The following is a 55,712-nucleotide window of genomic DNA, read 5'->3' as shown; positions in this document are numbered from 1 at the left end:
GACATCCTCGGGCACGAGCCGATGGGCATCGTCCGCGAGGTCGGCGGCCAGACGGGCGACCTGCGCGTCGGCGACCGCGTCGTCGTCCCGTTCCAGATCTCCTGCGGCCGTTGCCACATGTGCGACATGCAGCTCTATACCCAGTGCGAGACCACCCAGGTGCGCGACCAGGGGATGGGCGCGGCGCTGTTCGGCTATTCGGAGCTCTACGGCGAAATCCCCGGCGGGCAGGCCGAACTGCTCCGCGTCCCGCAGGCACAGTTCACCCACATCAAAGTGCCTGTGGGACCGCCGGATTCGCGTTTCGTGTACCTCTCTGACGTGTTGCCGACCGCCTGGCAGGCGGTGGCCTACGCCGACATCCCGGACGGGGGTTCGGTGGCCGTGCTCGGCCTGGGCCCGATCGGGGACATGGCCGCCCGCATCGCCGACCATCTCGGGTACCGGGTCATCGCCGTCGACCTGGTACCCGAACGCTTGGCCCGCGCCGCCGGGCGCGGCATCCACACCATCGACCTGAGCCGGCTCGATTCGCCGCTCGGCGACGCGATCCGCGACCTGACCGACGGTCGCGGCACCGACTCCGTCATCGACGCCGTAGGCATGGAGTCGCACGGATCACCCGCCGCGCGGCTGGCGCAGCAGGCCAGCGGGATGCTGCCGGATTTCATCGGGAAGCGGGTCATGCAGACCGCCGGGGTGGACCGGCTCCATGCCCTGTACTCCGCGATCGACATCGTGCGGCGCGGGGGAACGATTTCGCTGATCGGCGTCTACGGGGGAATGGCCGACCCGCTGCCGATGCTCACGCTGTTCGACAAGCAGGTCACCCTGCGGATGGGGCAGGCCAACGTGAAGAGGTGGGTCGACGACATCATGCCCCTGCTGACCGACGACGATCCCCTGGGCGTCGACACCTTCGCCACCCACGTGCTGCCCCTCGACGAGGCCCCGCACGCCTACGAGATCTTCCAGAAGAAGCAGGACGGCGCCGTCAAGGTCATGCTGAAGCCGTAATTACCTTGTGCGGCAGGCAGTTTCGAGCCGTGGTTTGACCTCGGCAATTGCGGGGTATCAAGTGCGCCATGACCGGCCCAGGACTCCGCGCGCCCACCCCCACCGGTGAAGTCTGGCCCGGCAGGGCCTACCCGCTGGGAGCGACGTACGACGGCGCGGGCACCAACTTCGCGGTGTTCAGCGAGGTGGCCGAACGCGTCGAGCTGTGCCTGTTCGACGCCGACGGCACCGAGAGCCGGATCGCCCTGCCCGAGGTCGACGGATTCGTCTGGCACGCCTACATACCCAACATCGAGCCCGGCCAGCACTACGGCTACCGCGTGCACGGTCCGTACGAGCCGGAGAACGGCCTGCGCTGCAACCCGAACAAGCTGCTGGTGGACCCGTATTCCAAGGCCATCGACGGCAGCTTCGAATGGAACCAGTCGCTGTTCGGCTACAACTTCGGCGACCCGGACAGTCGCAACGACGAGGACTCCGCCCCCAGCATGCCCAAGTCAGTGGTCATCAACCCCTACTTCGACTGGGGCAACGACCGGCCGCCGGACCACCAGTACGCCGACACCGTCATCTACGAGGCGCACGTCAAGGGCCTCACGCAGACCCATCCCGACATCCCCGAGCAGATCCGCGGAACGTATGCCGCGGTGGCGCACCCCGTGATCATCGAGCACCTGAAGAGCATCGGCGTGACGGCGATCGAGTTGATGCCGGTGCATCACTTCGCCAACGACTCGACCCTCGTCGACAAGGGGCTGTCAAATTACTGGGGCTACAACACGATCGGATTCTTCGCGCCCGACTTCAAGTACTCCAGCGCCAAGTCCCCCGGCGGACAGGTGCAGGAGTTCAAGGCGATGGTGCGGGCCCTGCACGAGGCCGGCATCGAGGTCATTCTCGACGTGGTCTACAACCACACGGCCGAGGGCAACCACCTGGGCCCGACGCTGTGCATGCGCGGCATCGACAACGCCGCCTACTACCGGCTGGTCGACGACGACAAGCGCTACTACATGGACTACACCGGCACCGGCAACAGCCTCAACGTCGGGCACCCGCACGCGCTGCAGCTGATCATGGACTCGCTGCGCTACTGGGTGACCGAGATGCACGTCGACGGCTTCCGCTTCGACCTGGCCGCGACCCTGGCCCGCGAGTTCTACGACGTCGACCGGCTGGCGACGTTTTTCGAACTCGTGCAACAGGATCCGACGATCAGCCAGGTCAAGCTCATCGCCGAACCGTGGGACGTCGGGCCGGGCGGCTACCAGGTGGGCAACTTCCCGCCGCAGTGGACCGAGTGGAACGGCAAGTACCGCGACACCGTCCGGGACTTCTGGCGGGGCGAGCCCGCCACCCTCGACGAGTTCGCCTACCGGCTCTCCGGATCGGCCGACCTCTACGAGCACACCGCGCGCCGGCCGGTGGCGTCGATCAACTTCGTCGTTGCGCACGACGGGTTCACGCTGCGCGACCTGGTGTCCTACAACGAGAAGCACAACGAGGCCAACGGCGAGGACAACAACGACGGGGAGAACCACAACCGGTCGTGGAACTGCGGGGTAGAGGGGCCGACCGACGACCCGGAGGTCAACGTGCTGCGGGCCCGCCAGCAGCGCAACTTCCTCACCACGCTGCTGCTCTCCCAGGGTGTGCCGATGATCTGCCACGGCGACGAGCTCGGCCGCACCCAGAACGGCAACAACAACGGCTACTGCCAGGACAACGAGCTCACCTGGATCAATTGGGCAAAAGCCGATAGCGGCCTGCTGGAGTTCACCCGCGTCGTGTCGGCACTGCGCGCCAACCACCCGGTGTTCCGCCGGCGTCGGTTCTTCTCCGGCAAGCCGCTGGGCCGCCGCGGCCAGGACGGGCTGCCCGACATCGCTTGGTTCACCCCCGAGGGCACCGAGATGACCGACGAGGACTGGGGCGCGGGATTCGCCAAGTCCGTCGCGGTGTTCCTCAACGGCCACGGCATCCCCGACAGCGACGCACGGGGGCAGCGGGTGTTCGACGACTCGTTCCTGCTGTGCTTCAACGCCCACCACGAGCCGATCGAATTCACGCTTCCGCCAAAGGAATTCGGCGCCGCGTGGCAGCTCGTCGTGTTCACCGGGCCCGAAGAGGAGACGCCCGCGGAGGAGGTCCCCGGGGGAGGCACCCTGACGGTGGACGCGCACACCGCCGTGGTGCTGCAGGCCCCCGACGGGGCATGACCCGGTTGACACAAATCCGCCCGAACGTCACCTAGCCGCTCCCCGATCGATACGCTGTGCCTGCAGCGGGCTCGTTACAGGAGAGGGCGAATATGTCAAGGACAGTGGTGGTTGGCGCCTCGAGCGGACTCGGGCGCTGCATCGGCGTCGGCCTGGCGCGGCGCGGCGATCAGGTGGCACTGCTCGCCCGGCGCCGCGAGCGCATCGAGGCCGCGGCGCAGGAGGCGGGGCCCGGCGCGATCGCGGTCGAATGCGACGTCACCGACGAGGCGTCCGCCCGCTCGGCGATCGGCGCCGCCGCGGACGCGCTCGGCGGGATCGACAACCTCGTCTACACGCCGGCCATCGGGCCGCTGGTCCGGATGGTCGACACCGACGCCGACACGTGGCGGCGCGTGTTCGACACCAACGTGATCGGCGCGGCGCTGGTCACGGCGGCCGCGGTGCCGCACCTGACCGAGTCGGCGGGCAAGGTCGTGTACCTCGCTTCCGACGCGGGCACGTTCGGGCCGCCCTGGCCAGGTCTAGGGGCGTACGGCGTCAGCAAGGCCGCCCTCGAGCGGCTCGTCGAGGCGTGGCGGGCCGAACATCCGGACATCGGCTTCACCAACCTCATCGTCGGGGAGTGCGCCGGCGGCGAGGGCGATGCGCAGACGGGCATGAACGCCGGCTGGGACATGGACCTCGCGATGAAGGCCGTCCCGCTGTGGGCCTCCCGCGGCTGCATGCCCGGCAAGCTGATGCCGGTCGAGGACCTCATCGACGTGGTCCACACGATCCTGCGCACCGACGCGTCGACGTCGATGCCGCTCGTCGTCGCCAGGGGAGCCCCCGCCAGCGCCGCGGCATTCGCGGAGCCGGCCCAGGCTTAGATTTCAGACCCCGAGCTGCTCGCGGGCCTTGTCGAGAAGGAAGCGCCCGTTCGACACCGGGCGGAACGCGCGCGCCGCGTCGGTGAGGGCGTCGCGGGAATCCGGCGGCAGCTCGATGTCGGCGGCGGCGACGTTGAACTCGAGCTGCTCGAGGCTGGAGGCGCCGGGGATGGCGACCACGCCCGGCAGGCTGATCAGCCAGGCCAGGGCCACCTGCGCCGGCTTGGCGCCGACCTGCGCCGCGACGTCGCGCAACGTCTGCAGGAGCGGCTCGATGCGGCGCAGGTTCTCGGTGCCGAAGTACCGGTTCACCGCTCGAATGCCGCCGGGACGGTTGTCCACGCCGTACTTGCCGCCCAGCAGGCCCTGCTCGAGCGGGCTCCAGGCGATCACGATGCGGCCCTCGCGCTCGGCGAAGGGCACCAGATCCTCCAGCGCGCCGGAGTGGGCGAGCGAGAAGTGCACCTGGTTGCTGATCACCGGCCGCCCGAGCGCGGCGTCGGCCTTTCGCCACCGCTCCAGCGAGTAGTTGGAGACGCCGGCCGCGCCGATCTTGCCCTCGTCGAGCAGATCGCGCATGCCGGGCATGATCACCGAGTCGGGGACCACCGGGTTGGGCTGGTGGATCTGGTAGAGCGGGATGCGGTCGAGTCCCAGCCGCCGCGCGCTCGCCTGCTCGCGCTGCTTGATGACGACGGGGAAGGGGGCGACGGGCATGACCTTGCTGGCCACCGCGACCTCGGCGCGCTCGTCGCCGAGCGCTTCGCCCAGGATCCGCTCGCTCTTGCCCAGCCCGTACACCTCGGCGGTGTCGAACAGCGTCACGCCCAGGGCGCGGGCGCGCTGCACGATGTCGCGGGCGGCGCCGGAGGCGTAGCCCTCGCCGTAGCCCCACTCCCGCGACCCGAACTGCCACGTGCCCAGGCCGATTCGGCTGACCCGTCCGACCCCGTCGACGTCGAGATATTTCATGCGGCCCACCCTAGGCGATCCCCTACCCCGGGATCTTGTTCAGCGCGGCGGTGGCGATGCTCACGGCCGATTGCCGTGGCTTGGCGCCGTCGGTGGTGCCGCTGTACGACACGTACAGGTCGACCACGACGTTGGCCTTGGCCGCGACGGCGCGGGCGGAGCGCACCTGCAGGCCCTTGGGCGTCAGATCCAATGCGGTGATGCCGTTGCCGGCGTCGGTGGGCTCGCCCAGGGCGAACGGAATGGGCCCCGCCTCGGGGATCGTCACGCTCACCGTCGTGCCCCCGCACCGGCGCCACCCGTCCAACAGCTTCGCCAGCTGCGATTGCGCCGCCGGTGTGTCGCGAAACGCCGCTACGGCCTCGATGACCTGGACCGACTTGAGCAGGCTGCGGGTGTCGGAGAATTCCGCCGCGCGGTAGCCGAAGATGGCGTCGACGTTGTAGGCGTCCGGGGTCCCGGGGGCGATGCTGCCCCAGCACTCCGCCCGGTCGATGGTTCCCTCTCGGTCGGACCTGCTGGGATGGTCCCACGTCTGGCCCGCCTCGAGGTTCTGGTCGTCGGTGATCGTCTTCAGGTCCCCGAGGCTGGGCAGGACCGTGCCGATGGCGTCCGGCGCGACGGACGGCCCCGCGGGCGCCGCGGCGGTGGTGGCCGGTGTCGCCGGGCGGTCCGGGGTGGACGGCAGCGCGGCCAGGGTGGCCCACCCCACCAGGGCGAGGATCGTGACGCCGATGATCGCGTAGGACAGCGCCAGCGCGGCCAGGGCGCGGTTTCGGCCGAGCTCGCCCGTGCGGCGGATCTGCGCCAGCGCCAGGTGTCCCAGCACGGCGCCGACGGGCGGGGACGCGAAGGCGAACACCAGCGACCGGCTGGCCATCGCGTTGACCGGCGGGCGATACGGCTCTGGTGGTGGCGGTGGCAAGACCGGCGGTGGCACCGGCGGGGCGGCGGGGGGCATGCGACCCAGCGGGTCGTAACTCAGCGGACCGTATCCGTAGGGATCCTGAGGATTCACGCCAGTGGCCTCCTTAGCCCGGCATCCTGACCCGAATGTAGCCGACCGGCCCCGCGCCGTCGAAGCCGCAATTTCTATAAGTCCACGTTTGAGAAACCCGTGCCCGGGTACGCGCGCACGGTGGGTTTTCTCGTCGAGTCGTGGCCAGAAAGCTGGCACCGCAGTCGGGTATTTCGAGTCCTCAGCCTCGGCGGGTACGTCGCCTTCAACCTGCCCCGGGTGGTAACGGGGCTGGGAGCCATCCTGCTCGTCGGCGTCGCCGCAACGCACGCCTACGCGCTGGCCACCCAGGCCACCCGAGACGCATTGCCCTGGTATTTCGTCGTGTACGCGGTGGCTGTGATCGCCGGTTGCCTGCTGGTCGGCCTCGCCTTATGGGTCGGCCGCAATCACCATGTGGCACAAGCTGGTTGGTACTTCGGCAGCCTGCTTTCGGTCGTCGTGATCGGCGTCGACGTTCTCACCCGGGTGGTCTATCTGCCCGCCCTCACGGGAATGACCGGACGGTGGGATTTCGCGCCGGCATCGTTCGCGTTCGCGTTCGCGGGCGCATTCCTCGCACTGCACACCACAGTGCTGCTGGGCATCAACGTCGCCTATCCGCAGCGCCAGCGCTGGGAGGACTGAGCAGCCGCGTGATAACCCTCGACTACCCGGCGTGGCTGCGCATCGACCACTGGCTCAACGTGCTGTTCCTAACCCTGTTGCTGCGCAGCGGCATTGAGATCCTTTCCACGCATCCCAAGCTGTATTGGCGGGAGGACAGCAAGCCCGGCACCGAGTGGGCGCGGTTCACCACAAAGACGATGCCGACCGACCGGCTCTACGACACCCTCGACGAGGAGGAGGATTACAGCCCGCTGGTCGCGCTGCCCGGCCACAAGAGGCTCGGCATGGGGCGGCACTGGCATTTCATCTCGGTGATCGGCTGGGTGCTGGTGGGGCTGTCCTACTACGTGCTGTTGTTCGCCACCGGCCAGTGGCATCGGTACTGGCCGCAGTCGTGGGCGACCTTCGTCGAGGCCGGCAACGACATCCTGACGTATGCGACGTTCAACCTGCCCCCGCTGCTGCCCAACGAACCGCTGGACGCCATCCAGAAGCTGACCTATGCGGGCGTCGTCTTCGTGCTCGCCCCGTTCCAAATCCTCACCGGCGCGGCACAATCCCCCGCGATCGAGGCGCGGTTTCCCTGGTTCGTGCGGCTCTGGGGCGGACGGCAATCCGCCCGCAGCCTGCACTTCCTCGGGCTGGTCGCGTTTTTGGTCTTCATCGCGGTCCACGTGTCGATGGTCTTCTTCTGGGGCTGGGGGCAACTCAACGCGTCGATGATCTTCGGCTCCGTCCGCAACGTCACGCTGGCAATCGTCTTGTCGTTCTTGATCATCGGCGCGATCGTCGCCGTCCACGTCGCGGCCACCGTATGGAGCCTGCGCAAGCCGGTCCAGGTTCGCCGCATCCTCGGCGCCGTCATCACCCGGGCGCGGCTGATCCTGCTGCGCCCGTTGGACTCCCGGCAGGACTATCCGGAACGGATGCTGTCCGAAGAACACCGGGTCAACGGCAAACCGCCGTGCTCGACCGAGTACAAGGTGATGGCGGTGCACAATTTCGTCGACTGGCGGTTGCGGGTCGGTGGGCTCGTCGAGCAGCCGATGACGTTCGACCTGGCCGCGCTGCGGGCGCTGGCCGAGCCGCAGCGGCAACGGGTTTTGCACAACTGCGTGCAGGGCTGGACGAGCATCGGCGAGTGGACGGGCCTGTCGCTGGCCGCCCTGGCCGACCGGGTGCGCCCGCTCCCGCAGGCGCGCTACTTGTGCCTGCTGACGATGCAGGACACCGGCCGCGACGAACCGAGCGCGGAGGGGGAGGGGCAGTTCTACGAGGTGATTGATCTCGAACTGGCCTACAAGCCGCAGACGATCCTGGCGTACGAGATGAACGGAACGCCGTTGCCCATCAAGCATGGTGCGCCGCTGCGGCTACGGGTGGAGACCCAGGTCGGCTTCAAGATGGCCAAGTGGATCAACGCGATCGAGTTTGTCGACGACCACCGCGGCATCGGCTACGGCCTAGGTGGCTGGCGAGAGGACAACGTGCATTACGACAAGGATGTGGAGATCTAGACATGACCGCCGACGCGATGCTGCGCCCGGAGCTGATCGCCCTGGACGCGACCGCCCGCGAACGGGTCACCGAACAGATCACGGCCAAGGGCGGCTACTGCGAATGCTGCGGCGCAACGGGTTTCGACGTCGGCGACGCCCTGTTCCTCGGCTTCCTCTTCCTCGACGAGGAGCGCGACGCATACATGATCGCGCTGACCTGTCGCAACCCGGACTGCGCCAAGCCGCGGACCGGAATCGTCCTGAGCGCCAAGGACTTTCTCAGCGACGGCTCCGCGGACGAAAACGCTTCGCACTCGGGGCCGAGCCCTCGGTGAAGTTCGGCTCGGCCAGCCGGAACCGCTCGATCAGATGCGACAGCGAGCGCAGCTCGTGGCGCAACGCGGCAAAGGTGCGCTCGTCGGCGTCCGTGAGCCGGCCCAGCGAGCTGTAGTGCACCAGGCGTCGCAGCCGCCCGGCCAGCACCGTGCCCCACCGGATGCTGAAGTCGTAGCGTTGCCCTTCGCTGATCGGCGCCTCGTCGTCCTGCTTGGCAAGCTCCTTGAGCGCCCTGATCTGCCCGGTGATCAGCTCGACGTCACCGTCGATGTCCACCGCTGCCGCCGCCCGTGCGGGATTTTGTGTCGCGCTCATCGTCTTCTCCCTTGCGTTACAGTTGCGGCTTGGCGACGCTGACCACATAGGGCGTGTCGGCCAAAGTCAGGTAGATGCGGTGGGGCCCGATGGCCATGCCCGAGGGGCGCGCGGATTGCGCGGCGCCGCCGGGCAGGGCCGACCGGTAGTTGGTCACGCGGATCACCGGAATGTTCTGGTCCGGAAAGCCGGTGAAGCTGTTGGCCTCCAGCGTGACGATTTCGTGGTCGGTGGCCGCGTAAATGCGGGTGTCGTCGGTGCCGAGTTCGCGGATCGGCGACGGCAGCCGGGCGCTGGCCAGTACCAGCATTCCCCTGCCGCCGCGGCGCGAGTCGACGGCGTAGAGCGTGCTGCTGTCGTGGCCGGCCACATAGTTGCGGGTGTCCGCCGCGCCGTCGCCGGCCGAGACCGCGACGTCCATGCCCAGCAGCGAGCCGCGTTGTTGCGGTGGCGACGAGAAGCCTTCGTAATAGCGGATTCCCGACGGCGCGTAGACGTGATAGTCGATCTTTCGCCCACGATTGGCGCCGTCGATGCTGTCCGCGGGCGCCTCGCCGATCGGTGCGGTGGGCAGCTTCCGCAAGCCGTACTGGTCCACCGGCGTCACCGCCGTCCCGTCCGCCGAGAGGGCGAGCAAGATCCGCACCCCGGCGTCTTCGGCCAGGTATGCCGGGGCGGGGCCGGCGTCGAAATCCGCGGTCTGGCGCAGGCTTTCCAGGTCGACGGCGGCCACCTTGCCGCGCTGCGGTTGCGGGACGAACACGGTTCGGTCGTCCTTCTGGCTGATCTGCAGGTTGCGGCCCACCGGCATCGGCGCGGATAGCCGCGTGTTCGCGTCGCCGGGATGGGCGCCGCCCGTCACCGCGGCGAGCCGGTTGTCGTCGGTGATCGCGACCAGGGCGTGCGTGCGATAGGACCAGACCGGTTGCCGCAGCGCGGCGCCCACGCGCCACAGCGCCACCTCGGGGGCGCTCTCCAACGATGTCCCGGGCGCCGCGCAACCCGGCGCCACCGCGACCGCGCCCAGGGCGCAGGCCGCGCCCAGGCGTCGCATCCGTCGAGACCAGCTCATTTCGGAGAATTACCCCAAACCGTGCACCTCACACGCCCTTTTGTGGCGGCGACGCACGCCGTTTGGTACCCACGCGGCTCGGGTAGCCGCTAGGGAGTGCGCAACAGCCCGCGCGCTGAAAAGTAAGCAGATTGGGAGGGACGTTATGGCAGAGCACGCCATCAAGTCGCGCTCCGACGTGGTCGACTTTCTGGTCGGTCAGCACGAGCAAATCAAGTCGATGTTCGCCGAAACGTTGTCGGCCTCGGGGAAAGACCGGGAGAAGGCCTTCGTCGGGCTCCGGCGACTGCTCGCGGTGCACGAGACTGCGGAGGAGGAGATCGTTCACCCGCGCGCCAAGCGGAAGATCGCCGACGGCGCCGCGGTAGTGGGCAAGCGGCTGGAGGAGGAGCACGAGGCCAAGACGGTCCTGCAGAAGCTCGAGAAGCTCGACGTCGACAGCGCGGAATTCACCCGCCACCTGACGGAACTCCGTGACGCCGTGATCGATCACGCCGAGCACGAGGAAAAAGACGAGTTCGCCAAGCTGAGCGAGGAATTGAGTGAGGACGAGTTGGCCCGGATGGGCCGTGCCGCCAAGCTCGCCGAGGCGATCGCGCCCACCCGGCCGCACGCCGGCGTCGAGTCCCAGGCGGCCAACCTGACCGCGGGCCCCTTCGCGGCGATGATGGACCGGGCCCGTGACGCCATCATGGGCAAGGGCTGATCATGGCCTGAATCATGGCCGCCGCCAAGACCAGCGCCGCACGCTATCTGCCGCAGGACCGCGGCCTGGATTCGCTGAAAACCGCGGCCGAGCGCTGCCACGGCTGCCCGTTGTTCGCCGACGCCACCCAGACGGTGTTCGGCCACGGGCACCGTGGCGCGCCCCTGATGCTGGTCGGAGAGCAGCCGGGGGACCAGGAAGACCGCGCCGGCCTGCCGTTCGTCGGGCCCGCGGGGCGGTTGCTCGCCCGCGCGCTTGACGACGCCGAGATCGATCCGACGCTGACGTACCAGACCAACGCCGTCAAGCACTTCAAGTTCACCCGCAAGGGCGGCAAGCGCCGCATCCACCAGAAACCGAGCCGCACCGAGGTGGTCGCGTGCCGCCCGTGGCTCATCGCCGAGATCGAGGCGGTGGCCCCGCGGGTGATCGTCTGCCTCGGTGCGACGGCCGCGCAATCCCTTCTCGGAGCGAGCTTTCGGGTGTCGGCCCAGCGCGGCGAGGTTATCCACCTGCCCGCCGCGGTCGATCTCGACGTGACGCCCGAGCCGATCGTGGTCGCGACCGTGCACCCGTCGTCGGTGCTGCGCGATCGCAGCGACTCCCACGACGAGGCCTACCAGCTATTCGTCGACGACCTGCGCAGCGCGCGCTCGGGGCTGGGCTAGGGCGTTCGCCAGGACCTGCGCGACGTGCATCGGGTGCCGGTCCGTGGCGAGGGCGCGGATCTGGGTGCGGCAACTGAACCCGTCGGCCAGGACCAGCGTGTTGGCGTCGGCGTCGCGCAGCGCCGGCATCAGCTTGTCCTCGGCGCACGCCACCGACACGTCGTAGTGGCCCTTCTCGAAGCCGAAATTGCCTGCTAGGCCGCAACATCCGGCGTCGAGGACGTCGACGTCCACACCGGCGTCGGCGAGCATCTTTTTGTCCTTGGTGTAGCCCAGGATCGCGTGCTGATGGCAATGCTGCTGAACCACCGCGTGGGCGTCGATCTGGGGCGGGTCCCAGTCCGGCGCGCGCTCCGCCAGCAGCTCGCCGAGGGTGCGGGTTTGCTTGGCCAGCCGGTGCGCGTCCTCGTCGCCGAACAGCAACTCGGGCAGATCGGACCGGAAGACCGCGGCGCAGCTGGGTTCCAGGACCACCACCGGCGTGCTGGTCCGCAGCGCCGGACGCAGCGCCGTAAGCGTGCGCCGCAGAACGCGTTTGGCGACCTTGAGCTGCCCGGTGGAGATCCAGGTCAGCCCGCAGCACACGGTGCGTTGCGGCACCTCGACCTCGAACCCGGCCGCCTCCAGCACGGCCACGGCGGCCTTGCCGACGTCGGGTTCGAAGTTGTTGACGAAGCTGTCCGGCCACAGCACCACCCGCCCCCTTGTCGGCGCCGCGGCGGCCGGGGCGCGGTCGCCGAACCACGCGGTGAACCGCTCGTCGGCGAAGCGGGGCAACTCGCGCTGGGGGTCGATGCCGCCGACCTTCTTGAGCAGTGCCGACGATCCGGGCGCGTGCGCCACGGTGTTGAGCGCCCGCGGCGCCACCGCGGCGAGGCGCGCCCACAACGGGATCCAGCCCATCGAGTAGTGCGCCATCGGCCGGAAGCGGCCCCGATAGTGGTGGAACAGGAACTCGGCCTTGTAGGTCGCCATGTCGACGTCGACGGGGCAGTCGCTGCGGCAGCCCTTGCACGCCAGGCACAGATCCAGCGCGTCGTGCACCTCGGTGGAGCGCCAACCGTCGGTGATGACGTCACCCTGCAGCATCTCGAACAGCAGGCGCGCCCGCCCACGGGTGGAGTGCTCCTCCTCACCGGTGGCCCGGTAGCTGGGGCACATCACGCCCGATTCGTGGCCGCGGCACTTGCCGACCCCGACGCAGCGCGCGGCCGCCCGCGAGAAGCGGTGATCGTCGTCGGGATAGGCGAACATGACCTTGGGTTCGGCCGGGCGGTAATCCACGCCGAAGCGCAGGTTCTCGTCGAGCCGGTACGGGTGCACGACCTTGCCGGGATTCATCCGGTTGTCCGGATCGAACAGCGCCTTGGTCTGCTCGAAGGCCTTGACCACGCTCTCGCCGAACATGATCGGCAGCAACTCGCCACGGGATTGACCGTCGCCGTGCTCGCCGGACAGCGAGCCGCCGTAATCCACCACCAGCCGTGCCGAATCCTCCACGAAGGAACGGTATTTGGCGATGCCCTCGGCGGTCCGCAGCACGAACGGGATGCGGGTGTGCACGCAACCCTGGCCGAAATGGCCGTACAGCGACGCGCTCGCGTAGTCGTAGCGCTCCAGCAGCTTGCGGAAATCCCTGAGGTAATCGCCCAGCCGGTCCGGCGGCACGGCCGCGTCCTCCCACCCCTCGTGGGTTTCGGGCTCGTTCGGCGGGTACGCGGTGGCGCCGAGGCCGGCCTCGCGAGCGGCCCAGACCTCCTGCTTGCGTTGGGGGTCGTCCAGCACGGTGGCTTCGGTGTGCACGCGCTTTTGCAGGGCATGGATCATCGACTTGGCCTTGCGGTCGGCGTCGTCCTGGTCGTCGCCGTCGATCTGGACCATCAGCCAGGCGTTGCCGTCGGGCAGCTGGCGCAGCGCCTTCTCGGCCAGCCGCCGCGAATGCTCGAGTTCGACCAGGCGGTCATCCAGTCCCTCCAGGGCCGCGGGGTCATGCTCGAGCACGGCCGGCACGGCATCGGCCGCGGCCCCGATGTCGTCGAAGCCCAGCACCACCAGCGCGGTCGCGGCCGGCGGCCGGACCAGCTGCAGCTCCGCGCGCAGCACGGTGACCAGCGTGCTCTCCGAGCCCACCAGCGCCTTCGCGACGTGAAAGCCGTTCTCCGGCAACAACGAATCCAGGTTGTACCCCGAGACCCGCCGCGGGATGTCCGGGTAGCGCGACCGGATCTCGTCGGCGTGCCGCTCGGCGATCGCCTTGAGGCCGCGATAGATCTCGGCCCTGCGGCCCCCTTCGTCGAGGATGCGGCGGAACTCGTCGTCACCGGTCGGCCCGACCCACATCCGCAGGCCGTCGTAGGTCACCACCTCGAGCCGGCGCACCGAGTCGACCATCTTGCCGTACGCCTGGGCGCTGGATCCGCAGGAGTTGTTGCCGATCATCCCGCCGATCGCGCAGCTGACGTGGGTGGACGGTTTCGGGCCCACCATCCAGTTCGCCGACTTCAGGCGGTCGTTGAGAACGTCCAGCTTGATGCCCGGCTCCACCACGGCGATTCCCGCCTCGGTGTCGACCGACCCGATCCGCGTGCAGTACTTGCTCCAGTCGATGACCACCGCGGCGTTGCAGGACTGCCCGGCCAGGCTGGTGCCCCCGCCGCGCGACAACACCGGCACCTCGTGGCGGCGGCACACGCCGATGGCGTCGGCGCCGGCCGACGGGGTGCGCGGCAGCACCACCCCGATGGGCACCTGCCGGTAGTTGGAGGCGTCCGTGGAGTAGGTCGCGCGCGACCCCGGGTCGAACCGGATTTCGCCGTCGACCTCGGCGCGCAGATCGGCGGCCAGCGAATCGAACAACTTGGGCGTTCGAGACCCAGTCATCGCTCGGCCCGCTCCTCAATTCTTCTTGTGCGGCAGGAACTCCTGCGCCTTCGTTTTAAGGCCCACCTTGACGAAGCCGACGCGGTCCTCGTCGCCGGACAGCACCGCGGCGGTGGCCGCCTTGAACTGGTCCCAGGTGGCGTGCGGCGGAATCGGCGGCATGTCGGGGTCGGTGTAGACGTCCAACACGGTGGGACGGTCCGCGGACAACGCGTTGCGCCAGGCGTCCGCCAGCTCATCGCCGTCCTTGATGGCCATCGCGTTCAGACCCAGGCTGGCGGCGAACCCGGCAAAGTCGATGTCGGGAAGGTTCTGCGATTCCGCGAATTTCGGCGCACCGGCCATCGCCCGCATCTCCCAGGTGACCTGGTTCAGGTCGTTGTTGTGCAGGATCGCGACGACGAGGCGCGGGTCGTCCCACTCCTGCCAGTACCGCTTGATCGTGATGAGTTCGGCCATGCCGTTCATCTGCATGGCGCCGTCACCGCTGAACACGATGACCGGCCGTTGCGGGTGCGCGAATTTCGCGCCGATCCCATACGGCACGCCGGGACCCATGGTCGCCAGCGTGCCCGACAGCGAGCCGCGAATGTTGCCGCGGAACTTCAGCTGGCGCGCGTACCAGTTGGCGGCCGAACCGGAGTCGGCCGTGACAATGGCGTCGTCGGGAAGTTGCGGGGACAGCTCGGAGAACAACCGCATCGGGTTGATCGGGTCGGCGCTGACCTTCGCCTCCATGTCCATGGTCTCCCACCAGCGCGACACGTTGGCCTCGACGGTTTCGCGCCAGCTGCGGTCCTCCTTGCGGCGCAGGTGCGGAATCAGGGCCCGCAGCGCGGCCTTCGCGTCCGAGACCAGGTTGACCTCGTAGGGGTAGCGCATGCCGATGAAGCGGCCGTCGATGTCGATCTGCACGGCGCGGCACTGCCCGAACTCGGGCAGGAACTGCGTGTACGGGAAGCTGGACCCCACGGTCAGCAGCGTGTCGCAGTCGCGCATCAGCTCGTAGCTCGGCCGGGTGCCCAACAGGCCGATCGAGCCGGTGACCCATGGCAATTCGTCGCTCAGGACGTCCTTGCCCAGCAGCGCCTTGGCCGCCCCGGCGCCCAGCAGGTCGGCAACCTCGGCCAGCTCCTCGCGCGCCCCACGGGCGCCGTTGCCGACGAGCATGGCGACCCGTTGCCCGGCATTGAGCACGTCGGCCGCGCGGCGGATCGCCGCGTCGTCGGGGGAAACGGCCGGCCACTCGATGCCCAGGCTCGACGGCACCATCTTGAACGCGTGCGTGGGCGGCGAATACGGCAGCTCCTGCACGTCGGAGGGGATGATCAGCGCCGTCGGCGCCCGCTGCGCCATGGCCACCCGGATCGCGCGGTCCAGCACGTTGGGCAATTGCTCTGGGACGGTGACCATTTGGACATAGTCGCTGGCCACGTCCTTGAACAGGCTCAGCAGGTCGACCTCCTGCTGATAGGACCCGCCCATGGCGCTGCGGTTGGTCTGACCGACGATGGCGACCACCGGAACGTGGTCGAGCTTGGCGTCGTAGAGCCCGTTGAGCAGATGAATCGCGCCGGGGCCCGAGGTGGCCATGCATATCCCGACGCGGTCGGTGAACTTGGCGTACCCCACCGCCTCGAAGGCGCTCATCTCCTCGTGCCGCGACTGGATGAACATGGGCCGGTTGTCGGCGCGCCCGAACGCGGCCAGGATCCCGTTGATGCCGTCGCCGGGATAGCCGAACACGTGCTCGACACCCCACGTCCGCAGCCGCTCCAGTAAATAGTCCGAGACCTCTTGCTTAGACATTCAATGCCCTCCTCGACAGACGTTGGGTGTCGTTGGGCGCGCGAACCTGTGCCCGTGTCGGCTTGTTCGCCGCGCCGAACGAGACCGGATCGCCATGGTTCGACTTTCCGGGCGGCTTCCGGGCAGCGCCTTCAGGCGTGCTCCGGCGCACAAATCAGCGCATACCCGAATTCGCGGCCCTTATTCCTGGGTGCTCGCTGGGAGTTTTCGCCGGATTTGGCGGCCCGGCGCGGCCGCGTCAAAACCCTGACGGGGCACCGTTTCCCAGGTACGGCAGCCCCGCGGCCCGCACCGCGGCCGGGTCGAGCGCGTTGCGGGTGTCCAGGACGAGCGCCTGGGGCGCGTCCCGCGCGATGGCGCACCAATCGAGGTCGCGAAACTGCGGCCACTCGGTCAGCACGACGATCGCCTCTGCCGCCTTGGCGGCGCGATACGGGTCGTCGACGGCGGTCACCCCGGCTCCTTGCAGGGCCGCGGGATCGATGGCGGACAGTTGCGGGTCGTACCCCATCACCTGTGCGCCGTCCTCGGCGAGTTTGAGGCATGCGGCCAGCGCGGGGGAGTCGCGGGTGTCGCTGGTGGCGGCCTTGAACGTCAACCCCAACGCGGTGATCCGGCAACCCCCCAGCGGCCGGCCCATCCCGCGCCGCAGAGCGGTGGCGATCCGCCCTGCCTGCGCGGTGTTGGTGCGCCGCGCCGCCTCGACCTCGGCGAAGGAAACCCCGTGCCGGCGCGCTGTGTGCAGTAGCGCTGCGGTGTCCTTGGGCAGGCAGGAACCGCCCCAGCCCGGTCCGGGCCGCAGGAACTCCGGCCCGATCCGCCGGTCGGCACCCATGCAACCGGTGACGTCGTCGATGTCGGCGCCCACCCGCGCGCACAGGGCGGCCAGCGAGTTCGCGTACGAGAGCTTGACGGCCAGGAACGCGTTGCTGGCGTACTTGGCAAGTTCGGCGCTCTCCGGGCTCATGCGCAGTACCGGCTCCGATACGAGCCCATACGAGCGTTGCACCACCCGGGCCGCCGATTCGTCCTCGGTGCCGATGACCAGCCGGTCCGGGTGACAGAAGTCGTGCACGGCCCGGCCTTCTCGCAGGAACTCGGGCGCGGATACGACGCGAATCCCGTTGTTGTGCAGTCGATTTGACATGGCCGAAGTGGTCCCAACCGGAACTGTCGACTTCAGCGCGACGATGGCGCCCGGCCGCAGGACGGCGCCGAGGCGGTCGACCACCGACCGCACCGCCGTCAGGTCCGCCCGCCCGTCGTCGGCGCTCGGCGTGGGGACGCAGACGAACACGACGTCGCGGTCGGCCAGCGTGCCGAATTCGGCGCTGAAGGTCAGCAGCCCGCGCGCGATCCCGTCCCGCAGCAGGTCTGGCACCTCCGGCTCGTCGATCACCGGGATGCCGGCCGCCAGTCGTCGCACCCGGTCGGGGTCGATGTCCACCGCGACCGTGTTCAGGCCGTGTCGGGCGACGCAGACGGCGGTGGTCAAACCGACATAGCCGACGCCCACCACGCCGACCCGTGGCCCGCCGGTCATGCCCTCTCCCTTAAGATTTGGTGGGCCGCCGCCAGCACCCTGTCCACCGTGATCATGAGCAGCCCTTCATGCGGTGCGTCGGCGTGCGGATCGCCGACGCCGCCCGCCCACAGCGCGAGATGGGGGGCCGGGCCGCGCGGCCCCCACCGGCCGGGGGCGGTGGGACCGAACAGCACCACCGACGCCGTTTCGGTCGCGGCGGCCAGATGCGCGACGCCGGTGTCGCCGCAGATCACCATGCGGCTGTCGCATATCAACGCGGTCAACGCGGTCAGGTCCAGCAGCCCGGCCACCACCGAGGTGCGCGGCAGCCGAGCCGCCCGGGCGACCTCGTGGGCGAGGCCGAATTCGCTCGCCGATCCGGTGACCACGATTTCGCATCCCTCGTCGCGCAGCGCGGCCGCGACCGCGGCGAACCTCTCCGGTGGCCACTGCCGCGCCGGCGCGGAGGCCCCCGGATGGATCACCACCGCGCCGATCCGGTCGGGATCCACCGGGGGCCGGGACAGGGTCACATCGCCTGTCTCGCAATGGATTCCGGCCCACTCCAGCAGCGCGCACCAGCGATGCACCTCGTGGACTTCGGCGCGCCACGGTGGGCCGCCCAGGGCGGGGTGACGCAGATGGCCGTGCGTGAGCACGTTCCGCGGCCGCCAGGTGAGCAGGTGATCGATGCTTTGCGGGCCGCAGCCGTGCAGATTGATCGCCAGCTCGGGCGGCCGCGCCAGCGGGTGCAGGTCGCCCAGACAGGCGGTGGGCAACAGGTCGTCGACCGCGCCGGTGAGCAGCGCGAGCTCGCGGTAGCGGGTGGGTGCGGCGAGCATCACCCGGGCGTCGGGGTAGTGCCGGCGCAGCCCCCGCAGCGCGGGCACGGCCGTCAGTAGATCGCCGAGGCCGAGGGCGCGCAGCACCACGATGGTGTCGCAATCGACGGCGGTCTGGGTTTGCGCGCCCGAGTCGCGGCCTAGGGCCACGACGACTCCGTGGAGGCGCAGACCACCATCTCGCGCACCTCGCATCCGGCGGGCTGAGAGAGTGCGAAAAGCACCGTCTCCGCGACGTCTTCGGGCCGGTTGAGCTTGGCGTCGGCCGGCGGCTTGTACTGGTCGGGCCGCCCGTCGAAGAACGGGGTGTGCATGCCGCCGGGGACGAGCAGCGTCACACCGACCTCGCCGGCGAGTTCGGCCGCGAGAGCGCGCGTGAAGCCGACGACCCCGAACTTGGATGCGCAGTAGGCGGTGGCGTCGCCGACCGCCTTGATGCCCAGCGTGGAGGCGCAGGTGACAATGCGCCCGCCGGTGGCCTTGAGATACGGCAGCGCCGCGCGGATGACGGCGGCGGTGCCGATCAGGTTGACGGCGACGACTTGCTCCCATTCCTTGGCCGGCACCTGTTCGAGCGTGCCGCAGCAGTCGATGCCCGCCGCAGTGAAGACACCGGTGATCCGGCCGCCCACCCGTTCGGCAAGCGACTCCACGGCGGCCGCGACGGCACTGGTGTCGGCCAGATCGCAGGCCGCGTAGGGCACATCCGAGATTCCTGCGGCCGGCGGGTTCTTGTCCAGGATCAGCGGCACGCCGCCGCGCCGGGCCACCGCCGCCACGGTGGCGGCGCCGAGGCCGGAGGACCCGCCGGAGATCAGTACGCCTTCGAGCGATTGTGCCGTCATGTCAATGCCTTTCGGTGAGCGTCGCCGCGGCGATCAAGCGGGAGGAGGAGTAGCCGGCCACGGTGGGCAGGATGGTCACGGTGCCGCCGTGGCGTTGCACCGTTTCGGCTTCGGGAAGCTCGGCGGCCACATAGTCGCCGCCCTTCACCCAGATGCCGGGACGCAGGGTGTCCAGCAGTCGCTCGGGGGTCGGCCCGTCGAAGATCGCGACGGCGTCGACGCACGCCAGCGCGGCCAGGACGCGCGCCCGGTCGACGTCGCGCATCACCGGCCGCCCGGCACCCTTGAGCGCGCGCACCGACGCGTCTGAATTGACCAGCACGATCAGCGCGTCGCCGAGCTCACGGGCCTGCCGAAGCAGCCGGACGTGCCCGGTGTGCAACAGGTCGAAGCACCCGCCGGTGGCCACCACGGTCCGTCCGTCGCGGCGCAGCCGTTCGGCCAGGGCGATCGCGTCAACCGCGGCGGTGTCCTCGAGTTGCGCTGCGGCGCTGAACATGTCGGCGCCGGTGCGGGAAACCGGGGTCGAGACCGCGGCGGCGCCGCCGGCGGCGACGAAGCGGGCGGCGTCGGCGACCGCGGCTTGCACCGCGGCGACCGGGTCGGCCCCCGCACCCAGGGCAACGGCGGCCGCGACGGCGAACCGGTCCCCGGCCCCGCAGACGTCGGCCGCGCCCCTGGCCGCCTGGGAGGCGCGCTCCGGCACGCCGACGTGCTGGGCCCGCCGCCGGCGACCGTGCACACGCGCGCCCTGGGCGCCGCGGGTGATGCACACCGCGGCGGCGTCCCACTTGTCCAGCAGTACTTCTCCCGCATCGCCCCCGCTGTCGCCGCAAAACTGGCGCGCCTCTTCGTCGTTCGGGGTCACCAGCGCGCATCCCGGCACCGGCGGCGCGCCCCGCGGATGCGGATCCCAGACCACGGGCACGCGGGACGCCACACCGGACAGCGCCTCGCGCACGGCGGGCAGCGCGGTCACGCCCGCGCCGTAGTCGGCGACGCAGATCGCTCGGGCTCCCGCGAGGGCCTCCGTCACCTCGACGGGCAGCGGCCGGTTCAGGGGGGCGGCGTCGCCCCGATCCAGCCGAAGCATCGACTGACCCCGCGCCCGAATCCTCGTCTTGGTCACGGTCGTCCCGGTCATCGGCAGCGCAAGCACTTTGACGCCGGCGGCCGCGAGCAGCCCGCGCAGCTGCCGGCCGGCGTCGTCGGGGGCGATGCCGGTGATCAACGCCACGCCGGTCTCGGTCCTGGCCGCGAGCAGGGCCGCCAGCCCGGCACCCCCCGGCCGTTGTACGAGCCGTTCGGCGTCGACCACCGGCACCGGGGCCTCGGGGCTGATTCGGGTCGCCGAGCCCAGCACGTCGATGTCGAGTATCGAGTCACCAATGACGACAAGCGGTTTGGCCGTCATGACGCCGCCTCCCGCAGCAGCACGTCGTCGAGGGCCATGCACAATCCGTGAATCAGCATCAAGTGGATCTCCTGCACCGTGGCCGTGGTCGGGGCGTCGACGCAGATCGCCTCGTCGCACATCGCGGCCAGCACGTTGGGCTCCGGACCCGTCAGCGCCCACGTCACCATCCCGATGCCCTGCGCCGCCTTCGTCGCGGACAGCACGTTTCGGCTGGTCCCACTGGTGGACAGGGACACCAGCACGTCGCCGGGCCGGCCGTGCGCCCGCACGCCGCGCGCGAACATCTCTTCGGTGCCGTAGTCGTTGACAATCGCAGTCAACGCCGACGTGTCGGCGTGTAATGCGATGGCGGACAGCGGCATTCGCTCCTCACGAAAGCGGCCGACGATTTCGGCGGTGAGGTGTTGCGCCTCCGCCGCGCTGCCGCCGTTGCCGCAGGCGAGCAGTCGGCCCCCGTTCGTCAGCACCCATGCCAGCTGCCGGCCCCACCTGCGCAGCCGGTCCGCCTCGGAGCTGGTGCGGCCCACCGCCTCGCGCAGCGCATCGAAATGCACCTCGATCATCGCCTACCTCCCTCTTGCAATACCGCGTCGAGCAGTTCGGCGTCGCTGATCTGGTCCAGGCACGGGTGGCCCGGCGCCGGACAGACCCGGGCGCGGCTGGCCCGGCACGGCGCGAACTGGTCGCCCAGCACCCGCACCCGGCGCCCGAAGGGGCGCCATTGCGCGACCGGCACCACGGGCGCGAACAGCGACACCACCGGCGCCCCGACCGCCGCGGCCAGGTGCGCGGGCCCGGTGTTCGGGACGACGACGACATCCGCAGCGGCGAATACGGCCGCGAGTTCGGCGAGGGTGGTCCGGCCGCCGAGGTCGAGCGCGACATCGCCGGCGACGGCGGCGGTCAGCTCGGCCTCGTCCGAACCACCGGTGACGACGACGCGGTAACCGGCGCCGGCGAGCGCGGCCACCATGGCCGCGCTGCGCGCCTGGCTCGGGCGCCGCGCCGGCACCGCGGCGCCCGGATGGAACACCACGAAGGGTCCGGGCGGGATCCGCCGCGGCGGCGGGCCGCAGGCGCGGATCCGCAGCGCGCCGTCGTCGCCGGCGGGCAACCGGCAGCCGGCCGCCTCGGCGAGGGACAGCGCCCGTCGCGGCTCGGGGATTCCGTCGGGCACGTGGTGTCGCAGATCCAGCAGGGCGCCGGGGTAGTCGGTGCAGATCGCGCCCACCCAGGGAATGGAAGCCATCCGGCACAACAGCGCCAGCGGCAGCGGCGACTGGTGAAACGAGGTGAAGATGTAGACCCGGCCGGGGGCGATGTCGCGCAGCTGCTTGATCAGCGCGCCGACGTGGTCGGCGGTCAATTCGGGGGAATCGAAATCCACCCAGGGCGCCTGCCATTCGACGATCTCGTCGACCCCGACGAGCAGTTCGGCGGCGTCGCGGCCGCGCGGTCCGACCAGCATCACCACCCGGTCGTGGGAGTTGGCCACGGCGCGGATCGCCGGACCGGTGATCAGCACGTCGCCGGCACTGTCCAGGCGGGCCACCACTGCGGTGTTCGACGCGGTGTTCACCGGCACTCCCGCAAGACCAAAGAAGCCGCGTGGCAAAGGGTTTCGGCGACACGGGCGTGGGCTCGGGCGTGCTGGATTTCGGCGGGCAGCGTGCGCGCGGTGGGCACCAGCACGGCCGCCGCGTCGGCGGCCAGCGCGGCCCGGACGTCGCCCCCGGTGTCGCCGATCAGCACGCACCGCTCGGGCGGCACCCCCAGCGCCTCGGCCGCCGCCAGGACCATCCCCGGTTCGGGTTTGCGGCACCGGCACCCGTCGGCCTCCCCGTGTACGCACACCTGCCAGGCGTCGAACGGGCCGAGGACCTCGTCGACCCGGGCGTTGACGGCGCTGAGCTGCTCGGGGCTGATCAGGCCGCGCGCCACGCCGGACTGGTTCGTCACGACCGCCAGCAGCAGGCCCCGCCGGCGCAGGCGGGCCAGGGCCCGGTCGGCGCCGTGGGTGGGTAGCACGCCCGCGGGGTCGTTGAGGTAGGGCTCGTCGACGATCAGGGTGTCGTCGCGGTCGAGCAGCACCGCCAGTGGCGGGTCGCGCCGGGCCCGGCGAAACGTCCATTCGCCGGCCAGCCGGTGCGCGACCGCGGCCGGCGGTATCGCGACGCTGGTGGCCGAAAGCCGAAGGGCCTCAACGGCAGACCGCGGCCCGGCGCGCCACCGCCGCGCCGCGAATTCGGCCGTGAGCGCCAGCCACAACGCCGCCGCCGCGCCGGCGAGCGGGCCGCGGCGCGCGAGGGCGGCGGCGACCGCGACGCCGCCAGCCGCGGTGGTGGCCAGGTGCGCCGGCATCCGGCCCGGTCCCTCACCGATCTTGGCCCGCCAGGACCGGCCGTGCTTGCGGCGCATCAGGGCGTTGTCGCGGTTGCCGACCTGCGCGCGCACGCTCGACCGCCAGGTGCTCCCGGCGACGGGATGGGTGCAGCGACGCTCGCCGCGCACGATCCGTCCGCCGGCCTCGGTGATCCGCAGCGCCAGGTCGGAATCCTCGCGATAGGCGCGCGGGAACCGCTCGTCGAATCCGCCGACCGCGACCAGCATGTCGCGGCGGAACGCCATGTCGGCGGTGATCCACCGCGCTTGGGCCAGCCGGAGGGTTCGGCGTTCGTCGTCGGTGGGCGGGCGCGAGGCCGGTGCCGGCACCTCGATCACCGCCTGCGAGCCGGCCGCGCCGGCCGCCTCGGCGGCTCGCAGGTCGGCGGCCAGCGCCGAGGTCCACCGCGCATCCGGCAACACGTCGTCGTCCAGGAAGCACACCCAGCGCGCGCCGGTGGCGCGCCACCCGGTGTTGCGGGCGGCCGCGGGGCCCCGCCCGCCGCTGCGCAGCACCCGCACCGGCAGCCCGACGGGGACGGGAAGGTCGGTGGCCGTGCCGGGCCGGTCGTCGACCAGCACCACCTCGGCGGGTGCCGGACCGGCGCCGCGCTGCAGCGCAACCAGCAAGCGGCGCAGGGATTCCCGGCCCACCGTCGGCACCACGATGGCGTAGTCGATGGTGTAGTCGGGCTGGGCGGCCGTCATCGCTGCCGCCAAACCAGGTAGGGGCCGACTGCCAGCACGTCGATCGGGGAACTGCCGAAGACCTCGAGCGCGTCGCGCGGGGTGTCGACCATCGGGCGCCCGGCGGTGTTGAAGCTGGTGTTGACCACCACCGGGACCCCGGTGCGCTCGGCGAAGCGGCTGATCGTCGCGTGCAGGCGCGGGTCCGCGTCCGCATCGACGGTTTGGATGCGCGCGGTGCCGTCGACGTGGGTGACCGCGGGGATGCGCTCTCGCCAGTCGGCGGCGACGTCGTGCACGAACAGCATGTAGGGGCTGGGAAGCGGCCCGCGAGAAAAGATTTCGCCGGCCCGCTCGGCGAGCACCATCGGGGCGACCGGCCGGAATTGCTCGCGGCCCTTGACTGCGTTGAGGCGCTCGAGGTTGGCGGCGTGCCGCGGATCGGCCAGCAGCGAGCGGCCGCCGAGCGCCCGCGGCCCGAATTCGGCGCGCCCCTGGAACCATCCCACCAACCGGTTGTCGGCCAGCGCGTCGCCAATCGCCGCGGCCAGATCGGTGGGGCGCTGGTAGGCGACTGCCGCGTCGTCGAGCGTCGTCCGGATCTGCTCGTCGGACCACCCGCGGCCCAGCTGCGCCGTGGGCATCGGGGCGATCGGCTCGCCGAACGCGGCGGCCAGGCTGAGCGCCGCTCCCAGCGCCGTGCCGGAATCGCCGGCGGCCGGCTGGACCCAGACGCGCTCGAAGCCCGACTCCGCGTGGATGCGGGTGTTGGCAACGCAATTCAGCGCCACCCCGCCGGCCAGGCACAGCGCGTCGCCGTCGGTGCGGTCGCGCAGCCAGGCGACCAGGTCGAGCAGCACGTCCTCGACGACGCGCTGCACGCTGCAGGCCAGGTCGGCGTGCACGGGATCGAGTACGGGCTCATGGGGCCGGCGCGCGGGGGCAAGCCGCTCCCAGTCGATCGGCTCGGTGCGAAACCCGCCGTCGGCGCAGGCATACACCCGCTCGCGCAGCGCGTCGGCGAACCGCGGGCTGCCGTAGGAGGCCATCGCCATCACCTTGTATTCGTCGCTGGAACGCGCGAAACCCAGGTGCTCCGTGAGGCTTTCGTAAAGCAACCCCAGCGAGTGCGGCAACGCCTGGGAGGCCAGGACGTCGAGCTTCTGGTCGCGGTACACCCCGGCGAGCATCGAGGTGCGTTCGCCGCGACCGTCGACCACCAACACCGCCGTGTCCGGGTGCGGCGAGGCCAGAGCGGTCGAGGCCGCGTGGGCGACGTGATGGCGGATGTGGCAGACCGCGGCGGGGTTGAGCCCGGGCACCGCGGTCGCCAGGAAGCGCGGCGCGCGTTCGGCATACATGGTGCGCAGGTGCTCCCAGTCCCGGTCGAGCCCGGCGGGATCGATCGGCTGCTCGTGCATCAGGGCCGGGTCGTAGGAGTATCCGACCGCGTCGATCTCCTGCGGCGCCAGGCCGCCGGCCTCGAGGCACCAGCGGATGGCCGAGGTGGGCAGCTCCCAGGTGGCGAACGGCACGGCCTGCTTGCCGTGCTTGCGCCGCGAGAACCGCTCTTCTTCGGCGGCCGCCACCACTTCGCCGTCGACCACCAGGGCGGCGGCTGAATCGTGGAATACCGCATTGACACCGAGAATTCGCACGTTACCCCCTACTGCGCCAACCGCTCGGGCTCCGAGACCCGCCGGTGCGGGTCGTCGGCCGTGATGCGGAACCATTGGACGGTGATGCTCAGCCCGGCGCGGTAGTCGATCCGCGGCTCCCAGCCCAACTCCCGGCGCGCCAGGGTGATGTCCGGGCATCGGCGTTGCGGGTCGTCGACGGCCGCTGGGGTGAGCTGGATCGTGGAGGTGCTGCCGGCCAGCTCGCGGATCAGCTCCGCCACCGCGCGCACCGTCAGTTCGATGGGATTGCCGAGGTTGACCGGCCCGCTGAAATTGCTGCGCGCCAGGGCGATGAGCCCGGCCACGGTGTCGTCGACGTAGCACAGCGAGCGGGTCTGCAGCCCCGTGCCGGACACCGTCAGCGGTTCCCCGCGCAGCGCCTGACGACAGAACGTTGGAACCATCCGCCCGTCATCGGTTCGCATGCCCGGCCCGTAGGTGTTGAAGATGCGGGCGACGCCGACGTCGGCGCGGCCCAGCCGGTGGTAGGCGAACGTCAACGCCTCCGCGTAGCGCTTGGCCTCGTCGTACATGCTGCGTGGGCCCACCGGATTAACGTTGCCCCAATAGGTTTCGCGCTGCGGATGCGATTCGGGATCGCCGTATACCTCGCTGGTGGAGGCCAGCACGAACCGGGCCCCCGCGCGCTCGGCGATGTCCAGCGCCGTCGCCGTGCCCGCCGACCCGGCGAGCAGCGTGGCGATCGGCATCCGCTGATAGTCGATCGGCGACGCGGGCGACGCCAGGTGGAACACGGTGTCGAACGACGCACCGAGGACGTCGACGGCGCCGGGATCGCAAATGTCCTGCCGCACAAACTCATAACCGGTCCGCCCGGCCAACCGCGACGCCGCCCCCGGCGGGCTGGTGGACAGGTTGTCGACGCTGACGACTTTCACACCCATTCCGAGCAACCGCTCGCACAGGTGGACGCCCAGAAAGCCGGCGCCCCCGGTGACAAGCGCCCGCGATAGTGGCCGCAGCGCCCGCGCGCGTGCGGAGGCGATCTTCGATCCGGTGAAAATGCCCTGAGCCATCGCGCTATCCGGAACGGCTGTTGAGCGTGCTGACCTCGCGCCGCACCGGCGCCAGCTTTTCGTAGACGCGCTCCGTGTCGGTCGCGATGCGGTCCCAGGTGTAGCGCGCCCGGGCGCGGTCCCGTCCCGCGCGGCCCATGGCGGCGCGCCGCCGCCCGTCGTCCAGGAGCGGGTTGACCGCCCGGGCCAGTGCGGCGGAATCCTTCGGCGGCACAAGGCGACCCGTCACGTCGTCGACGACGGTATCGCGAATCCCGCCGACCGCCGAGGCCACCACGGGCACCCCGCAAGCCATCGCCTCGAGCGGCACGATCCCGAAGGGCTCGTACCACGGGGTGCAGGCCACCACGTCGGCCGAACGCAGCACGGCGGGCATCTCGCCGCGGGTGATCCCGCCGAGCAGCCGCACCCGGTCGGCCACACCGAGCTGATCGGCCAGCCGTTGCAACCGCCGTGCCTCGTGGTCGCCGGGCAGGGCCAGGCGGGCCGGGCCGCCCACGATCACGAGTTCGGCGCCGGGGATGCGCGGCATGGCCCGGATCAGCGTCTCAAAACCCTTGCGCGGCACCAGGCGTCCGACCGAAACGATCCGCTTCCGGACTCCGCGCGGCGCGGCGGGCCCGTCCGGATGGAACGCGGCGATGTCCACACCGCAGGGCACCACCGACGTGTGCGAGCGGGCACGGCCCATGCGGACGAGCTCGAAGACTTCGTCGGTGCTGGTGGCCGCCACCCAGTCGGCGCCGCGCGCGACGACGGTCTCCAGCCCGATGCGGCAATCCGGGCTGGTGTCGTCGGTGCCCTGGTGTTGCCGCTTGACCAGGCCCAGCGCGTGGAACGTCTGCACGGTGGGGATCCGGTGCGGTCGCGCCGCGCGCTGGGTGGCCAGCCCCGACATCCAGAAGTGGGCGTGAGCCACGTCGGGCGGTCGGGCCCGCCAATGCCCCGCCAGGTAATGGGCGAAGCCGTACATGTATTGCAGCAGTTGATCTTTCGGCAGCACGCGGGCCGGGCCCGCGGGCACATGCACCACCGAGTAGCCGTCCTCCGTCTCGACGCAGTCGGGCAGGTCGGGGTCGTCGCGGCGGGTGAACACCACCACGTCGTGGCCCCGCCGCGCCAGCGCGGCCGACAGCTCGGCGACATGCACGTTCTGCCCGCCGGCGTCGACGCCCCCCAGGTGGGCAAGCGGGCTGGCGTGTTCGGAGATCATCGCAATCCTCATGCGGGCTCCCTTCTGAATTCACTGCACTGTTCGGAGATCACTTCGTCCCATTCGGCGAGAAACCGGTCCAGCCCGAAGCGGGCGGTGGCGAATTCGCGCGCCGCCTTCCCGGCAGCCACCGCGGCCGCGTGGTCGTTCATGAAATCCCGCAGTCCGCCGCCGAGGGTGGTGACGTCGGCGGCGACGACGCCCGCCTCGCCGGGCACCACCAGGGGCGCCATCGTCGTGCCCACGGCCACCACCGGCATCCCGAGGAACATCGCCTCGATGAGCGAGAGTCCCAACGACGTCCAGCGGGCGGTGTGCAGGTACACGCGGCGCCGGGCGATCTGGTCCCACAGCTGCGGGGCCGAAACGTCGCCGCGCCCGGTGACGCCGCCACGGTTCTCGTACAGCGACTCCGTGCCGATGCCCCACACGTCGATCTGCGCGTATGCCGACAACGGTTCCAGCAGGTCGGCCCCCACGGTGCGCCCGCGCCGCTGTGGCTCGTTGATCATCGTGGCCGCCCTCAGCACGTCGCCGGTGTAGCGCGGGCCCGGATCGGCCATGCCGTGATCGATCACCCGCGTCGGCGCCCGGCCGTTGTCCCACATCAGCCGGTTGAATTCGGTCACGTGAACGAGCGGGATGTCGCCGCGGTCCGCGACATGATGCCGGCTGCGCTCGGCGAACGGGCGCGGGGCATTGTGCTCGACGTACACCGCGGGCACGTCGGCGCCGGCGCGCCGTCCCGCCCACCGGGCCACCAGCGCGGCCTCGTGCGGACGCTGCAACACCACCAGATCGATGTGCTGGCCTGCCAGTTCGCCGATCGCGATCTCGTGCGCGTTGGGCCACTTTCGCCCGGCCAGCCCGATGCCGTCGGCGCCGCGGTCGTCGGCCACCGGAATCAAATACCGGTGTCGGCCCGCGACGAACGCCTGTGTCCAGGACCCATGGACGTGCCACAGCAGCACGTTCTTCGCGGAGCCTGAATCGAGCATGGCGAGCGAAATACCCTATAGGTCATTACATAAACGGCATTCCTGGCGCCGTCTCCTCCCGCGTGGAGCGCGTCCCTCAACGCATTCGTGCACCAGTTACGTTGCCGTGCAACCACTTTCAAGCGAACGGACGACGGCCTGAGCGCCGCGGCGCACCCCGCCGCCGTCCATTGTGCGAAATGTCAGAGGCATCGGTCGCATGCGCGCGGCCAGCGCCCCCCGGTTGTCCTGGCACGTTTGGCGGCCGCCCAGCTCGTCGGGCGAGAAACACTTCGCAATCTGGATATGACCGCGTCGGCCACCGCGACGCGTCGGATCACGCGGTTTTGGGCAGCTGCGATGCTCCGGATGCGCTGTGGCCCTTGGCAACTCGACGAATGAGCATGCGGGTCGCCTTCTCCAGGATTTCCTGTTTGGCCTCGGGTCGACGGGCGCGTTCGGCTCGGCGCACCGCCGTTTGGATCGTCAGGCCCTGCTCGTAGCCGCTGACGACGCGCGGGTCGACATAGGATCCGCGGGCCACCGCGGGGGTGTTGCCGAGCTCCTCGGCGACCTCCTTCATGACCGCGGACTCGACGCGCTTGATCACCCGCTGCGACACGGGCGGGTCCGCGTCGGCGAAGGCGGCCGCCGCCAGCACCGTGCCGTGCCAGGTGCGCAGGTCCTTGACGGTGTACTGGTCGCCCACCATCTCCTTGAACCGGGCGTTGAGGTCGTCGGAGCGGATGTCGACCCATCCGGATCCGGTACGGCACACCAGCAGTCGGTCGGTGCGCTGCGGGCGGCGGACCAGGGCGCGCACCGCGCGAACGATTTCGGCGTCCTCGATTTCCACCGTGCGCCGCACCCCGCTCTTGGCGGGGAAGTCGAATGCGACCGCGTGGCGGCGCACTGTCACGTGGCTGCACAGCAGGGTGGCCAATCCGTAGGACTCGTGCTCCTCGGCGTATTGCTCACCGCCGGCGCGGAAGTAGCCGCGGTCGAGCAGGCGCAGCGCGACCGCCAGCACCCGCTCGCGCGTCAAGCCGCGGCGCGTCAGGTCTTTGGCGATGCGCGCTCGCCACAGCGGCAACTGCACCGACAGTTCCAGCACGCGGTCGAATTTCTCCTCGGCCCGCTCCTGCTGCCAGGCCGTGTGATAGAGGTACTGCCGCCGCCCGGCAGCGTCCGTGCCGACGGCCTGAATGTGGCCCTTGGGATCCGGCGAAATCCACACCTTCTTCCATGCGGGCGGGATGACAAGGTGCTTGATGCGCGCCAGGGTATCCGGGTCGGACAGCAGGTTGCCCTCGGGGTCGTAGTAGGCGAAGCCCTTGCCCCGGCGTTTGCGTGCGATCCCCGGCTTGGCCAGATCGCTGCGACGCAGTCGCATGGTTGCCTCCAGTCCCGTTGGCTGACTGCACAAGTACCCGCTCAATACCCGCCGGCGGTACACGCGAAACGACCCGCCACGGCGTTGTGGCGGGTCGTCTCTCGGCGGGGGTCAGCCGGCCATGAACTCCTGGTAGGCCGATTCCAGGAATGGCGGCAGCGCCTTGACGTTGCACTGCCGCTCCGTGTCGCCGATCGGCGCCAGGATGCCGCGCAGGTCGTAGTACTGCTGCGGATGCGAGGTGAAGTAGCCGCGCAGGCTCGACTCGGCCTCCGGCCGTGGCTGGCCGTAGGCGGCGGTTACCACCTGGTTGGCGTCCGGGTGGGCGGCCAGGTACTGCTGTGCCGCGCCCTGGACCGACGACACGGTGGCGTTCACACCGCCGGGGCTGCAGTCGGGCGCTGCGGCCGCGGACGGGGCACCGATGATGCCCACGGTCAACCCCCCGAGCAGGAAGCCCGCGCTGATGCCGGCAACTCGCCGGCGCGCGACGATACTGCTGTTTTTCATGATCAGTCTTGTCCTTCGAAATTGATCAATTGATTTCTTCTCAGAGAGGCTCCCGATCCTCGAAAACCAAGGTAGCGGAAGCCAAAAGGGACCGTGTTCGCCGAATTAGAACACCGCTAACCACGCGCGGCCCGATCGCCCCATGAGCCACATTTTCGCTAAGTGAGCAAATAAATACGACCGCCAATGTTGAGAATTCTTAGAGAACGGGCCCGGTTCTTAACCAATCGTGACACCGATCGTGACGCAACCGTGACCTTGCTCGCGGGGCCTAACGGCTGGTGGGGGAGAGATCCCGCGTTCGCAGCACCGTCGGTGGATCACCGCCGTCCGCGGCCGACTCGCCGTCCGCGCCAGGGGATGAAAGGGAGCGAAGCCACGTGTCGAGGTCGGGGCCGATGACGATGGCGCCGTCGGACGCCAACAGCGCGCCGGTGGCGAGCGCACCGAGCGCGGGCGGGACGGTGCGCACGCGGCGCTTGTCGCCGCGCTGGTCGAGCAGTTTCGACGTCAGTTCGGGCAGGCGGACGGCCTGCGGGCCGGCGATCGTGCGTGGCCGATGCGTCTGCGCCAGGGCCGCCTCGACCAGCACGTCGGCGACGGTGTCGGCGGCGATGGGTTGGATCAGCCAGTCCTGGACGACCACCTCGCCGTCGCGGGAACTCACCGCGGCGGGGTTGGTGGCGAACTCGTACCACTGGGTGGACTTGACCAGGGTCACCGGCACCGGGCCGTCGAGCGCGATCTCCTTGGCGGCGCGTTTGGCCTCGTAATACGGAAAGCCGTCGAACGAGGGATCTTCGATTCCGGCGACCGTCAACACCACCAGCCGCTGCACATCGCGGGCGGCGCAGGCTCCAACGACGTTGCGGGTTGCGGTGGCCACCGTCTGGGTCATGTCCGACCCCCCGTCGGCCGGCATCGGGTTGGAGGCGTCGATGACGACGTCGACCCCCGCCAGCGCCTGGAATAACCCCCGCCCCGAGATGACGTCGACCCCGTGAGCGCGGGAGATCTCGACCACCTCGACGTCGCGGGCCTTCAGCCGGGCGACGACGCGGGACCCGGCCGTGCCGGTCGCCCCTATGACAGCGATGGTGCTCAGTGAATCCACCCCCTTGAGCAGTCGGGGGCAGTAACTACCCGGAATTTCCGCTTTCAAACGAACGAGTCCGCACAGCGAAACCCTCGGCCCGCAACCGGGCGAGGGTGTTTGGCCCTGCGCCGGGCGGGAAGCCGGTAGATGCGAATCAAGACGTAACCACCGAGAGGGAGGTCGACCAATGGGCGATCAGAAGAGCGGACCGCAAGAGGCCGTCAAGGGCACCGTCGAAGGCGTCAAGGGCAAGGTCAAGGAGGTTGGCGGAACCGTCACCGGTCGCGACGACCTCGTCGAAGAGGGACAGGCTCAGCAGGACAAGGCCGACGCCCAGCGCGACGCGGGCAAGAAGGAAGCCGAAGCCGAGTCGGCGCGCGCGGGCGCCAAGGCCGCCGAAGAGCGCCAGAAGGAAAACCAGTAAGCCATCTCCACTGGGGCCCGGTCCGGCAGTCGGACCGGGCCCCTTGGTTTCAAACGGAAACGCCGGGTTATTCCTGGTAAGACCGCCCGGCGTGGCGGCTGGAGGTTAGGGATGGTTTTACGCGACAAGGTGTCGAGCATCATCGCGTTTCTGCGCGCCGGTTACCCAAGCGGTGCGCCGGCCCTCGGCTACGCGCCGGTGCTGGCGTTGTTGCCGCGGCGAGTGTGCGACGACGAGGTCACCACCATCGCGACCGCCCTCACAAGGCGCCGTCCGATCGACGACGCCGACGTCGGGGCGGAGATCCTCCGGGTCACCGACGAGCTGCCCGCGCCGGACGACGTGGACCGGGTCCAGCGGCGACTCGACGCCATGGGATGGGCCTGAGCGCTCAGGCGTGCTCCAGGTCGACCACCAGCGGCCGGTGATCGGAAATCGGCATCACTTCGGACTGCACGGCGCCCCCGCGCAGGCCCGGGTCGTCGGTCAGGATGTGGTCGAGCTGCCGGTTGGGGGTGTCCGCGGGAAAGGTCGCGGCCGTGGCCAGGGGCCGCATGCCCGACCACCGGCGCACGGCGTCGGGCGTCATGTTGAGGTCACCGGTGAGCAGCCGCGGACCCGGGAAGCCGTGCAGGTCGTGAATCAGCCGGCGCAGCTGGCGCCGGTTCCACCCTGGCACGAAGGACAGATGCGTGTTGGCCACCGTGAGGCCGCCCCACGGGGTGTGCAGCTGCGCGATGACGGCGGCGCGCGGTTCCTCGTCGACGACCATCACCCGGTTCGGTCCGGGCAGATACATGGGAAACCGCATGGGAATACGGGGCAATCGCACCACCTGCCAGCTGGCCACGGGATACCGGGACAGCAGCGCGATCCCATAGGCCGCCGTGCCGGGTTGCTCCTCGCCCGTAGCGGCCATCCAGGTCGCGCCCGGCGTGCCGGAGATCGCGGCGACGAACCGATGCTCCACGGCGCCCATGGCATCCGCCGCGACCGCGGTGAGGTCGGCGCGATCGGACCGGGGTTGTTCGCAGTCGACCTCCTGCAACCCGAGGATGTCGGGATTCAGGCGGCGCACGCAGTCACGCAGCCGCCCCGGATCCACCCCGTTTCCGACGGTGCGGCCGTGCAGGATGTTGAAGGTCGCTACGCGCATACCCTTTTCGATACCCACTCCCGGGCCGCCGTCACCGGTGTTCGAACACCTCGATAACGAGGTCGCGGTCCCCGTAGCGGGCGACCGACGTCAGCCCGGGCGTCTCCGCGATGACGGCGTGGGCCGCGTCGCCGGTGAGCGGATGGTCGGCTACGGGGTGGCGCCAGTGTGCGGCAACGACTTTCGCCCCCGGCCGCAACCGCGGGCATTCGCGGGACAACACCGTGGCCAGCGCGTCGGCCTCCAGGTCGCAGGCGACCTCGCTGAGCATCAGCAAATCGAAGGGCCCGGGCGGCCACGGCGCGTCCCGGGGCGATAGGTACAGCGTCACCCGATCCCGGCTGCCCGCCCGCCGCAGCCGCGCGTCCGCGCTGCGCAGCGCCGCATCGGCCACATCCATCGCGGTCACGCGATCACACCGGGCGGCCAGCTGCGCGGTCAGCGTCCCGGCCGAGCAGCCCGGCTGCAAAGCGTGCCGATACCGGCGGTCGGGCAGCACCGCCAAGGTGATGGCGTCCCTGCGTTGCTGGTACCACGGCGTCGGCAGCGGCCGGGGATCCTCGATGCCGGCATACGCCGCGGTGGTCACCGGAACACCACCTCACCCACCGCGAGGAGCCGTTGCAGCACGAACGGTGGGACGGCGGGCGATACCCCGCCGGCGGCCGGCTGGAGCTGGCTGCGAAAACAATGCGCGGCGAGGCGTTTGCGGGCGAGCGCCCGAGTCGGCACGGGCACCGACCGGGCGCGGTGCCAGGGCACCGTCGGGTCGGCCGGGCTGGCCCAGTGCCACATCCACACCGGATATTCCAGCAACGCGGCGCCGGTGCGCCGGCACGCCTCCGCGGCCGCGCGCCCCACGGCCTCGTGATCGGGGTGCCCGTCGCCCCGCCACGTGGCGGCGCACCACGTCCCGGGCGCGGCGGCGTCGAGAATGTCCGCGAGGAGGTCGGCGACCTCGCCCTCGTGATCGGCCAGGTTCCCGTCGGGCAGCCCCAGAGATACCGGCTCGGAGATCCCCAAAATACTTGCGGCCCGGCAAAGTTCGTATCTACGAGTGATCTCCCAACGGGTCCGTTCCCGGGCCGTTGCACCCGGTCGGGCCGCGCCACCGTCGGTGACCGAAATCACCTGCACGTCAACGCCCGACGCGACCAGCTGCGCGGTGGTCGCGCCGAGTCCGAGCGTCTCGTCGTCGGGGTGGGCCGCGACGACGACCAACCCGGGACACGCGCTCAGGTCCAGCGGAGGCAGCGGTTCGGAGTGCAGCGCTGCCAGCCACACCGGCGCCGGCGTGCCGCCGCGGGTCAGCGGCTTGGCCGCAAACTTGGCGCAATTGCTCGCCCGCAGGGTTTTCATGGCCTTCATGGCCTGCGTCCGGCGAGGCGCCCGAGCTCGGCAAGGTCCCGCTCGGCGTGGCTTTGCCGGATGTAGATGGTCAGGTCGGCGACGCGCTGGGCGTGTCGCCCGTCCTGACAAAGCGGGCCCGGCCCCAGGGCGCGGCCGGTGCGCGTGATGGCCTCGTCGACCGCGTGTTCCACGACCGTGCGCGCGCGACGGGCCAGCAGCTGAGCGGTATTGGACCGGTCGAACGGATCGGTGTCGATCTGCATCGCCGCGGTGGTCAGGATGGCCTCTCCCGCGGCCAGGGCGGCGTCCACCGCGCCCAGGTGCGCCAGGGAGTAGGCATCGGCCGAATCGCTTGTGGCGCAGCGGTATAACGGCTCCGCGACCCGCCGCGCACCGCCGAGCCAGCAGGCCGCGACGCCGGTGGCGCCGTGCCAGAACCCGGGCCGGGTCAGGTAGTCGTCGGGATCACCCACCGCGACGGCGCGTGCGTTGGTGAATTGCACGGCCCTGGTGTCGCTTCCGGCCATCCCGACGTTCCACCAGGTGGTCGGGAGCGCCTTGACGGCGGGTTCGGTGACCGGCACCGCGAACAGCCCGCACCGTCCGTCGTCGAGGCGGGCGGTCACCAGGGCGTGCGTGCAGAACCCGGCGCCCGAGCACCACACCTTGGTGCCGTTGAGGATGATCGCGCCACCGCGGATCCTGGTGGCGATCAACGCATCGTCGGACGATTCGGCCGCCCACACGCCCCACAGCTGATCGGAATCGGGCGGCTTGCCGCCCAGCTCGTGCAGGATCGCGACGGCGTCGGCGTGGGCCTCGGCGATCCGGGCCGCCACGATGTCCTCCTCGGCCAGCCGGGCCAGGCGTTGCCAGCGCTCGGCGGTCCGTCCCGAGGCGGGCAACGGCAGCTCGAGCCGTCCGGACTCGAGCCAGTGCCGCACCAACCCCGCCGTCATGCCTGATCACCCACGATCACGACGGCAGCCCCCTCGCACACGGCCAAGACAGGGGCTGACATAACACAAGACTTGCCAGTGTGACGGCCGCTTAAACGGACGATTAAACAGACGACGAACGATGTCACGCGAATCCGCAGCAGGTTGTCCCACCGAAAGGGGGGTATCACCTATGCACGATGACAGCCACCCAGAGCCCCTCGGGCGTGTCCTGCAATGAGCTGCGGGAGGCGTTGCGCGGCGCGGCGTCGGCGCTCAAGGAAAACGGGCCGCGCTTCGCATTGGCCGGCACGTACGCATTGTGGGCCTTCGGCGCGCCCGAACCCAGCCACGACGTGGATCTCGTCGTGGCCGAGACCGACGTGGCCAGCGCCGAGGCCACCCTCGCCGGCGCCGGATTCGCGATCGAACACCCCCCGGAGGACTGGTTGTTCAAGGCGCGAAGCGGCGACACCGTCGTCGACGTCTTGCACCGCATCAACGGCGAGCCCGTGGAGCCGGCGACGCTGGACTGCGCCGAACAGCGCGACGTGTTGGCGATCGCGATGCCGGTGCTGCCGCCGACCATGGTGGTCATCCAGAAGCTGCGCTCCCTGAACGAACATCACTGCGACTTCGCCAAGCTGCTGCCGCCGGTCCGGGCGGTCCGCGAAAGGCTGGACTGGGAGCACATCAGGTCGCGGACCGCCGACAACGACTACGCGGTCGCCTTTTTGGTGCTGGCCGACCGGCTGGGGCTCACCAGCTAGGCGCGTTGTGGCTAGCCGCGTTGGGTGTGCGCTGGCAGTTTTCCGTGTGCACCGATGGTGGGATTCGGGCGATTCTTCCGCCCAGGATTCACACGCAAGGACCCCAATTCACGCAACGTCCTGAGGCCCCGGCTCACATGCGCGCGTCAGTGGTTGCGCAGCTTGGCGACAACTTGTCCTTGGTCAGGCTCGAATAGCCGGACATGCCAAGTTCTTTGGCCTTCTTCTTCAACTGCGGGACCGTCCAGTCGGCATAGGATCCCGCCTTGCCGCCCTTGCGGCCGACGGACGACTTGCCCCGGCCCGCGGCCGCATTGGAGATCCGCGCGGCCTTCTCCTTGGACTCGCCCTTCTTGCGCAGATCCTGATACATCTTCTCGTTCTTGATCGACGATCGCGGCACGATTCATCCTCCTTTACGGTTATGCCGGCACCGGGTCGGTTTGGCGCTCCCAGCAGCGGTGGCGGGCAAGCGCGGCGGCGAATTCCTCGGCGAATTGATCGGGGAAGTCGTCCGCGGCCGCCTTCGTGGTCACGACGGACCGGTCGTTCACCACGTCTGCGGCCGACTCGCCGTCGGAGGCGAGGCGGGCATCGATGTGCGCGGCCCGCAGCATATCGATTCCCTTGCCGTACGCACCGATCGGCTTCAGGTGCTTGTAGGCCTCGACCACGAAGTGCATGGCGTAACCGTCCTCGGAAAGCGTCGCTACCGAGTCCGGCCCGCACGCCACCACCACCGCGTCGTAGAGGACCGATGCCATCGTGGTGAATGCCCGGTCGACGGGGAGCTCCCCGCCCGAACCGCCGCGCAGGGTGCCGCCGGCGACGGGGGCCAGGACCTCGACCATCGCGCCGCGCTGGGCCATCAGCTCCTTGAAGCGTTGCGTTCCAACGACATCCACGCCGTCCGCGGCCAGCACGGCGATCTTGCGCGACTCGATGCTGTCCGCAGAATTCGCGGCACCGATCTGGGACAGCGCCGGCGAGGAGGCAACCTCGCCGTCGACGGCTTCGTCGGGCGGCGCCGGCAGGCCCAGCTTCGCCGCCACCCGAGTGGCCAGCCCGTGGTCGACGCGAGCGAGTTGGGTTACCACCGCCGAACGGATGTCGGGCACTTCGACCTTGCCCAGTTCGAAGGCGAAGGCGGCGACGATGTGTTCGGTCTCGACCGCCGACATGCTCTTCCAGAACATCCGCGCCTGGCCGTAGTGATTCTCGAAGGACTTGGCGCGCTTGCGCATCGCGGCGCCGTCGATCCGCTGCGTGTAGTGGCGGAACACGTCGTCGTTCGCCAGCGCCGGACAACCGCCGCCGAGGGTGTTCTTGTAGTAGCTGGTCCGGCCCTGCGGGATGGCGTGTTGCGAGTAGCCGTCCTGCTGGTTGTTGCGGACGTCGGCCACCGGCCGGTTGACCGGCAGCTGCGCAAAGTTGGGCCCGCCCAGGCGGATCAACTGCGTGTCCAGGTAGGAGAAGTTGCGGAACTGCAGCAGCGGGTCGTTGGTGAAGTCAATCCCCGGCACCACGTTGGCGGTGTGAAAGGCGACCTGCTCGGTCTCGGCGAAGAAGTTGTCGGGGTTGCGGTTCAGCACCATCTTGCCGACCGGACGAACCGGAACCTGTTCCTCGGGAATGAGCTTCGTCGCGTCGAGGAGGTCGAAGTCGAAGTTGAACTCGTCGGCCTCGGCCACGAGCTGCACCCCGAGTTCCCACTCCGGATACTGGCCGGACTCGATGGCCTCCCACAGGTCGCGCCGGTTGTAGTCGGGGTCCTTGCCGGCGATCTTCTGGCATTCGTCCCAGATCAGCGAGTGCACACCGAGGCGGGGCTTCCAGTGGAACTTCACGAAAGTGCCTTCGCCGCGGGCGTTTACCAGGCGGAAGGTGTGCACACCGAACCCCTGCATCATGCGGTAGCTGCGCGGCAGCGCCCGGTCCGACATCAGCCACATGATGGTGTGCAGCGTCTCGGGCTGCAGGGAGACGAAGTCCCACAGCGTGTCGTGTGCCGAGGCGGCCTGCGGAATCTCGTTGTGCGGCTCGGGTTTCACCGCGTGGACGAAGTCGGGGAACTTGATGCCGTCCTGGATGAAGAAGACCGGAAAGTTGTTGCCCACCAGGTCGTAGTTGCCCTGCTCGGTGTAGAACTTGGTGGCAAAGCCACGCACGTCGCGGACCGTGTCGGCCGAGCCGCGCGAGCCGGCCACCGTGGAGAACCGCACGAACACCGGGGTCTGGGTGCCCGGCGTGGTCAGGAATTTCGCCGCGGTGTACTCGGCCAGCCAGTCGTCATACGGTTCGAAGAAGCCGTATGCGCCGGCGCCGCGCGCGTGAACCACCCGCTCGGGGATTCGCTCGTGGTCGAAGTGGGTGATCTTCTCCCGGGCGTGAAAATCTTCCAGCAGCGTGGGTCCCCGCTCGCCGGCGGTCAGCGAATCGTCGGTGTGATCGACGCGGACGCCCTGCTGGGTGGTCAGGTATCCGGTGTCGCGGCGCACGCGCGACGGCTCGAGGTCGCGTTGCTTCGGGTCAGGTGTGTCGTTGGCTCCCATGGGGCTCGGTTACCACGGTTGGCGGGTCATAAACGGGCCTGCGTTTTCCCTGTCTAACGACCGCCCGGTTACGTAGGCTTGATGCGGGTAGCCGAGGGTGGTGATTGACGCGACCAACCAAAACGATGGGCTGCGCGGAGTGGTCGCCATCGGCGCCTCGGCCGGCGGAGTCGAAGCGCTCTCACGGCTGGCTGCCGGCTTGTCGCCGGATTTGCCATACGCCTACTTGATCGTGCTGCACGTGCCCGCCGGTGCGCCGAGCGTGCTGGCCCGGATCGTCGATCGCAGCGGACCGCTGCCGGCGGTCACCGCCGAGGACGGCGCTATGCTGCAGCCGGGCCACATCTACGTCTGCGGCCCGGATCGTCATCTGCTGGTGGCCGACCATCGCGTTGTGCTGTCTCAGGGGCCGACCGAGAACGGGCACCGGCCCGCGATCAACGCCTTGTTCCGTTCGGTCGCCGTGGCGTTCGGCCCCCGCGCGATCGGCGTGTTGCTCTCGGGTGTGCTCGACGACGGCGTGCTGGGGCTGGCCGCGATCCGCTCGCGCGGCGGCACCACCATCGGCCAGTCGGCCGAGGACGCGCTGTTCCCGGCCCTGCCGACCAACGCGCGCGAGGCTGGCGTGCTGGATCGGCAGGCCGCCGCGGCCGAGATCGGCGCGCTGCTCAAAGAGCTGTCCCAGAGAAGAATCGAGGACTCCGACATGGAACCCGACGCGGCGCTGGACCTCGAGAACCGCATCGCGATGAGGTCGCGGTTCTCGACCGACTTCGACACGCAAGAACTGGGCGTGCCGTCCGGCTACACCTGCCCGGATTGCAATGGCGCACTTATCTCGCTCAGCGAGGGCCACTTCCGTTGCCGCGTCGGTCACGCCTGGACGGCCGACGCCCTGCTCACCGCGCGCGACGGCGAGATCGAAGGCGCCCTTTGGGTCGCGCTGCGCAGCCTGCAGGAGAAAGCCAAATTGGCGCGGCAACTGGCCGACAAAGCCGGTCCCGGTCTGCTATCTCGCCACTACAGCACGGTGGCCGAGGAAAGCGAACGGGCGTTGGCCGTGCTCGGCGACCGGCTCGCGGCCACCGCCCCGGATCCCGGTGATCCCGGTGGCTGAACCGCGGTCGACGATCCGGATCGAGAGGGCACCCCGACACGACGTGCCGATCCTGGCGATGGACGGGGTGCTGGACAGCTCCACGTACCGGACCGTGCGCGACACCGTGATCAAGGCCGCGCTCGACGAGCCGCGCGCGGTGATCGTCGACGTCAACGGTCTGTCCGTGCCGTCCGCGTCGGCATGGACCGTGTTCACCAGCGCCCGCTGGCACGTCAGCGTGTGGCCGGACGTGCCGGTCCTGCTGGTGTGCGGGCAGCCGCAGGTTCGGCGGTCGATCGCCGCCGGCGGCGTGACCCGATACGTGCCGGTGCACCCCACGCGGCTATCGGCGCTGGACGCCGTGCGCGGCCAGCCCTTGGCCATCCGGCGGCGGGCGCGAAGCGAGCTACCGGCAGCCGGGCAAAGCGTCGGCCTGGCCCGCGCGATAATCACCGACTGGCTCACCCAATGGGACAAGCGCGACCTGATCCCGGTCGCCGCCGCGGTCGGCACCGTCTTCGTCGAAAACGTCCTCGACCACACGCAGAGCGCACCGGTGCTCATCGTGGAGAGCCATCGGGACACCATCACCGTCGCGGTGGAGGATCGCAGCGACCGCCTGCCCGGGAGGCACGAAGACGGCGATCGCGGAGCCGAAATCGTCTCCGGGCTGGCGATCGTGTCCGCGTTGTGCCGCGCCTGGGGCGCCACTCCGACGTCGTCGGGCAAGACGGTCTGGGCACTGGTCGGGCGCGAAAATCTCCTGTGACGTCGGAGTAGTGTTCGAGTCCGACAGCAAACGCTCTTGCGACGGGACCTTGATGGACGGCACGACGGACGAGGCCTTCGAGGCTTTGTTGCGCTACATGCGCGATTCCCGGGGCTTCGACTTCACGGGCTACAAGCGCACGTCGCTGATGCGCCGGGTCCGGCACCGCATGGACCAGGCGGGGTACACCACATACGAGGAATACCTGGACGTGCTGCAGGCCAGCTCCGACGAGTTCGCCTCGCTGTTCAACACCATCCTGATCAACGTCACCGCCTTCTTCCGGGACCCCGAGGCCTGGGAATTCGTCAGCGCAGAGGTCATCCCGCGGATGCTGGCCGAGCGCGGGCCGGGTGACCCGGTCAGGGTGTGGAGCGCGGGATGCGCGTCCGGACAGGAGGCCTACACGCTGGCCATGCTGCTGGCCGAGGCGATGGGACCCGATGAGTTCCGTCAGCGCGTCAAGATTTACGCGACCGACATCGACGAGGAGGCGCTTACCGAGGCGCGCACGGCATCCTACGACGCCAAGGCCGTCGAGTCGGTGCCGCCGGATCTGTTGACGCGCTATTTCGAACAGGTCAACGGCCGCTACGTCTTCCACAAGGATCTGCGCCGCGCGGTCATCTTCGGGCGCAACGACCTGGTCAAAGACGCGCCGATCTCGCGTGTCGATCTGCTGGTGTGCCGCAACACCCTGATGTATCTCAACGCCGAGACACAGCGAAACGTGGTGGGGCGCTTGCATTTCGCGCTGGCTCCGCAGGGAACCTTGTTTCTCGGGCACGCCGAGATGCTGTTGAGCCACAGTGACCGCTTCGCTCCGTTGAACCTCAAGAACCGGATCTTCCGCAAGGTCGCGGGCACGCAGATCGCGGGCGATCGCTACGACCCGGCCGCCGCGTTCTACGAACGCCACGGCGAGCTGCCGGGCTTGACCACGGTGCGCGACTTGGCTTTTCGCGCCAGCCCCGTCGCCCAGATCGTCATCACCGGCGAGGACACCGTCGCGATGATCAACCAGCAGGCCGAGAGCGTCTTTGGGCTCTCGGCCCGCGACATCGGCCGGCTGCTGCGCGACCTCGAGGTGTCTTACCGCCCGGTAGAGCTGCGTGCCTACCTCGAGCAGGCCAAGGTGGAGCGGCGGTCGACGCGGATCCCGGACGTCAAGTGGCAACGGCCAGGCGCCGACACGGTGTGGTTCGAGATTCACGTCAATCCGCTCGTCGACGCCGAGAACGGCCTGCTCGGTGTATCGATCGTGTTCTTCGACGTCACGGCGACGCGCGCCTTGCTCGACAAGGTGGTGCAGACCAACCGCCAGCTCGAGGCGGCATACGAGGAGCTGCAGTCCACCAACGAGGAACTCGAGACGACCAACGAGGAACTGCAGTCCACGGTGGAGGAGCTCGAGACGACCAACGAGGAGCTGCAGTCCACCAACGAAGAGCTCGAGACGATGAACGAGGAGCTGCAGTCCACGAACGACGAACTGCACACCATCAACGAGACGCTGCGCGAACGCAGCGTGGAGCTGGACGATGCCAAGAACTTCCTGGATTCGCTGATCAACTCGGTTCGCCTGGGGATGGTCGTCGTGGACCGGGAAATGCGGGTGGTGGTGTGGAACCGGGGCTGCGAGGACCTGTGGGGACTGCGGGCCGACGAGACGATGGGCTCGCGGTTGACCGGGCTGGACATCGGACTGCCGCTCGATAGCGTGCGGCCGCTGATCGGCAACGCGTTCGTCGATGGGGAAAGTTCCGGTGAAACGGTGGTCGACGCCGTCAATCGGCGCGGGCGCCCGGCACGGGTACGGGTGGTTTGCGCACCGTTTCGATCGGGCGACGCGAGCGTCGGCGGCGCGCTGTTGCTGATGGAGGTCCTGAGCCAGTCGTAGCGTGGCGCGGCGGTCAGTGTCCCCACCGCGCGGACGCCTCGGAGGCCGCTTGGTGCGCCAACTGCGCGCGGCGCAGCGACTCTTGCGCCCTGCGCCGCGCGATCGACACAGTCTGCTCGGTCGCGCCGAAACCTTCGGACAGATCATGGCGCCGGCGCTGGAGTTCGGCCGCGCGCTGCCGTGCCGCCTCGGCGCGAGTGGCCGCGTTGTTGGGCCGGCGGTCGATAGCTGGGTTCTTCGTCACCGCTGGCTGCGACCTCGGCGGCGTTGGCGACCGGTCCTTGGCCGGTAGCGGTGCCCCGCTGACGACGTCGCCCAGGACATGCCCGATCTGGTGAATCGGCAGCACGAAATCGGCTCCCGCGCGCGCGGCCGCGATCGGCAGCGACGGGTACTGGGCGGTGTCCGGGCTTTGGGCTATCACGATGGCGCCGGCCTGCTTCATCGCGATGGTTCCGACGGCGCCGTCCTGCCCGGAGCCCGATAACAACACCGCCACGCTGCGCGCTCCGTAGGACTTGGCGACCGACGCCAGCAGCACGTCGAAGCGGCGCTCCAGCAGCGCCACCATCTTGTGGAGGCGACAGCGACCGTCCGGCGTCATCTCAAGGTGGACACCCGGCGGGCAGACCACCACCTGACCCGGCACTACGGCCTGCCCGTCCTGTGCCCAGCTGACCCGATGGGCGGTCTGCCGGCGCAAGATGGTCGGAAGCACGCTGGAAAGGCCGCCGAGGTGCTGCTGCACGACGACCGCGGCCGCAAATTCCGTCGGCAAGTCGTGCAGGACGATGGACAGCGCGTCCAACCCGCCGGCCGACGCGAGCAGCACCACCAGCTCAACCGGCGGATGTGCCTCGGAATTCGTCATGCCCCCAGTCTCCTCCCTGCGGGGGCCTCGTCCCAGTCCACGCCCGTGGGTCCGCGATGCGAAACGCCGGCGCCTCGGACGAAGCGCGCGAAGTCCGGCGTTTCGCCGGCCGTTAGCCGGGTAGCTCTCTTGAACGGGCCGCGCGCGGTTTGGAGGGCTGTCATGGTGAAGGTTGCGATCGTCTGCGGTGACGACCTCGTCGGCGACGATCCGGCGCAACTTCGTGCCGCGCTCGTGAGCCGAGGGCACGAGGCAACGGTCTACGCCAGGGGTCAGGGCCCGATTCAGGTCGGCCCCGGCGCGCCGGCGCCCGCTGCGGAGGTTCTGCCGTATGTCGGCGACTGGGCGCAGGCACTCGTGCACCTGTGGTCAGCCGACCGGCCGGACGTCGTGCACGCCTACGGCTGGCTGGGTGGGCTGGCCGCCCAGCTGGCCGCGCGTCGGCACCGGATACCGACGGTGCAGAGCTTCCAGGGGCTGGCCGTGACGTCACGCTCCAACGGTGCCGCCGCGCAGCGTGGACGCGAACGAATCGAGCCGTTGCTCGCGCGGGGCGCGACGTGGGTGACCGGCGAATGCACCACCGACGTCGACGTGCTGTCCCGGCTACGGCACAGCAGGGTTCGGGTGTCGAGCCTGTGCAGCGGTGTCGACGTCGAGCGATATAGCCCGGTGGGCACCGCGGCGGCGCGCAATGGCCGTCTTCGCATTCTCTGCATGGCGCCGGACCCGTTGTTGGGCAACGGGTTCGACGTTGTCATTCGGGCACTGCCCAAGATCGTGGGCGCGGAGCTGGTGATCGCCGAGACTGCTGCCAGCGAGCCCGCCCACGACCGGGCGCGGGCCCAGCTGGAGCGTTTCGCCGCCGAGTCGGGCGTCGACGACCGGGTCCGCTTCGCGGGCACGGTCGGCGACGATGAACTTCCGTCGCTGCTGCGCTCCGCCGACGTGGTCGCGTGCACACCCCGCCAGCCGCCGCGCGCGACGCCGGTATTGCAGGCCATGGCCAGCGGAGTGGCGGTCGTCGCGGTTCCAGTAGGCGTCCTGACCGACGCGGTGGTGGACGGCGTGACGGGGCTGGTGCTGGCGCAACGCAGCCCCGCCGCGGTGGCCTCGGCGTTGAGAAACCTTTTGGCTCAAAGCTTTCAGTGTGACAGCATGGGCGCCGCGGGGCGAAGTCGCGCGGTCTCACGCTTTTCCTGGGACCGGATAGCGCTCGACGCGCAGCACATTTATCGGCAACTCGCCTCGCAACCGTCGGGGCCGGCCGCGGTCGTGGTGGACGGGGCGACGGCGCGGCGAGCGGCCGCCCGATCATGACGACCACCGCCGACGGCGCGGTCGGCATAGCGGGCGAACCCGACGAGATCCAGGTCGACCTGCGCCCCGCCGTCGCGCGCGGCCCGGCGCCGGCCCAGGGCGCGGCGGCGGTCCGGTACGAGCAATTCCGCACCGTCCAGCCCGACGCCATGCGCCGGTTCTTTGCCGGCGCGTATTCCCCGGGCTGGCGCGTCAGCGGCCTCACGACCCGCTCGGCCCTCACCTATCGGCAGTGCGCGGTGGATTCGTTGACGATCGACGAAGTGCTGGTCCACGGTCCGGCGATCTTCGAAATCCCGCCCGCCGAAACGGTTGTCGTGATTCAACCCCGCGCCGGTTCCTTGACCGTGACGGGTGGACCGTTCCCGAATGTCGACTGCCCCGTCCTGGTCGCCCACGGCTTGTCGTGCGCGCTGCAGGTGAACAGCGCGCGGTTCGATGTGGTGACCATCGCGCCCGAAGCGTTGCACAAGATCACCATGGACTGGCGCTCGCCGCCGTCGCAGCGCATCCGGTTCCTCAACGGGCGCCCACGGTCGCGGGGCGCCGTGCGCGCGTGGCATCGGGCGCTTGATTACGTGACCGCCGCATTGGCCGCGCCGGACACAGCCCAGCAGCCGATGATCGTGGCCGCGATGGCCCCGCTCCTGGCGGGCGCGCTGCTGGAGTGCTACCCGTCCAACGCGACCGAACAGGACCTGGCGGGTGACCCCTCGCTGCCCGAAACGCTGAAGGAGGCGGTGGCTTTCATCCACCGGCATGCCGCCGCTGACGTGAGCATCAACGACATCGCCGGGGCCGTGCACCTGACACCCAGGGCGGTCCAATACCTTTTCCGGCGCCAGCTCGACACCACTCCTACCGAGTACATGCGTCGCGTGCGGCTGCATCGCGCGCACCAGGAGCTGCTCGCCGGTGAGCGCGCCGGCACCACCGTCACCGAGATCGCGCAGCGTTGGGGCTTCGCGCACACCGGGCGCTTCGCCGTGCTATATCGACAGACCTACGGCCAGAGCCCCCACACCACGCTCAAACAGGTCAGGTAACGGCTCTACCGGCCGCCGGGTTCTGAGCGGCGCATAGCATGGGCCGAATGGTCGAGATTCACGTGGAACGAACGATCGCCGCACCCCTGGAACAGGTCTTCGACTGGCTGGCCGACCCCGCAAATCTGGCCGCCGCTCCGCTGGTTCTCAAGGCCGGTTATGCGAAGGATTCGCCCGGCCACGGCGCGGGCGCGGTGCGCGAGGTGATCGGCATCGGCACGTGGTTCCGGGAGGAGATCACGGCCTACGATCGGCCGGGCGGCTATTCATATCTCATCGTTCGGTCGTTTCCGCCGTTCAACCACGAGGGCGGCACGTTGACGTTCACCGGCTCGGGGGACGGCACCCACGTGGACTGGCTGAGCAACTACACCCATCCCGCTCTGGCTGGGGGCAAGCTGCTGGAGGTGGTCAGCTATCGGCTGCTGCGCTCGAGTTTCCTTGCCATCCTTGATGCCTGCGCGAATGCGCTCGAGACCGAATAACCGCCCTCATCCGCTCAGCCGGTGCATCACTTCGCCCGCGGCGTACCGCCCACTGACCATGGCGCCGGTCACGGTGGCCGGATTGTTGACGCCGACGGCCTCACCCGCCAGGTACAGCCGATCGCCGATCGGCTCGGCCAGCTGGCGCCGATCGGCGAGACCGGAACCGGGCGCATGAAACGAATACGAGCCGAGGGCGTAGGGGTCGACGGACCAATTCGACGTCCGCACGTCGACCGCGGCGCCGTCGCCGCCGAACAGCTGGCGCGCGATCGGCAGCGAGCTGGCGATGAGGTCGCCCGGCGCGGCCGACTCCGCCCACCGGCCGCGCTCACCGGCGTTGAACGCCAACACGATTGGGCCCGCTCCGCTCGGCAGCGTGAACCATTGTGACCAAACGCCGGGCTGGCTGCCGATGTACTGGTAGAAGGCGTTCTCTACGTCCCACGTTCGCCGGGCGAAGCGAAAGTAGCTCTTGGACAGCACGCCGAATCCCAGCGCTTGCACGGCCTTTCGATGTTCGTCCGGAAGCGGCGGGTCGAAGGCGATCGCGCCGGACTTGAGGACTCCCAGGGGCACGGTGACGATCGCGGCGGGCCCCTCGAACGACCGGTCGCCGGTCCGCACGACGACGGAGCTGTCGCGTCGGGCGATCGCCGTGACCGGCGTCTTGAGTTGGATCCGGAGGCCCTCGGCAAGCAGCCGGGGCAGGGCGTCGTAGCCGTTGGTGATCACGTCCTGGTCGCCGTCGGCGTACTCGCCGCGGTCAAAGGTCTTGGCGGACAGCTGATCCACGCCTGCGGCGTATTCGTTCTCGATCTCGGAGGTCAGGTAGAAGGCCAATTGGGCGCGGTCGGAATCGGCAAGCTCGGCGCGGGTCGCCGCAGCGTCAACGGCGGCGCCCAGACTGCCGTCGTCCACGCGGCCGCGCGCCCGTTTCACGAAGGTGCGCCAGGTCTGCGGGTCGTAGGCCAGCGGGGGGAGCCGCGGATCGACGGCCAACTTCGCCCATCCGTAGTAATCGGTGGCGGCGAGCTGCGCGCGCGCCCTTTGCGCCAGCTCCATCACCGGATTGTCCGTGGTGCCATGGATCCAGGACGCGCCCATCTCGAGCGGTGCGCCCCAGCCCCGGTCGGTGTACACCCGGCCGCCGATGCGGTCGCGGGCCTCGATGACGCGCACCGGCCATCCCGCGTCGGCCAGGCTGCGGGCGGCGGACAGGCCGGCCATGCCGGCGCCGACGACCAACACCGCCTTGCTGTCCGGCGCGGGCGGCGGGCCCGAGCCGCAGCCGGCCGTCAGCCCGCCGCCCACCAGGCTGGTCGTGGCCGCGAAGAACTCCCGACGGGACATCGGGTACACGGCTGTCAGCGTCTCACAAGTTGTTGCACGATCGTGCCCGAAATCGCCGCGCGTAATGGGCCGTTTTCAGCAGTTCGTGCTTGAGGTAGGGCTACACTTCGCCTACATCCGGAACTGGCGATGGGGCCGTGTTCGAAGGGGGAACGGCGATGAGTGCCGAGCTGCCACCAAGCCGCACCCTGACCGTGCGAGCGGCCGACGGGACCGCGCTGCACGCCGAGGTTTTCGGGCCGCCCGACGGCTATCCGATCGTCTTGACGCACGGGATCACGTGCGCGATCCGCGCCTGGGCCCACCAGATCGCCGACCTAGCGACCGAATACCGTGTCATCGCGTTCGACCATCGCGGCCACGGGCGCAGCGGCGTGCCCCGGCGCGGCGGCTACAGTCTCGAACACCTTGCCGCCGACCTGGATTCGGTGCTCGAGGCGACGCTGGCGCCGCGCGAGCGGGCCGTGCTGGCCGGCCACTCGATGGGCGGCATCGCCATCGCCGCGTGGTCGTCCCACTACCGCGACAAGGTCCGCCGGCGCGCCGACGCCGTCGCGTTGATCAACACCACCACCGGGGACCTGGTGCGCCAGGTGAAATTGCTGTCGGTGCCGCGCGAACTCTCGCCGGCAAGGGTTTTGGCGGCCCGGGGCCTGATCACCGCTTTCGGCGGGTTCCCCCTGCCGGCCGCGGCCCGGATCCCGAGCCGCTACGTGGTCGCGATGCTGGCCGTCGCCAGGGACGCCGACCCGGACGCCGCGCGCGTCGTCTACGAGCTGTTCGCGCAGACCTCGCCCGCCGGGCGCGGCGGCTGCGCCAAGATGCTCGTCGATGCGCTGGGGTCGCGCCATCTCGAATTGGACGGGCTGACCGTGCCGACCCTGGTGATCGGCAGCGAGCGCGACCGCCTGACACCGATCGGCCAGTCCCGCAGGATCGCGCGGACCGCGCCCAACGTCGTAGGCCTGGTCGAGTTGCCCGGCGGCCACTGCTCGATGCTCGAACAGCCGCGCGAGGTGAACCGCCACCTGAGGGCCCTGGTGGAATCGGTGACCCAGGACGCACGGGTGCGCCGGATCAGCTCATAGCAGAGCGGCGATCTCGGCGGCCGCCCGCTGCCCGGACCGGACGGCGCCGTCGAGGAATCCGGTCCACTCGTCCGCCGTCTCGGTGCCTGCCCAGTGAATCGGCCCGACCGGCGCGCGCAACCACGGCCCGAATCGCGTCCACGAGCCCGGCGGCACCGCGGCGGTCGGGCCGCCTGGAGCGAAATCCTCTGCGCCCCAACGCTGATCGACGTAGTCGAGGGGTTTGAGCGCGTCGTCGCCGAACAGCGACGCGAAACAACGCAACGTGTCGCGGCGGCGCTGCTCGCTGGGCAGCGAGTCGAACGCGCGGGCATCGACGAAGCCCATCAGGATGCCCGGGCCGTCGGGGTGCGGGCTGACGTCGAAGGTGATGAACACCGGGCCCTGGTCGGACAGCGACTGCCCGGAAAACCCGTCGGCGCGCCAGAACGGCGTCTCGTAGGCGGCGTACGCCTTGCTGAGCCGGCCCTGCGGCCAGTTGGCAGCGAGCTGCTCATATTCAGCCGGCAGCGGGGGAGCGAACTCAATCGACGCGCGGTGGGCCGGCGGGATCGCGACGATGACGAACCCGGCCTCGGCCGAGCCGGCGTCGGTCGTGACGGTGACCCCCGCCCCGTGCCGCTCGATGCGCCGCACGGGTGCGCCCAACACCACGCGCGCGCCCAGTTCGGCGGCCGCGGCCTCGGCGATCTGCTGGGTGCCGCCCGGGAAACGATCCTGCTGGGCGCCGTTTTCGACGTCGAGCAGCGGGTCCAGGCCGCCGGCCGCGTGCACGTAGCGGGCGGCGTGCAGCATCGACACCTCGTCCGGTTCGCACCCCCACGTCACCCGGGCCACGATGGCCATCAGGTCGTGCGACGACGCGGACGCGCGCACCGAGCGCAACCACCCGCCCAGCGACATGCCGTCCAGCTCGCGCGCCCGGCGGGCGTCCCAGGGTGCCGCCACCGGGACGCTGCGGGCGATCCGCTCGAATTGCCAACGGAGACGGCCGATGTCGAGCAGCCCGGTCAGCGACACCCTGGGGATGGTGCCGCGGTACGGGCGCGCCCAGCCGCGCCAGTGGATCACGTTCTTGCCGTCGTGGTGAGTGGGAATGGTCGGCACCTCGAGCTCGGCCGCCAGCGCCAGGACGGCGGTTTGGGTCGGGCCGACGAAAGTGCCGCCCAGATCGGCGGGCAGCCCGGCGACGCTGCCGGTGAACGAGCGCCCGCCGACCCGGTCACGCCCCTCGAACACCAGCACGTCGTGGCCCTGCCGCGTCAGCTCGCGCGCGGCGGCCAGCCCGGCGAATCCGGCACCGACCACGACGACGTCGACGACCGGCGGCGGCTTTGTCACGTCGTCTAGTCAACCGCATTTTGACGCTTTCGTAGGATAAATTTCGCTTGCCGGTCTAAGTAGCTGCTCAGGAAGGTCGATGAAGGTCTTCACCGCGTTATACGGGCCGGTCGACGCGGCCGGGCGCGCGCGGGCGCTGCGCGACGCCGGGGCCACCGGGGTCGCCACCTTCGAGGGGCGGCACGACGTGTTCGCCCCGCTCACGCTGGCCGCCACGGTGGGCGGGCTGGACCTGATGACCAACGTGGCCATCGCGTTTCCGCGCAATCCCATTCACCTGGCGCACCAGGCCAATGATCACCAGCTGCTGAGCGGCGGGCGCTTCTTCCTCGGCCTCGGCACCCAGATCCGCCCGCAGATCGAGAAGCGATTCGGCGCGCCGTTCGAGCACCCGGTGGCCCGCATGACCGAGTTGATCGCGGCCCTGCGCGCGATCTTCGAGGCATGGAATACCGGCGGCCGCTTGGACTTTCGCGGCGATTACTACCGGCACACCCTGATGACGCCGACGTTTTCCCCCGGCCCGAATCCGCACGGTCCGCCGCCGATCTACGTCGGCGCGCTGGGGCCGCGGCTGACCCGGGCCACCGCCGAGCACGCCGACGGCCTACTGGTGATGCCGTTCGGCACCAAGCGGTTCCTGCACGAGCACACGATGCCCGCCGTGCGCGACGGCCTGCGGGCCGCAGGCCGGCGGCCCGAGGAGTTCGCCGTCATTCCCGAGATCATCGTGTCGGTCGGCTCCGAGCCGGGGGCCGACGCGAGCACCCGGCGGCTGCTCGCCTTCTACGGGTCGACCCCCGCCTACCGGCCGGTGCTGGCCGCCCACGGCTGGGAGGAGCTGCAGCCGGAACTCAACGCGATGTCCAAACAGGGCCGCTGGGAGGAGATGGGCGGGCTCATCGACGACGAGGTGCTGCACACCATCGCCGCCTGCGGCACGCCCAAGGAGATCGCCGCCCACATTCGGGATCGCGTCGACGGCGTGTCGGACACCGTGTGCCTATATCAGCCGTCGCCTATCGCGGTGGAGACGCTGTCGGAGATCGTCGACGAACTGCGCGCGTCGGGTCGAAAAGGCTAGGGCGCGACCGTCAACCAGTCCTTGAAGCCCGACGGGTCGTGGCGGCCCAGCGCGCCGTGCTCGTACAGGCCCCAGCCCTCCACCGGATCCCCGTCACCGTCGCGGCACACCGCGCGGCCCACGTGGTCGATGACGCCGAAGCCGGATCGCGCGACGATGGCCGGGTCGGTCATGTCGTAAGTCAGCCGCTCGACGAACTTTTCGCCCTTCCACATGCCGTGCAGCCAGTCCGAGTCGCCGCCGTAGCCGCCGCCGACGTGAATCGGCACGGGCAGCTTGGATTCCACGTCGAAGTGCACCGGGGTGCCGTCCGGCGCGGTCGCGTCGATGGTGGCCCCGGTCGGGATGCGGGTGCCCGAGCGGTAGTGGATTTTCACCCGCGGCCAGCCCAGCTGCTCGACGCGCCCGTCGCGCCACACCCGGGTGCAGTCGTTGAGCGACCGGAACCCGTTGGGCTCCTCCTGGATGATCAGCACGATCGCGAACTCGTCGAAAGCCATCGGCACGTAGAGCCACCACATCCCCTCGAACGGCGGATCGGCGGGCCGGCCCGCGGGCTCGGGTTCGCCGATCGGCCGGATGCCCCAGGACCGGTCGCGGCTGCCCAGCCAGGTCGCGGGGTCGACGGCGATCTCCTCGCCGTCGATGGCGATGCGCCCGCTCCAGGAACCGAGCTGGGCGAACCGCTGCGCGTCCAGGGTCACCCGGTTGCCGGAGCGCATCAGGTGCGGCTGTTCCTGCACGACGTCGAACAGGCCCTGCCACGTGAGATCGGCTGCGATGCCCTCGGTTTCGTCGAGGACCAAACGCAGCTTGCGCAGCGGTTCGCTGACCTCGATGCGGTAACCGTTGACGTTCTGGTTCAGCCGGTCCTGGTCGATGGCGTCGGACAGGTGCACCGCCGTCTGCGTGTCCCCGCGCCGGACGAGGAAGAACGCGTCCTTGACGCCGAGGTTGGGGTAGTAGCCGATGCCGCTGATCACGAAGATGTCGCCGGTGCGGTCGTGGGCGTTGAAGTAGGAGCGGTCGTAGAAGTTGCGGTCCGAGGAACCGGCCCACGCGATCGGTTGGGGAACCTGATGTACCGGGAACTCGTCAAGCGGGCCAAGCATTACTGATCCTCTCCGATGAGGCTGTCATCGATTAAGCGCCGCATCAATCCGGCGTGGTAGAACAGCGATTCGACATCGTCGGGCTTCTCGGTCTCGCCGAAGTGCACCCGGCGCGCGCCGGTGCGCATGAACACGCAGGCCCACATCACCCCGGAGTAGACGTAGAACCAGCGCAGGTCGCCCACCTCGACCCCGGTGAGCTGACGATAGGTGGCGCGGACGTCGTCCTCGCGCATCACGTCCGGCAACCCGGGCAGCGTCGCGAGGCCCGCAAGTTCCTGAAACACCATGTGCGCGTAGATCATCCACGCGATATCGAGCTCGCGCGGCCCCAGGGTCACCATCTCCCAGTCGAGCACTGCCACCGGCGCGAAGTTGCGGTACAACACGTTGCCCACCCGCGCGTCGCCCCAGAGCAGGACGGGCTCGGCCGCGGCGGCCTCGTCCGGCCAGTTGTCTTCCAGCCACGCGAAAGTCCGCTCCAGCAGCGGCGATCGGCCGATGTCGGGCACCGCGAAGTCGTACCACTCGCGGACCCAGTTGAAGTGCCGGCGCAGCGCCGTGTCGCCGTCTTGCGAGGAGAGGAACCCAAATGTCTTCTCGGCGTTCGGGATTGCGTGCAACTTGGCCAGCACGCCCACCGTGGCGTCCTGCAGTGCGCGCTGGCGTTCGGCGGGGGCGTCGGCGAACCAGTTGCCGCCGAACGTGTAGGGCATGACGTCGGGCGGCACCTCGCCCTCGACGTAATCCATCACGAAAAAGGGCGTGCCCAGAACGTCGCCGGTGGGCTCGAGCCAGCGCACGCGCGGGACGGGCACGTCGGTGATTTCGCCGACCTTGCGGATCACCTCGAATTGGTGGTCGAGCCGATACGTCGGGAAGACCTGCACGTCCTCGGCGGTCGGCGCCACCCGCGCCACCAGCCGCTGTTCGATCTGTTCGCCGTCCTGTTGCCAGCGTGCAGTCAAGATGATGGTTTCCGACGACATGCCGGTGGCGTCCACGCCGCTTTCGACCGTCACCTGCGGCTTGACCCCGCCAGGCAACACGGTCGACAGCCACTGCGACATCACCGCGGGCAGCTTTGTGACGTCCCGGCTGGAGCGCTGCAGTCGGTCGACTTTGTCCAGCACAGGTTCGTTCGACGTTTTCGACATCAAGGTGCCTCCATTCTTCGAGACTTCCGTGAGGCAATTACGATACGGTAGGTAGCGTTATGAAAGCAGACCCGTCTTACCTTGACAAGGCCCCGGGCGCCGGGCGGCCCCGGGACCCGCGCATCGACTCTGCCATCCTCACGGCGACCGCGGAACTGCTTGTGGAGATCGGCTATTCGAACCTCAGCCTCGCCGCGGTGGCCGAGCGCGCCGGGACCACCAAATCGGCGCTGTATCGCCGGTGGTCGAGCAAGGCGGAACTGGTGCACGAGGCGGCGTTTCCGACGGCACCCACCGCGCTGCAGGCTCCGGCCGGCGACATCGCCGCCGACGTGCGGATGATGATCGAGGCCACCCGCGACGTCTTCACCACGCCGGTGGTCCGCGCGGCGTTGCCCGGCCTGGTGGCCGACATGACCGCCGATCCGGCCCTGAACGCCCGGGTGATGTCGCGCTTCGCCGGTCTGTTCACGGCGGTGCGGGTGCGGCTGCGCGGGGCCATCGACCGGGGTGAGGCGCATACCGACGTGGACCCGGACCGGTTGATCGAGCTGATCGGAGGGGCGACGATGCTGCGGATGTTGCTGCGCCCGGAGGAGCAGCTGGACGACACCTGGGTGGAGCAGACGACCGCCATCGTCGTGCACGGGGTGACGGGATGACGGGGCGACTGGCGGGACGGGCCGCGATTGTCACCGGCGCCAGCCGCGGGCTGGGCCGGGCGATCGCGCTGGCCCTGGCCGCGGAGGGCGCCGCGGTGGCCGTCGTCGGGCGCACCGAACAGGTGTGGGACGACCGGCTGCCCGGCACCATCGGCGAGACGGTCGCCGAGGTCGAGGGGGCCGGCGGGCGCGCCGTGGCGATCCGCGCCGACCTGACCGACCGCGACGACGTCGCGCGGCTGGTGGGCGAGGCGCGAGAGGCGTTGGGGCCCATCACAATTCTGGTCAACAACGCGGCCTTCACCGCGCCCGGCCGGCCACCGGTCCCCGGTTCGCAACCGCGCGCGAAACCGCCCAAGGCCGCCGGCGGCGGCGCCAAGCCCGGCTGGCCGGGGTTCGTCAGCACACCGTTGCAGGCGTTTCGCCGCCATTTCGACATCGCGGTGTTCGCCGCCTACGAGCTAATGCAACTGGTGTGCCCGGACATGTTCGACGCGGGCGGCGGCTCGATCATCAACATCACCTCGGTCGCGTCGCGGATGCCCGGGGACGGACCCTATCCCGACCGCAGCGGCGGCGTCCTGCCCGGTTACGGCGGATCCAAGGCGGCCCTCGAGCACCTCACCCAGTGCGCGGCGTACGACCTGGCCGACCACAACATCGCGGTGAACGCGCTGTCGCCGTCGAAGCCGATCCTCACGCCGGGCCTGGCCTACTACGCCAGCGGCTTCGTCGACACCGCCTCGGCCGATGATTTCGCCCGCGCCGCAGTCGAATTGGCGCTGGTGGATCCGGCCGTGGTCACCGGGCGCACGATCGGGCACCTGAACGTGCTCGACGGCAGCTTCGCACCGTTCAAACTGGGCTAGGCCGGCTTGGATGCCGTGACGCCGTTGATGATCAGCGCGTATAGCCGGTGCCATTGCGGGGGGCGAAACCCCGCGCGCAGTAGCAGCGCCGTGGCGCGGCCTCGGGTGCGGGCCTTGCCGCGCCGGCTGGTGGCCAGGGTCGGCAGCAGCCACAGCGAGAACTGGTCGACGAGCACCAGGTGACCGCCCGGGCGCAGCACCCGCGCGCATTCGACGAGCCCGGCTTGTTGATCCGTCCAGTGGTCGAAGGATGTCGTGCTGACGATCAGGTCGAAGGTGTCGTCGGGGTACTCGAGGTCTTCGGCCACCCCGACCGCGAAGCTCAGCCGAGTGTCGTCGCCGAAAGCCCTTGCGGTAGCAATCATTTGCGGTGCGGCGTCGATGCCGCAAAGTTGCCGGGCGTCCGGATAGCGGCGGGCCAGGGTGCGCAGCAGGTGGCCCGTTCCGCATCCCACGTCCAGCACGCTGCCGGGAGACGCGATGGCCGCCACCGCGAGATCGGCGGTGCGGTCGGTGATGTCATGGTGCAGCTTGCCCCGCCACCCGTGGTCGTACTCGGGCGCGCGATCGTTGTACGCAGCGAGGTCGCGGTGCGGCGGCACGCGTTCAGTGTGGCACCGCGGGTTCACCTGCTCAACGTTCGTTTTCCTCGGGCGGGTCGGGGTCGCCGTGGAGGAGTTCGTCGGGGTGATGCGCGTGGTTGATTTCGGGCGGGCTGGTGCCGTCGGTCCAGGCGAGGCGTCCGGTGTTGGTGACTTCGGTGTGGTAGTC

52 protein-coding genes and 1 pseudogene (1 of these 53 running past the window's edge) are annotated in these 55,712 nt (G+C 69.8%); 21 read left to right on the top strand and 32 right to left on the bottom strand.

Translation table 11 applies throughout. The features are described 5' to 3' along the window. The 3 genes from AWB92_RS16245 to AWB92_RS16235 all read left to right on the top strand — a co-directional run. Positions 1-1,017, top strand: the 3' portion of a protein-coding gene (locus tag AWB92_RS16245) for a zinc-dependent alcohol dehydrogenase (RefSeq protein ID WP_085187220.1). Its footprint begins 165 nt before the window's first position; 1,017 of the gene's 1,182 nt are visible here — the last part of the coding sequence; its start codon lies off the left edge, out of view; it ends in the stop codon at positions 1,015-1,017. Between the two features lie 68 nt (positions 1,018-1,085). Continuing rightward, complete coding sequence (gene glgX / locus AWB92_RS16240; RefSeq protein ID WP_085187166.1) at positions 1,086-3,236, top strand: glycogen debranching protein GlgX; 2,151 nt, start codon at positions 1,086-1,088, stop codon at positions 3,234-3,236. A gap of 104 nt (positions 3,237-3,340) precedes the next feature. After that, positions 3,341-4,108 carry an SDR family oxidoreductase gene (locus AWB92_RS16235; RefSeq protein WP_085187163.1) on the top strand — a complete coding sequence of 256 codons (768 nt, stop codon included), beginning with the start codon at positions 3,341-3,343 and terminating at the stop codon, positions 4,106-4,108. A 3-nt stretch (positions 4,109-4,111) separates the two neighbouring features. On the opposite strand, the gene AWB92_RS16230 is transcribed toward AWB92_RS16235, so the two are convergent. Together AWB92_RS16230 and AWB92_RS16225 are read right to left on the bottom strand one after the other, a co-directional pair. Further along, complete coding sequence (locus tag AWB92_RS16230; protein WP_085187160.1) at positions 4,112-5,080, bottom strand: aldo/keto reductase; 969 nt, start codon at positions 5,078-5,080, stop codon at positions 4,112-4,114. A 22-nt stretch (positions 5,081-5,102) separates the two neighbouring features. After that, positions 5,103-6,041, bottom strand: a complete 939-nt coding sequence (locus AWB92_RS16225; protein ID WP_085187217.1) for a sensor domain-containing protein — start codon at positions 6,039-6,041, stop codon at positions 5,103-5,105. A gap of 156 nt (positions 6,042-6,197) precedes the next feature. On the opposite strand from AWB92_RS16225, the gene AWB92_RS16220 reads away from it, so the two are divergent. The 3 genes from AWB92_RS16220 to AWB92_RS16210 are packed head-to-tail and all read left to right on the top strand — an operon-like array spanning position 6,198 to position 8,541. Further along, positions 6,198-6,725: an oxidoreductase gene (locus AWB92_RS16220; protein ID WP_241523478.1), complete on the top strand. Its 528-nt coding sequence runs from the start codon at positions 6,198-6,200 to the stop codon at positions 6,723-6,725. Positions 6,726-6,733: 8 nt separating this feature from the next. Beyond that, positions 6,734-8,224: a molybdopterin-dependent oxidoreductase gene (locus AWB92_RS16215; RefSeq protein ID WP_085187157.1), complete on the top strand. Its 1,491-nt coding sequence runs from the start codon at positions 6,734-6,736 to the stop codon at positions 8,222-8,224. A 2-nt stretch (positions 8,225-8,226) separates the two neighbouring features. Then, complete coding sequence (locus tag AWB92_RS16210) at positions 8,227-8,541, top strand: hypothetical protein (protein ID WP_085187154.1); 315 nt, start codon at positions 8,227-8,229, stop codon at positions 8,539-8,541. On the opposite strand, the gene AWB92_RS16205 is transcribed toward AWB92_RS16210, so the two are convergent. Together AWB92_RS16205 and AWB92_RS16200 are read right to left on the bottom strand one after the other, a co-directional pair. Next, positions 8,486-8,857: a hypothetical protein gene (locus AWB92_RS16205; protein WP_085187151.1), complete on the bottom strand. Its 372-nt coding sequence runs from the start codon at positions 8,855-8,857 to the stop codon at positions 8,486-8,488. The genes AWB92_RS16210 and AWB92_RS16205 overlap by 56 nt on opposite strands. Positions 8,858-8,873: 16 nt before the next feature. Beyond that, entirely contained in the window at positions 8,874-9,911 is a 1,038-nt protein-coding gene (locus AWB92_RS16200; protein WP_241523477.1) for a hypothetical protein, read from the bottom strand. Positions 9,912-10,074: 163 nt separating this feature from the next. Between AWB92_RS16200 and AWB92_RS16195 the strand changes: the two genes are divergently transcribed. Beyond that, positions 10,075-10,635, top strand: a complete 561-nt coding sequence (locus AWB92_RS16195; protein WP_085187145.1) for a hemerythrin domain-containing protein — start codon at positions 10,075-10,077, stop codon at positions 10,633-10,635. Between the two features lie 14 nt (positions 10,636-10,649). Then, positions 10,650-11,303 carry a UdgX family uracil-DNA binding protein gene (locus AWB92_RS16190; RefSeq protein WP_142282128.1) on the top strand — a complete coding sequence of 218 codons (654 nt, stop codon included), beginning with the start codon at positions 10,650-10,652 and terminating at the stop codon, positions 11,301-11,303. Here the strand turns inward: AWB92_RS16190 and AWB92_RS16185 are convergent. From AWB92_RS16185 to AWB92_RS16110, 16 genes are all read right to left on the bottom strand, one after another. Then, on the bottom strand, positions 11,259-14,183 hold the full coding sequence (locus AWB92_RS16185) for an FAD-binding and (Fe-S)-binding domain-containing protein (protein WP_085187138.1): 2,925 nt from the start codon (positions 14,181-14,183) through the stop codon (positions 11,259-11,261). The genes AWB92_RS16190 and AWB92_RS16185 overlap by 45 nt on opposite strands. A 15-nt stretch (positions 14,184-14,198) precedes the next feature. Next, positions 14,199-15,992 (bottom strand): thiamine pyrophosphate-requiring protein, encoded by a 1,794-nt coding sequence (locus tag AWB92_RS16180; protein ID WP_085187135.1) that lies wholly within the window; start codon positions 15,990-15,992, stop codon positions 14,199-14,201. Between the two features lie 238 nt (positions 15,993-16,230). Continuing rightward, positions 16,231-17,535 carry a UDP-glucose/GDP-mannose dehydrogenase family protein gene (locus AWB92_RS16175; protein WP_085187132.1) on the bottom strand — a complete coding sequence of 435 codons (1,305 nt, stop codon included), beginning with the start codon at positions 17,533-17,535 and terminating at the stop codon, positions 16,231-16,233. After that, positions 17,532-18,509 carry a glycosyltransferase family 9 protein gene (locus tag AWB92_RS16170; RefSeq protein ID WP_241523476.1) on the bottom strand — a complete coding sequence of 326 codons (978 nt, stop codon included), beginning with the start codon at positions 18,507-18,509 and terminating at the stop codon, positions 17,532-17,534. The genes AWB92_RS16175 and AWB92_RS16170 overlap by 4 nt, the downstream gene beginning before the upstream one ends. Then, positions 18,500-19,204, bottom strand: coding sequence for an SDR family oxidoreductase (locus tag AWB92_RS16165; RefSeq protein ID WP_068186103.1), 705 nt, complete (start codon positions 19,202-19,204; stop codon positions 18,500-18,502). Before AWB92_RS16165 ends, AWB92_RS16170 begins: the two co-directional genes overlap by 10 nt. A 1-nt stretch (position 19,205) precedes the next feature. Beyond that, positions 19,206-20,618 (bottom strand): PfkB family carbohydrate kinase, encoded by a 1,413-nt coding sequence (locus tag AWB92_RS30075; protein WP_085187126.1) that lies wholly within the window; start codon positions 20,616-20,618, stop codon positions 19,206-19,208. Further along, positions 20,615-21,184 carry an SIS domain-containing protein gene (locus AWB92_RS30070; RefSeq protein WP_085187123.1) on the bottom strand — a complete coding sequence of 190 codons (570 nt, stop codon included), beginning with the start codon at positions 21,182-21,184 and terminating at the stop codon, positions 20,615-20,617. Before AWB92_RS30070 ends, AWB92_RS30075 begins: the two co-directional genes overlap by 4 nt. Further along, positions 21,181-22,206: a glycosyltransferase family 9 protein gene (locus tag AWB92_RS30065; RefSeq protein WP_241523475.1), complete on the bottom strand. Its 1,026-nt coding sequence runs from the start codon at positions 22,204-22,206 to the stop codon at positions 21,181-21,183. Before AWB92_RS30065 ends, AWB92_RS30070 begins: the two co-directional genes overlap by 4 nt. Beyond that, positions 22,197-23,711, bottom strand: a complete 1,515-nt coding sequence (locus AWB92_RS16145; protein ID WP_085187208.1) for an HAD-IIIA family hydrolase — start codon at positions 23,709-23,711, stop codon at positions 22,197-22,199. The genes AWB92_RS30065 and AWB92_RS16145 overlap by 10 nt, the downstream gene beginning before the upstream one ends. Beyond that, entirely contained in the window at positions 23,708-25,348 is a 1,641-nt protein-coding gene (locus tag AWB92_RS16140) for a carbamoyltransferase C-terminal domain-containing protein (protein WP_085187120.1), read from the bottom strand. The genes AWB92_RS16145 and AWB92_RS16140 overlap by 4 nt, the downstream gene beginning before the upstream one ends. A gap of 8 nt (positions 25,349-25,356) precedes the next feature. After that, positions 25,357-26,406 (bottom strand): NAD-dependent epimerase/dehydratase family protein, encoded by a 1,050-nt coding sequence (locus tag AWB92_RS16135; RefSeq protein ID WP_085187117.1) that lies wholly within the window; start codon positions 26,404-26,406, stop codon positions 25,357-25,359. A gap of 4 nt (positions 26,407-26,410) precedes the next feature. Continuing rightward, positions 26,411-27,631 (bottom strand): glycosyltransferase, encoded by a 1,221-nt coding sequence (locus tag AWB92_RS16130; RefSeq protein WP_085187114.1) that lies wholly within the window; start codon positions 27,629-27,631, stop codon positions 26,411-26,413. Next, on the bottom strand, positions 27,628-28,617 hold the full coding sequence (locus AWB92_RS16125; protein ID WP_085187111.1) for a glycosyltransferase: 990 nt from the start codon (positions 28,615-28,617) through the stop codon (positions 27,628-27,630). Before AWB92_RS16125 ends, AWB92_RS16130 begins: the two co-directional genes overlap by 4 nt. Positions 28,618-28,933: 316 nt before the next feature. After that, positions 28,934-29,989: a DNA topoisomerase IB gene (locus AWB92_RS16120; RefSeq protein WP_085187107.1), complete on the bottom strand. Its 1,056-nt coding sequence runs from the start codon at positions 29,987-29,989 to the stop codon at positions 28,934-28,936. Positions 29,990-30,100: 111 nt separating this feature from the next. Continuing rightward, positions 30,101-30,499, bottom strand: a complete 399-nt coding sequence (locus AWB92_RS16115; protein ID WP_068112203.1) for a heme-binding protein — start codon at positions 30,497-30,499, stop codon at positions 30,101-30,103. 271 nt (positions 30,500-30,770) lie between these two features. Further along, positions 30,771-31,613, bottom strand: a complete 843-nt coding sequence (locus AWB92_RS16110) for an NAD(P)H-binding protein (protein ID WP_085187104.1) — start codon at positions 31,611-31,613, stop codon at positions 30,771-30,773. 169 nt (positions 31,614-31,782) lie between these two features. Between AWB92_RS16110 and AWB92_RS16105 the strand changes: the two genes are divergently transcribed. Further along, on the top strand, positions 31,783-32,019 hold the full coding sequence (locus AWB92_RS16105; RefSeq protein WP_068112195.1) for a general stress protein CsbD: 237 nt from the start codon (positions 31,783-31,785) through the stop codon (positions 32,017-32,019). A 111-nt stretch (positions 32,020-32,130) separates the two neighbouring features. Next, positions 32,131-32,406: a DUF3349 domain-containing protein gene (locus AWB92_RS16100; protein ID WP_085187101.1), complete on the top strand. Its 276-nt coding sequence runs from the start codon at positions 32,131-32,133 to the stop codon at positions 32,404-32,406. A 4-nt stretch (positions 32,407-32,410) separates the two neighbouring features. On the opposite strand, the gene AWB92_RS16095 is transcribed toward AWB92_RS16100, so the two are convergent. Genes AWB92_RS16095 through AWB92_RS16080 form a run of 4 tightly spaced genes read right to left on the bottom strand, consistent with a single transcriptional unit; the run spans position 32,411 to position 35,484 of the window. Beyond that, positions 32,411-33,175, bottom strand: a complete 765-nt coding sequence (locus tag AWB92_RS16095; RefSeq protein ID WP_085187098.1) for an endonuclease/exonuclease/phosphatase family protein — start codon at positions 33,173-33,175, stop codon at positions 32,411-32,413. Between the two features lie 31 nt (positions 33,176-33,206). After that, positions 33,207-33,764, bottom strand: coding sequence for a class I SAM-dependent methyltransferase (locus AWB92_RS16090; protein WP_085187095.1), 558 nt, complete (start codon positions 33,762-33,764; stop codon positions 33,207-33,209). Next, positions 33,761-34,534, bottom strand: a complete 774-nt coding sequence (locus AWB92_RS16085) for a PIG-L family deacetylase (protein ID WP_085187205.1) — start codon at positions 34,532-34,534, stop codon at positions 33,761-33,763. Before AWB92_RS16085 ends, AWB92_RS16090 begins: the two co-directional genes overlap by 4 nt. A 5-nt stretch (positions 34,535-34,539) precedes the next feature. Beyond that, positions 34,540-35,484, bottom strand: coding sequence for an acyl-CoA dehydrogenase family protein (locus tag AWB92_RS16080; RefSeq protein ID WP_068183547.1), 945 nt, complete (start codon positions 35,482-35,484; stop codon positions 34,540-34,542). A 179-nt stretch (positions 35,485-35,663) separates the two neighbouring features. Between AWB92_RS16080 and AWB92_RS16075 the strand changes: the two genes are divergently transcribed. Next, a complete protein-coding gene (locus AWB92_RS16075; RefSeq protein WP_085187092.1) occupies positions 35,664-36,233 on the top strand; it encodes a nucleotidyltransferase in 570 nt (189 codons plus the stop codon). Between the two features lie 146 nt (positions 36,234-36,379). Here AWB92_RS16075 and AWB92_RS16070 read toward each other — a convergent pair. Together AWB92_RS16070 and AWB92_RS16065 are read right to left on the bottom strand one after the other, a co-directional pair. Then, positions 36,380-36,636 (bottom strand): annotated as a pseudogene (locus AWB92_RS16070) (Rho termination factor). Between the two features lie 19 nt (positions 36,637-36,655). Beyond that, positions 36,656-38,785 carry a catalase gene (locus AWB92_RS16065; protein ID WP_085187088.1) on the bottom strand — a complete coding sequence of 710 codons (2,130 nt, stop codon included), beginning with the start codon at positions 38,783-38,785 and terminating at the stop codon, positions 36,656-36,658. A gap of 97 nt (positions 38,786-38,882) precedes the next feature. Between AWB92_RS16065 and AWB92_RS16060 the strand changes: the two genes are divergently transcribed. The 3 genes from AWB92_RS16060 to AWB92_RS16050 are packed head-to-tail and all read left to right on the top strand — an operon-like array spanning position 38,883 to position 42,553. After that, positions 38,883-39,902, top strand: a complete 1,020-nt coding sequence (locus AWB92_RS16060) for a chemotaxis protein CheB (RefSeq protein ID WP_085187085.1) — start codon at positions 38,883-38,885, stop codon at positions 39,900-39,902. Beyond that, on the top strand, positions 39,895-40,653 hold the full coding sequence (locus AWB92_RS16055) for an STAS domain-containing protein (RefSeq protein ID WP_085187202.1): 759 nt from the start codon (positions 39,895-39,897) through the stop codon (positions 40,651-40,653). Before AWB92_RS16060 ends, AWB92_RS16055 begins: the two co-directional genes overlap by 8 nt. Before the next feature lie 52 nt (positions 40,654-40,705). Further along, positions 40,706-42,553 (top strand): CheR family methyltransferase, encoded by a 1,848-nt coding sequence (locus AWB92_RS16050; protein WP_085187082.1) that lies wholly within the window; start codon positions 40,706-40,708, stop codon positions 42,551-42,553. Between the two features lie 13 nt (positions 42,554-42,566). On the opposite strand, the gene AWB92_RS16045 is transcribed toward AWB92_RS16050, so the two are convergent. Further along, complete coding sequence (locus AWB92_RS16045) at positions 42,567-43,424, bottom strand: chemotaxis protein CheB (RefSeq protein ID WP_085187079.1); 858 nt, start codon at positions 43,422-43,424, stop codon at positions 42,567-42,569. Positions 43,425-43,589: 165 nt separating this feature from the next. Here AWB92_RS16045 and AWB92_RS16040 point away from each other — a divergent pair, with 165 nt between their 5' ends. From AWB92_RS16040 to AWB92_RS16030, 3 genes are read left to right on the top strand one after another with little or no spacing between them, the layout of a single operon-like run. After that, entirely contained in the window at positions 43,590-44,744 is a 1,155-nt protein-coding gene (locus AWB92_RS16040; RefSeq protein WP_085187199.1) for a glycosyltransferase, read from the top strand. Then, positions 44,741-45,790 (top strand): helix-turn-helix domain-containing protein, encoded by a 1,050-nt coding sequence (locus AWB92_RS16035; protein ID WP_085187076.1) that lies wholly within the window; start codon positions 44,741-44,743, stop codon positions 45,788-45,790. Before AWB92_RS16040 ends, AWB92_RS16035 begins: the two co-directional genes overlap by 4 nt. A 47-nt stretch (positions 45,791-45,837) precedes the next feature. Further along, positions 45,838-46,275 (top strand): SRPBCC family protein, encoded by a 438-nt coding sequence (locus tag AWB92_RS16030; RefSeq protein ID WP_085187073.1) that lies wholly within the window; start codon positions 45,838-45,840, stop codon positions 46,273-46,275. Positions 46,276-46,281: 6 nt separating this feature from the next. Here the strand turns inward: AWB92_RS16030 and AWB92_RS16025 are convergent, their stop codons facing one another. Then, positions 46,282-47,628 carry an NAD(P)/FAD-dependent oxidoreductase gene (locus AWB92_RS16025; protein WP_085187196.1) on the bottom strand — a complete coding sequence of 449 codons (1,347 nt, stop codon included), beginning with the start codon at positions 47,626-47,628 and terminating at the stop codon, positions 46,282-46,284. Positions 47,629-47,786: 158 nt separating this feature from the next. On the opposite strand from AWB92_RS16025, the gene AWB92_RS16020 reads away from it, so the two are divergent. Then, positions 47,787-48,716, top strand: a complete 930-nt coding sequence (locus AWB92_RS16020; RefSeq protein WP_085187069.1) for an alpha/beta hydrolase — start codon at positions 47,787-47,789, stop codon at positions 48,714-48,716. Here the strand turns inward: AWB92_RS16020 and AWB92_RS16015 are convergent. Beyond that, positions 48,711-50,057 (bottom strand): flavin monoamine oxidase family protein, encoded by a 1,347-nt coding sequence (locus AWB92_RS16015; RefSeq protein ID WP_085187066.1) that lies wholly within the window; start codon positions 50,055-50,057, stop codon positions 48,711-48,713. The two genes, AWB92_RS16020 and AWB92_RS16015, sit on opposite strands and share 6 nt — an antisense overlap. Positions 50,058-50,136: 79 nt before the next feature. On the opposite strand from AWB92_RS16015, the gene AWB92_RS16010 reads away from it, so the two are divergent. Then, the gene (locus AWB92_RS16010; protein WP_085187063.1) at positions 50,137-51,141 is read left to right on the top strand and encodes a TIGR03617 family F420-dependent LLM class oxidoreductase; all 1,005 of its coding nucleotides are present in this window, start codon (positions 50,137-50,139) and stop codon (positions 51,139-51,141) included. Here AWB92_RS16010 and AWB92_RS16005 read toward each other — a convergent pair. Together AWB92_RS16005 and AWB92_RS16000 are read right to left on the bottom strand one after the other, a co-directional pair. Next, positions 51,138-52,253, bottom strand: coding sequence for a hypothetical protein (locus AWB92_RS16005; protein WP_085187060.1), 1,116 nt, complete (start codon positions 52,251-52,253; stop codon positions 51,138-51,140). The genes AWB92_RS16010 and AWB92_RS16005 overlap by 4 nt on opposite strands. Then, entirely contained in the window at positions 52,253-53,410 is a 1,158-nt protein-coding gene (locus AWB92_RS16000; protein ID WP_085187057.1) for a phosphotransferase family protein, read from the bottom strand. The genes AWB92_RS16005 and AWB92_RS16000 overlap by 1 nt, the downstream gene beginning before the upstream one ends. A 59-nt stretch (positions 53,411-53,469) precedes the next feature. On the opposite strand from AWB92_RS16000, the gene AWB92_RS15995 reads away from it, so the two are divergent. After that, positions 53,470-54,072 carry a TetR/AcrR family transcriptional regulator gene (locus tag AWB92_RS15995; protein WP_085187054.1) on the top strand — a complete coding sequence of 201 codons (603 nt, stop codon included), beginning with the start codon at positions 53,470-53,472 and terminating at the stop codon, positions 54,070-54,072. Beyond that, positions 54,069-54,941 carry an SDR family NAD(P)-dependent oxidoreductase gene (locus AWB92_RS15990; protein WP_085187051.1) on the top strand — a complete coding sequence of 291 codons (873 nt, stop codon included), beginning with the start codon at positions 54,069-54,071 and terminating at the stop codon, positions 54,939-54,941. Before AWB92_RS15995 ends, AWB92_RS15990 begins: the two co-directional genes overlap by 4 nt. Here AWB92_RS15990 and AWB92_RS15985 read toward each other — a convergent pair. Beyond that, positions 54,938-55,543, bottom strand: coding sequence for a class I SAM-dependent methyltransferase (locus AWB92_RS15985; protein WP_158090383.1), 606 nt, complete (start codon positions 55,541-55,543; stop codon positions 54,938-54,940). The two genes, AWB92_RS15990 and AWB92_RS15985, sit on opposite strands and share 4 nt — an antisense overlap. Between the last annotated feature and the right edge of the window lie 169 nt (positions 55,544-55,712).

It is taken from the genome of Mycobacterium sp. IEC1808 (assembly GCF_002101935.1).
Taxonomy (GTDB): Bacteria; Actinomycetota; Actinomycetes; order Mycobacteriales; family Mycobacteriaceae; genus Mycobacterium.
The sequence above is the reverse complement of the archived record's forward strand: the minus strand, read 5'-3'. Positions and strand labels throughout refer to the sequence as shown.

What these genes read in the sequence shown, in the direction of transcription:
- AWB92_RS16105 (WP_068112195.1), top strand. Translation starts at nt 31,783, where the DNA reads ATGGGCGATCAGAAGAGCGGACCGCAAGAGGCCGTCAAGGGCACCGTC.
- AWB92_RS16230 (WP_085187160.1), bottom strand. Translation starts at nt 5,080, where the DNA reads ATGAAATATCTCGACGTCGACGGGGTCGGACGGGTCAGCCGAATCGGC.
- AWB92_RS15990 (WP_085187051.1), top strand. Translation starts at nt 54,069, where the DNA reads ATGACGGGGCGACTGGCGGGACGGGCCGCGATTGTCACCGGCGCCAGC.
- AWB92_RS16145 (WP_085187208.1), bottom strand. Translation starts at nt 23,711, where the DNA reads ATGACGGCCGCCCAGCCCGACTACACCATCGACTACGCCATCGTGGTG.
- AWB92_RS16020 (WP_085187069.1), top strand. Translation starts at nt 47,787, where the DNA reads ATGAGTGCCGAGCTGCCACCAAGCCGCACCCTGACCGTGCGAGCGGCC.
- AWB92_RS16120 (WP_085187107.1), bottom strand. Translation starts at nt 29,989, where the DNA reads ATGCGACTGCGTCGCAGCGATCTGGCCAAGCCGGGGATCGCACGCAAA.
- AWB92_RS16190 (WP_142282128.1), top strand. Translation starts at nt 10,650, where the DNA reads ATGGCCGCCGCCAAGACCAGCGCCGCACGCTATCTGCCGCAGGACCGC.
- AWB92_RS16075 (WP_085187092.1), top strand. Translation starts at nt 35,664, where the DNA reads ATGACAGCCACCCAGAGCCCCTCGGGCGTGTCCTGCAATGAGCTGCGG.
- AWB92_RS16010 (WP_085187063.1), top strand. Translation starts at nt 50,137, where the DNA reads ATGAAGGTCTTCACCGCGTTATACGGGCCGGTCGACGCGGCCGGGCGC.
- AWB92_RS16030 (WP_085187073.1), top strand. Translation starts at nt 45,838, where the DNA reads ATGGTCGAGATTCACGTGGAACGAACGATCGCCGCACCCCTGGAACAG.
- AWB92_RS30075 (WP_085187126.1), bottom strand. Translation starts at nt 20,618, where the DNA reads ATGACGGCCAAACCGCTTGTCGTCATTGGTGACTCGATACTCGACATC.
- AWB92_RS16005 (WP_085187060.1), bottom strand. Translation starts at nt 52,253, where the DNA reads ATGCTTGGCCCGCTTGACGAGTTCCCGGTACATCAGGTTCCCCAACCG.
- AWB92_RS15995 (WP_085187054.1), top strand. Translation starts at nt 53,470, where the DNA reads ATGAAAGCAGACCCGTCTTACCTTGACAAGGCCCCGGGCGCCGGGCGG.
- AWB92_RS16115 (WP_068112203.1), bottom strand. Translation starts at nt 30,499, where the DNA reads ATGAAAAACAGCAGTATCGTCGCGCGCCGGCGAGTTGCCGGCATCAGC.
- AWB92_RS16195 (WP_085187145.1), top strand. Translation starts at nt 10,075, where the DNA reads ATGGCAGAGCACGCCATCAAGTCGCGCTCCGACGTGGTCGACTTTCTG.
- AWB92_RS30070 (WP_085187123.1), bottom strand. Translation starts at nt 21,184, where the DNA reads ATGATCGAGGTGCATTTCGATGCGCTGCGCGAGGCGGTGGGCCGCACC.
- AWB92_RS16200 (WP_241523477.1), bottom strand. Translation starts at nt 9,911, where the DNA reads ATGCGACGCCTGGGCGCGGCCTGCGCCCTGGGCGCGGTCGCGGTGGCG.
- AWB92_RS16080 (WP_068183547.1), bottom strand. Translation starts at nt 35,484, where the DNA reads ATGACGGCGGGGTTGGTGCGGCACTGGCTCGAGTCCGGACGGCTCGAG.
- AWB92_RS16135 (WP_085187117.1), bottom strand. Translation starts at nt 26,406, where the DNA reads ATGGCTCAGGGCATTTTCACCGGATCGAAGATCGCCTCCGCACGCGCG.
- AWB92_RS16125 (WP_085187111.1), bottom strand. Translation starts at nt 28,617, where the DNA reads ATGCTCGATTCAGGCTCCGCGAAGAACGTGCTGCTGTGGCACGTCCAT.
- AWB92_RS16035 (WP_085187076.1), top strand. Translation starts at nt 44,741, where the DNA reads ATGACGACCACCGCCGACGGCGCGGTCGGCATAGCGGGCGAACCCGAC.
- AWB92_RS16130 (WP_085187114.1), bottom strand. Translation starts at nt 27,631, where the DNA reads ATGAGGATTGCGATGATCTCCGAACACGCCAGCCCGCTTGCCCACCTG.
- AWB92_RS16050 (WP_085187082.1), top strand. Translation starts at nt 40,706, where the DNA reads ATGGACGGCACGACGGACGAGGCCTTCGAGGCTTTGTTGCGCTACATG.
- AWB92_RS16185 (WP_085187138.1), bottom strand. Translation starts at nt 14,183, where the DNA reads ATGACTGGGTCTCGAACGCCCAAGTTGTTCGATTCGCTGGCCGCCGAT.
- AWB92_RS16045 (WP_085187079.1), bottom strand. Translation starts at nt 43,424, where the DNA reads ATGACGAATTCCGAGGCACATCCGCCGGTTGAGCTGGTGGTGCTGCTC.
- AWB92_RS16205 (WP_085187151.1), bottom strand. Translation starts at nt 8,857, where the DNA reads ATGAGCGCGACACAAAATCCCGCACGGGCGGCGGCAGCGGTGGACATC.
- glgX (WP_085187166.1), top strand. Translation starts at nt 1,086, where the DNA reads ATGACCGGCCCAGGACTCCGCGCGCCCACCCCCACCGGTGAAGTCTGG.
- AWB92_RS16175 (WP_085187132.1), bottom strand. Translation starts at nt 17,535, where the DNA reads ATGACCGGCGGGCCACGGGTCGGCGTGGTGGGCGTCGGCTATGTCGGT.
- AWB92_RS16095 (WP_085187098.1), bottom strand. Translation starts at nt 33,175, where the DNA reads ATGCGCGTAGCGACCTTCAACATCCTGCACGGCCGCACCGTCGGAAAC.
- AWB92_RS16000 (WP_085187057.1), bottom strand. Translation starts at nt 53,410, where the DNA reads ATGTCGAAAACGTCGAACGAACCTGTGCTGGACAAAGTCGACCGACTG.
- AWB92_RS16225 (WP_085187217.1), bottom strand. Translation starts at nt 6,041, where the DNA reads ATGCCCCCCGCCGCCCCGCCGGTGCCACCGCCGGTCTTGCCACCGCCA.
- AWB92_RS16165 (WP_068186103.1), bottom strand. Translation starts at nt 19,204, where the DNA reads ATGACGGCACAATCGCTCGAAGGCGTACTGATCTCCGGCGGGTCCTCC.
- AWB92_RS16100 (WP_085187101.1), top strand. Translation starts at nt 32,131, where the DNA reads ATGGTTTTACGCGACAAGGTGTCGAGCATCATCGCGTTTCTGCGCGCC.
- AWB92_RS16210 (WP_085187154.1), top strand. Translation starts at nt 8,227, where the DNA reads ATGACCGCCGACGCGATGCTGCGCCCGGAGCTGATCGCCCTGGACGCG.
- AWB92_RS16025 (WP_085187196.1), bottom strand. Translation starts at nt 47,628, where the DNA reads ATGTCCCGTCGGGAGTTCTTCGCGGCCACGACCAGCCTGGTGGGCGGC.
- AWB92_RS16085 (WP_085187205.1), bottom strand. Translation starts at nt 34,534, where the DNA reads ATGAAAACCCTGCGGGCGAGCAATTGCGCCAAGTTTGCGGCCAAGCCG.
- AWB92_RS16065 (WP_085187088.1), bottom strand. Translation starts at nt 38,785, where the DNA reads ATGGGAGCCAACGACACACCTGACCCGAAGCAACGCGACCTCGAGCCG.
- AWB92_RS16180 (WP_085187135.1), bottom strand. Translation starts at nt 15,992, where the DNA reads ATGTCTAAGCAAGAGGTCTCGGACTATTTACTGGAGCGGCTGCGGACG.